This window comes from Marinimicrobium hydrolyticum (genome assembly GCF_030848505.1).
In the GTDB taxonomy this organism is placed as follows: Bacteria; Pseudomonadota; Gammaproteobacteria; order Pseudomonadales; family Cellvibrionaceae; genus JAVDDU01.
The window spans coordinates 460681-517469 of sequence record NZ_JAVDDU010000001.1; the positions used below are offsets into that span (position 1 = coordinate 460681).

The window sequence follows — 56789 nt, forward strand, 5'->3', positions numbered from 1 at the left end:
TTGGTGCGCCGCGATGCCGAGCGAATTTATGTGGGTAAGCGGCGCAGTGATCACGCCATGCCCCAGGAAAATATTAATCAATTGCTATTGGATCTGGCCCTGGAAGGCAAACGGGTTTTGCGCTTGAAGGGGGGCGACCCGTTTATTTTTGGCCGCGGCGGTGAGGAAATTGAGTTGCTGGCCTCGCGCGGTGTTCCGTTCCAGGTGGTGCCAGGCATTACGGCGGCCTCCGGTTGCGCAGCTTATGCCGGTATTCCCCTCACGCATCGGGACTACGCCCAATCGGTGCGTTTCGTGACCGGTCATCTCAAAACCCAGCAAGCCAATCCCACCTGGCCGGAGCTGGCCCTGCCGGGTCAAACTCTGGTGATTTATATGGGGTTAGTGGGGTTGACCGAGATCTGTCAGAATCTGGTAGAACATGGACGCGCGCCCACCACGCCGGTGGCCCTGGTTGAAAAGGGCACCACACCGGAACAACGCGTGTTAGTGGGTGATCTGGCCACTATAGCGGACTTGGTGGCCGAGAATGACGTCCATGGGCCCACATTGCTGATTGTGGGCGAGGTTGTGAAGTTACAACGGCAACTGGAATGGTTTACGGCCAAGGCCGATAAAAATCGCGTTTAGCGACCAAAAGTGCGACCAAACGCACGTTTTGAGCGATTTTCGATCAAGTTTCCAGGGTTTTGGCCGTTAAGTGAATATAGGTCGAGCAAGACGCGTCGACGCCAACTTTGAGTTGAGGTGAGTATGGTATACATAGGCCCTACAACCACTTTGTCTCCGAGCGCTACCAATAAGCTGCGCTCCGGCTACTCGCCCGAGCATGATATGCCCGTGGGTAAACAGGTGTCTGACACCCAGCCGGTGCCGCCAGTACCCGAACGCCGCAAGGGCGACCGTCGCCGCCAACAACGTAAACCGGTGTTGGATCTACGCAGCGGGGATAGACGCCGAAGCCGCCGAAGAATCGATATTGAAGTCTGATCGAAGCCCGCTTCCCGATCAGAAATTCCGTCCTCCCAGCTTCAACAACTCCTCCCTGAATTCGTGGGTCGCGCCATTGCGGTGTGGCCCACGACCTTCGTACACTGTCTTTATAGGCCCGCTGTCCTGCGAGCCCCATTTTACTCGTCGGAGTTAAAGAATGAGTCAATACGACTACGATTTGCTGGTTATCGGGGCCGGATCTGGAGGGGTGCGCGCGAGTCGCACGGCGGCTCGTTTGGGTGCGCGGGTAGCGGTGGTTGAGGAGCGGTACCTGGGGGGTACCTGCGTTAACGTGGGCTGCGTGCCAAAAAAACTGCTGGTATATGCCTCTCATTACGCCGAGACGTTTCAGGTTGCGCCAGGCTTCGGCTGGCACCTCGGCGCGACACGCTTTGATTGGAGCGAACTTCTGGCTAACAAGGATCGGGAAATCGCGCGCTTGAACGAAGTGTACAGAGGGCTACTGCAAAATACTGGAGTGACCTTGTTCGAAGCGCGGGCCCGAGTGCTGGGGCCAAATCGAGTGGCCGTGGGGGACCGGGAAATCACCGCCGAGCGTATCTTGATTGCCGTAGGCGGGTGGCCCTGGAAGCCCGACATCCCCGGTATTGATCTGGCCATCACGTCCAATGAAGCGTTTTATCTGAACGAGCTGCCCGCCAGTATTGTTATCGTTGGGGGTGGTTACATCGCGGTTGAATTCGCCGGGATTTTTAATGGCCTGGGGGTGGATACCCACCTGTGTTACCGAGGCGACTTGTTCCTGCGTGGCTTCGATAAGGATGTGCGTGATCATGCCGCTTCTGAGCTGCGCAAGAAAGGCATAACACTGCACTTCAATACGGAGATCTGTTCCATTGCGGAAGAGCCGGGTGGTGGCTATAGGATTCAAACCGATGTCAACGAGGAGTGGTGTGCCGGCCTGGTCATGTACGCCACTGGCCGGCAACCCATGATTGACGATTTGGGCTTGGAGCATACGGCGGTGCAGATAACCGAGGCCGGCACCATTGCCGTTGATGAGTTTATGCAGACCCACGAGCCTTCCATTTACGCCTTGGGGGACGTCACCGGACCCGTTGCGCTGACGCCGGTAGCTCTCGCCCAGGGCCAGGCTTTGGCACAAAACCTTTACGGTGGGGACGACATTAAGCTGAGCTACAAAAACATTCCCGCCGCTGTATTCAGTCAACCGACCATTGCCACTGTGGGGCTGACCGAGGAAGAAGCCAGAGCCTCTTATGAGCGTATCGACATTTACAAATCCAGCTTTGGTCCCATGCAGTATTCCCTAAGCGCCATTGGTGAGCGAGCGCTGATCAAGTTGGTGGTGGATCGGGACACTGACCGGGTGCTGGGTTGCCATATGGTCGGGCCGGATGCCGGCGAGATTGTGCAGGGCTTAGCGGTCGCCCTGACCGCAGGTGCGACCAAAGCTGACTTTGACCGCACCATTGGTATCCACCCGACACTTGCCGAGGAGTTTGTGACGCTGCGTCAGGTGGCTGAATAACGAGTTTCACGGGAGCATCATCCTGACGCCCCGAGTGCATCGATCAAAATCAGTTAAACCGGCGTATCAATTCGAACTGCTGTTCGGACAACTCATACATTTCCCGATTAAGCTGCTCGGCGGAACTGATTTCGTCTTGAGAGCGGTCTGAAATGCGGCTGATTTGGGTGGTGTTCCGCTCGATTTCCGTCGCCGTGGCTGACTGCTCCTCGGCGGCGGCCGCGATCTGATGAGACATCTGATCAATAATGGTCACCGCCCCGGTGATGGCTTCTAACGCTGCTTGGACCTTTTCCATCTCGCTCACACTGCGATCGGCCAGGGATTGGCAGTTTTCCATGCTGGCACTGGCCTCCTTGGTGGCTTCGGTAAGCTTGCCGATGATTTGTTGGGTGTGCTGAGTGGACTCCTGGGTACGTTGTGCCAGAGTGCGTACTTCGTCGGCAACGACCGCAAAGCCCCGGCCTTGCTCCCCCGCGCGAGCTGCTTCAATGGCCGCATTCAGAGCCAGCAAATTGGTTTGCTCGGCGATACCCCGGATTACGTCAATCACTGTGGCGATTTGGCCACTGTCTTGAATCAGTCGAACCAATACCTCATTCAAATTACCCACCATAGTGGATAGATCCCCAATGGCTTGGTTGGCACCTTGTATGACCTGATTGCCCTGGGTAACTTCCCGAATGGCATCGCGGGTAGCCCCCGAGGTATCCGTCGCGCCACTGGCCACTTCCTGTACCGCCAGGGACATCTGCTGCATGGCGTCCGCCACGCCAGCCGTTTCCCGCTGCTGTTCCGTGGTGCCCTTCAAAGTTTGGCGGGTTTGGTCGCGCGCAGCGGCCGCCTTGCGGCGCAGCTCACTGGCGGAGGCGCCCACCCGGCCCAACGCGGTGCGCAGGCGGGCGGCGGAGGCCAGCTGAGCAAAAGCCAGCTCACCAGCGACGTCACAGCGCCCTGTATACACATAGGCTGCCAAGGGATCCCTTAGGTGGGCGTGGGACTGGGCCAGCAAATGGGTAAACACCCGCTGGGAGAAAAACTGACTCAACAGCGTTACCACCACACTGATTGTAACGGCCAGGGCGCCATAAAGAGCGTCAAAGCGACCGAACAGGACTCCGGCCAGCAAGAGAATTGCGAAAATGCATAGACCGGTATACGCCGCGTTCTGCCACTGATGGCGCAGCCGGGTTATCAAGGGGCAAAAAGCCTGGCCCTGTGCCACACGTTGGTAAACTTGCTTGGCGCGCTGCACCCGTTGAGGGTCGGCGGGGACCCGCACAGATTCATAGCCCTTGATTTCTCCACGCTCGCGCACCGGCGTCACATAGGCATCCACCCAATAATGGTCACCGTTCTTACACCGGTTTTGCACTATGCCCATCCAGGGCCGTCCACTTTGAATGGTTTGCCACATGGCGGCGAATACGGCTTCCGGCATATGGGGGTGACGAACAACGTTGTGGGGAGCGCCTTGCAGCTCCTCATGTGAGAACCCCGACACGTCGTGAAAGAGCTCGTTGTAAAACAAAATGTTGCCGTTGGTATCGGTGGAAGAGACTAATTCGGACCCCGGGGGAATAGACACTTCTTTGCCGGTAACTGAACCGTTGTGACGCATGATGATTCCCGTAAAAGCGCGGCGCCCAATGGGCGCACGTGAATGATTTCAGATACTTATCGGCATCTGCATTAAAATTTTAGCACTTTATGCGCCAAACGCATGATCGGATACACGCTGGCGGGGCAGGGGAGCTGGGCTGCTTAGGCAGCCCGATGGGTGTCTGTAAGCAAGCGGCTGAGTATGTAATGCTGAAGATTGTTGACCGTGGCGTCGTCCAAACCCACAAATGCCAAACTGATTTGAGTTTGGCGCCAGGGTCGGTTTTGAATCTGGAAAGCGCACACCCTCGCACGGCACCGACAGGATACGCCCGGTGCCACGGTAAACTCGCACAGCGGAATTTCCTCACCGTGGCGCAATTGGGTGCGCCAGTCGCCCGTTAGGGACACCCTAAGTCCACCAGCGGACATATTCAGGATTTGACCGTGCTGGGGCCCCACCCCGGGCAGCGACAAGGTGACTGGTACGCGCGGCTGGCCTGCCAGTGTCAGGCGAGGCCACTGCCTTCTGGGTCGATAATGGGCCGCTTTCGGCAGGACCACGGCCAGGCCGGCTACTCCGCAGTGCTGGCCCAGGGCCACCACCGTGGTACGGAAGGCCAGAATTTTACCCGCTCGGTGATGGCTGACTTCCAGCTCATCACCCGGTTTCAAGAGCGCCCGGTTGGGAAACAGGTCGTCCAACCACAGAAAGCCGCGCCGGGGATCCAATGCCAGAATTAGGCTTTGGTAGGTTCCTGGGGCATTCGCCACCGTCACCTTAAGCAACTGCCGCCTTTCAAACAGTTCCCGTAACGGGGCAGGCACCTCCACTGGAGGCTCGCCCACAGGGGCAGGCGGCTGTGGCTCCGCAGGCGTTAGCTTTTGTAGGACGGTACGCAAGATAGCCATGGATGGCTCCGGTTAGCCAAAAATTGGAAGTCAGAGCATTGACTAGAGCAAAGCGTGTGCCAGGGCATCGTGTCTGCGGTATCAGTGGCTTTGGGATATGTGCGGACTCTTTAGCAGGCGCCGGGTGGCAAGAGTCTGCCTCTGCAGCGGCAAGGCGCCGCCGTGGTAATGCCGTCTTGTCGTCGGTTGGTACTCGGGTGCAGTTTCCCGGCGCTGGACAAGTCCGTACAATAGTGGCAACCGTCGTGCTACCGAACTGAGATCCCATGAGCCAAACCCCTGCCCACCAATCAACTGCTGTTCAAAGTGCTGGTCATCCAGGCCCAGGGCGCCAAAATCGCTTGGAATTTAACAAACTGCAAAAACGCCTGCGCCGACAGGTAGGTACCGCCATTGCTGATTACAATATGATCGAATCCGGCGACACCGTGATGGTGTGCCTTTCCGGCGGCAAGGATTCCTACGGTATGTTGGATATTCTGCTGAGCCTGCAAAAAACCGCGCCGATTCCGTTCCGCCTGGTGGCGGTAAACATGGACCAAAAGCAACCCGGCTTCCCAGAGCACGTCCTGCCTGAGTACCTGAAAGGCCTGGGTATCGAATACCATATTGTTGAGCGTGATACCTACAGCATTGTGAAAGACGTGATTCCCGAGGGAAAGACGACCTGTGGTTTGTGTTCCCGTTTGCGGAGGGGTACTTTGTACAGCTTTGCCCAGGAGATCGGCGCCAACAAGATCGCTCTGGGTCATCATCGGGATGACATCATTGAAACCTTGTTTCTGAATATGTTTTACGGCGGCAAACTCAAGGCCATGCCGCCCAAGTTGTTGTCCGACGATAAGCGCAACGTCATTATCCGCCCGCTCTCCTATTGTAAGGAGGATGATCTTGCCGCCTACGCCGAGCAAAAAGCCTTCCCAATCATTCCCTGCAACCTCTGTGGTTCCCAGGAAAACCTGCAGCGCCAGGTAATCAAACAGATGCTTACGGACTGGGAGCGGCAACATCCCGGTCGTACGGAAACCATCTTTTCCGCTATCAAAAACGTCGCACCCTCTCAGCTGGCGGACCCCAAGCTTTTTGATTTTGTAAGCTTGACCACCAGCGAGAGTGAGCCCGAAGAGGGGGAAGAGGGCAATGCCGTAGGGCAGTTCATTCCCGCCGTTCAGGTGTGATCAGCCTTGCTATACTCACAACAGTAGCGGGTAGCTAATCCAAGCCTGCTTACCCAGAGGTGACTATGCGGGTAGGGGTTCCCAAAGAAATAAAAGCCGATGAGCACCGGGTCGGGCTAACCCCAGCGGGGGTTCGTGAGCTCTGCCAGAGAGGGCACACTGTGCTTGTGCAGCGCGGGTGCGGCTCTGCCATTGAGTTTACGGATCAGGATTATGTGGCCGCCGGCGCCTCGGTGGTGGATACCGCCGAGGAGCTCTATCAACAGACACAGCTCATCGTAAAAGTGAAGGAGCCTCTGCCGGAAGAGTGCTCATTGCTGCGCCCTGATCATCTGCTGTTCGCCTACCTGCACCTGGCGGCCGATAAAACACTGACCGAAGCACTGCTCCGCTGTGGCGCCACGTGCATCGCGTACGAAACCGTCACCGGCCCAGGCGGCGGCTTGCCGCTTCTGGCCCCCATGTCAGAGGTCGCTGGGCGCCTTGCGGCTCAAGCGGGAGCCCATCACCTGGAGCTCGCACAAGGTGGGCGTGGTGTACTGCTTGGCGGAGTCCCTGGGGTGGCGCCCGCTCGCGTACTGGTCATCGGAGGCGGGGTTGTAGGTACTCAGGCCGCCAGAGTCGCCCTGGGTATGGGGGCGGACGTCACTGTTCTGGACCGATCATTGCCGCGTTTAAGAGAGTTGGACGAGCAATTTCAAGGACGAGTTAAGTGCGAGTACGCCAGCGTCGAGCGTTTGGAGGCTCTAATCGTACAAGCAGAGTTGGTGATCGGGGCGGTACTCATTGCGGGGGCGGCGGCACCGCGCTTGCTCTCTGAGGAGCAGGTCAAAAAAATGCAAAACGGCGCTGTGCTGGTGGATGTGGCCATTGACCAAGGCGGCTGCTTTGCTACTTCCCGGCCTACCACACATCAGAAGCCTACCTACAAGTTGCATGGGGTGGTGCATTACTGTGTGGCCAACATTCCCAGCGCGGCCGCCCGCACAGCCACGTCAGCCTTGACCCACGCTACCTTGCCGCACACCCTGGCCCTCGCGGACCTGGGGCTCGATGCCTTGCGCAAGGACCAGCATCTACTGGCTGGCCTAAACATTCATGACGGTGCCGTGACTCAGGAGGCAGTGGCGCATTCGCTGGACTATCCTTATAAAAACGGACACGCTGCCATCGGGGCTGTATAGGCAGAAGAAGCATAGACAGGGCCAGACAGAAGTAGGCCTGGGGTGTCGTTTATATCGACCGATGCTTTATACTGGCATTTGAGCCGGTTCTGAGCGCCTAGGAAGGTTGCGGAACAGGTCGTGGTTAGCGCTCATGAAAAACAATAACGGATAACTACATGCATAAGGCCCCCTCTTTTTTTCAGGGAATCTCGTTCCAGCTCGCCAAAATTGGCATCTTGCTGGCATTTGCCTTGGGGTTTTTGGTCAGCAGCGCACAAATTTATCTGGATTTCCGCAGCCACCAAAGTGAACTCGACCAACTGGCCGATCGGGTCATTGAGGTCACTATGCCCCCCGCCGCACGGGCAGTACACACACTGGATGATGACCTGTCTGCAGAGGTGGTCAACGGCTTGTTGGCCTACGGGTTCATTTATCAGGTGTCCATTACTGACGAGTTGGGGAATATTCTGGCTGAAGGCTCTGCGCCGGTACCGGAATCCGCAACTCGGTGGCTGACCCGTCGTATCGCGGAGGAATCGCGTCACTTCAACGCGGCCTTAAATATTCCAGGTTACGGCGGCTCGGCCTACGGTACGCTGAGTTTTTCTCTGGATATGGATCAGGCTCTCAGCAGTTTTTATCAGCGGGCTCAGCGCAGTCTCACCACGGGTCTTTTACGGGACATGCTGCTGGTGCTGCTGCTGTTTATCGCGTTCTACCTGACCCTCACCAAACCACTGGTGCGCCTGGCGCGGGAAATTCGCGATATCAGCCCTGACCAGCCTGGCGTTCAACGCCTGACGCCGTTACCGGGTCGACGTGATGAATTGGCCGAGCTGGTCACGGGCGGTAATCAACTACTCGATGCGGTTGAGCTGTCCTTGGCGCGCCGGCGCGCCGTGGAATTGGCGCTGCGCAAAAGCGAAGAACATTTACGGCAAATCATCGACAGCTTGCCGGTGATGATTGGTGCTCGCAATGCGACGGGCCACTACTTGTTTGCCAACCGAGCCCTCTCCGAGGCGCTGGGGTTCACCCCCGATCAAATGCGCGATATGCACGCCCGCGATCTGTTGCAGGGCTCTGTGCAGGATTTGGAGTTGTTGCTGCACAATGACCACAGGGTCATCAAGCAGGGTGCCGATATCGAAATTTCCGAGGAGTCGTTCATTACCGCCACGGGAAAACAACTGTTTTTACAAACGCACATTGTGCCGCTTCAGTTTTACGATGAAATAGTCGCACTAGTGGTGTCCGTGGACGTGACCGAGCGAAAGAATGCCCAAGCGAAAATGGAGCACATGGCTCATCACGACGCCCTAACCAATCTACCCAATCGGGTGCAATTGGTGGAGCGGCTGGAGCTGGAAATTCGCCGCGCGGAGCGTCACGGTTATTGCGGCGCGGTGTTATTCATCGATCTGGATCAGTTTAAAAATATTAATGACTCCCTGGGGCACCCGGTCGGTGATTTAGTGTTGAAGGAAGTGGCTCAACGCTTGGTGGAAACCGTACGGGAAGAGGACCTGGTAGCGCGTCTTAGCGGCGATGAATTCGTGTTGGTACTGACGGTCCTGGACGAAGATATGAGTGTGGCCGCGTTGCGTGCCGGGGAAATCAGTGAAAAGTTACGCGGTGTAATTTCCCGCCCCTATCGAATAGAAGATCTGGAGCTGCGCATCACCTGTAGCGTGGGGGTGGTGATGTATCCGGAGAAGAACAGCACCGTGCACGAACTGCTGCGTTTTGCGGATACCGCCATGTACCAGGTGAAAGAGAAGGGCCGCGATTCCATCGAGTTTTTTAACGAGGAAATGGCCGCTAAAGTCAGCCGGCAACTGGTCATGGAGGGCGACCTGCATCGCGCGCTGGAGGAGGGTCAGTTTGAGCTTCAGTACCAGCCCAAAATAGATATGATCAGCGGCAATATCGTGGGCGCGGAAGCCTTGCTACGCTGGCATCATCCGGTCAAAGGCACCATTTCCCCGGTTGAATTTATTCCAGTGCTGGAAACGTCGGGTTTGATTTTGGATGTTGGCCAGTGGGTGCTGGAGCAAGCGTGTGAAACTCTGGTGCACTGGGAGTCCATAGGCCTTTGGAAAAAAGGTATGCGCTTGAGTATTAACATCAGCCCGCGCCAGTTCCGGCGCACGGCGTTCGCGGACGATGTTTTGGCAACTTTGGCCCACTATGAAATCCCCGAAAATTCCCTGGAAATCGAAGTTACAGAAGGCATAGTGATTCAGCAGGTGGATGAGGCCATCATCACCATGACCCGTTTGGCGGAACATGGCATCAGCTTTTCTTTGGACGACTTTGGTACCGGCTATTCCTCGATTAGCTACCTGAAACAGCTGCCGGTGAGTGTGCTAAAAATCGATAAAAGTTTTGTGCGCGATATTATCGACGATCGCAACGACCGTGTGTTGGTGGAAACGATTATTACCATGGGTCGTCTGCTGGATTTGGAAGTTATTGCCGAAGGTGTGGAAGATCAGGCGCAGTTCAATTTACTGCAAAAATACGGTTGCCATTACTTTCAGGGTTTCTACTGCAGCCCGGCTGTCTCTCTGGATCGCTTTGACGAAATGTTAAAAGACCAGGAAGCCATGACGTTTAGAGCGGATGGAAACGCTTAAAACAATCGGCCCAGCAGGAAGGGGATGACGGTCTCTACTCGTAAAATACGTTCGCCCAAATGAATGGGTTGAAACCCGCTGGCGAGCAGTTTTTCCACTTCATATTGAATAAAACCACCCTCTGGTCCCACCGCCAACACCACGTCGCCGGTTGTTTGTTTCGGGCAAGGATGCGGTGTGTACGGGTGGGCGATTAAAGCTTCTCGCCCCTGAATCATCGTGCCTAGCTCGTCTTCCACAAACGGTTTAAAGCGTTTGCGCAGTATCACATTGGGCAGTTGTGTGGCCCCGCCCTGTTCCAAACCCAGAATTAACTGCCGGTGTATTTCATCATCGGCAAGCCAGGGCGACTGCCAGTAGCTTTTTTCCACTCGGTAGCTGTTAATCAGAACCAGCTCGCGCACCCCACAGGTGGCCACGGTTTGCAGAATGCGGCGGAGCATTTTGGGGCGCGGCAGTGCCAGGATTAATGTCAGTGGAAGTAGGGGAGGAGGGGGAGACTCCAGAGTGACATCCAAGTGGATGACGTCAGGCGCTAGATGGGTCACGATCCCGTAACCTATGGCCTGGTTAAGCCGACCCACTTTTAACCGATCGCCAACTTGGGCTCGATGCACTTGGGTGATGTGCGTGAGTCGCCGGCTATCTTTGATCACCGCCTGGCTGGCGTTAACTAAATCTTCGTCGTAGAGCAGTACAAGATTCATGCGCGGCCGTAGGGCCTCATAGAGTGGCGGTCAAAAGTGGCAATTATATGGCGCCCCGGAGACGATTTGAACGTCCGACCTGCCGCTTAGGAGGCGGCTGCTCTATCCAACTGAGCTACCGGGGCGGGATTGTGAAGGCCGCTATTGTATGCACTTTGCCGTCACAATCCAACCGCACTCCGGTCACGCCTTAACGATGGTGTGTGATCCGCTCTCCGGTGCTGTGCCGCCTTCAGAGTTGTACAGCTGAGGGCCGCTGACTTGACCGCGTAGGAGGTTGAGCAACTGCCCCAGCGTTTGGCGTGAACGACCGATGATCTTGCCGTTCACTTCATTGAGCTCTTGGCATTGAGCGAAACGCTCGATCAACGCTTGCCAGGGCTCGATCAGCGCTCGGGTATCGGCCCGGCCATGCAAAAACTCAATCCAACCATGTTGGTCTCGGCTTAAATTGGCTTGCTCCAGCCACTGTTGCCGAACCTGGGAATGCTGGCCCAGGTGTGCCAAAAGTTGCTCTTTGGCTTCAATCAGTGCGGGTAGGTGCTCGTGCTCGCGCGCTTCAAGGTGCTCGCGCTCAGCGGTCAGAAGTTGGGAGAGTTGTTCGACGTTGGCAGTATCCTGCGCCAGCATCGCGCGCAGAATCTCGGTGGAGGGTTGCATAGAAACCTCAGCTCGTTGTTGGTTGATCATCAATTGCTAAAGTGTCGCCCAGCGTTGGGGGGCTGAGCGACACTCGAAATGGGCTTAGCCCAGCAAATCGTCCTGATTCAGCATGTTCTCGGCTATACGCTGAGCGTTAACCTCGAACCGACCTTCAGCAATCGCTTGGCGAATTTCCGCCACCCGCTCACTGTTCACTTCCGGCAAATTGTTAATTTTCTCTTCCAGGCGCCCCAAGCTTTGGGCCTCTTGACTCAGAACTACGTCATCCCGGGAAGAGGTCGGCTCCGGGCTGGTTTTGGTGTCCGCGCCTGGGCGCGGCGCCGCCGAATTGGCGCGGCCGGTGGTATTGTTTGTGGTGTGTCCGGTCTTGATGCTGTTGTTTGTATCAATAGCCATGATGTTTCCCCAACTTCATTTGATGATGCCAGCAACGCTGACGAGCCGTACTTAAGGCTCTACAGGGTGGCTTTCGGCGGGCATCTTTATAACTTTAATGCTAATTTGTTATAAATGTGACCTAATCGACGTTATAACCGAAGGTCTTGGCCCCGCCCGTAGCTAGAGTATCGTTTTTACATGCCCTGGGGCCACTATTTCTCCGGCGACTATGCGTTCTGAGCTGTTATTCATCACCCGTATCTGTTGACCGACCCGACCACCGCTCATGGCGGTGCCGCGCGTGCTGACGCTGATGCCGCCCACTTCCGCTTCCAGGCGAACCTCGTCGCCCCGGTTGACCGCCAGGGGTTCCACCAAAAGCCCGGCCCGGAAGGGCTCTCCGCGTTCCAGAGGGCGCCGCAATTCCATACCCACAACGGCAGCCTCAGTATCGACAAAACCTTGACGCAGGCGGCTGGTGTTTCTCAGCTCCAGGGTGACGTCGGTGTCGCTCAGTCTCGTGCTTCGGCCAAGATTGCGCGCTGCTACTGCTACAGGGCGGTATAGATCCACCTGGGCGGGCACATAGATGGACCAGGGTTGGTCACCCCGGCAGCGGCTGTGCACGCTCACGTTGCCGCCGTTGTTGCTGGCATCGTTAAGACGCATCTCCAGATCGCCGCATTCAGCCAAATGCAGACGGGGATCCAACCGGCCAACTTCCACCGCTACCCGTTGAGCGCCCGACTGTGCATAGTGGTCGCTCAGAAATTGTGCTACCTGTTCCCGCAATTGCTCCAGGTCATGGCGCTCCGCCAGCGCCGGAGTAGCCCCCAGGGTTAGCGACACGAAAGCCAGGCCCGCTTTAGCCCAAAGCCGGGGAGCGCAAAAGAATGTCCGCCAAATGGCACCAAAATGCATAACTTGTTCTACTCTTGATAGAGAGAGGCTAAGGCTCGCAGGACGCTGCGCGCCTAAAGAATGACGGTTTTTGGCCGCAATAGCCTTTGAGGAATAATAAAGCAAAGACTGTGCCGCTTAACCTCAGTGTAAAAAATGCACTATAGGCATAAAACGGCGCATTAAGTTAAACTGCTAACAACAGCACAATAATGAGGAAGAGGTATGGCGGGCGTCCTGGACAATGTCAATCAGCGCACCCAGTTGGTGGGGCAGAACCGCCTGGAGCTGCTGCTTTTTCGCCTGTCAGGGCAGCAGCTGTACGGCATCAACGTCTTTAAAGTGAAAGAAGTGCTTCAGTGCCCACCGCTCAATGCCATCCCCGGACGCAACCGGGTGGTGCGCGGTGTCGCCCATATACGTGGCGGCACTTTATCCATTATGGATATGAATCTGGCCATAGGTCGGCGTCCGCTAGAGAACATCGAGGACTGCTTTGTCATCATCACCGAATACAATCGGACCGCCCAGGGCTTCCTGGTGCGTGGCGTGGATCGCATCGTCAATATGAACTGGAGCGATATTCATCCGCCACCGAAGGGCGCGGGTAAAGATCACTACCTGACGGCGGTCACAGAGGTTGATGGTAAGTTGGTGGAGATTGTCGACGTAGAGAAAATCCTGGCTGAGGCCGCTCCGGTCAGTGAAGAAATCAGCGCGGGCACAATGCAAGAAGGTTTGTCGGAGCGCGTGGTGGAAAAACACGTATTGGTTGTGGACGACTCAAGCATTGCCCGCAAACAAGTGCAACGCGTTATGGAATCTATGGGTATTCGTACGACCGTCAAAAAAGATGGCCGCGAAGCCCTGGACTATTTACTCGGATTGGTGAAGGACGGGAAAGAGCCGTGCCAGGAATTGGTTATGGTGATTTCGGATATTGAAATGCCCGAGATGGATGGTTACACCTTTACCGCAGAGATTCGTAATCACCCTGCCTTGAAAGACCTTTACGTGTTGTTGCACAGTTCCCTCAGTGGTGTGTTCAACGAAGCGATGGTAAGCAAAGTCGGGGCGGACAAATTTTTGGCCAAGTTTAATCCTGACGAGCTGGTCCGTCGCGTTAGCGACCGGGTGCTTGAAATGACCGGTGAAGACTTGTTGGAAACCGAGCAAGACTAACGCCCTGAAGTAGCGTACTCTTTTTAAAGTCGGTAGATTTAAAATAGCAGGGCGTTTGAGCGAAAACTATGACGACAAAAGCGGCAGGGCAGCGCGACAGTTTTGATCAGGCGGAGTTTGACCATTTTCGCCAATTTTTACAGGATGCTTGTGGCATCGCTCTAGGCGATAACAAGCAGTACCTGGTTTCCAGTCGTATCCGTCGTTTATTGGAAGAGCACAATCTTGAGTCCTTTAGCGATCTGGTGAAAGCGCTCAAAGCGAGTAACAGCCGTCGCCTTAAGGATCAGGTCATCGATGTCATGACCACTAACGAAACTTTCTGGTTTCGAGACATTTACCCCTACGAACATTTGAAAGACCACCTCTTACCGGCGTTGATGACCCGTGAGCACAAAGGTGCCGGACCGGTAAGGATTTGGTCCGCTGCGTGTTCCTCGGGTCAGGAGCCATACTCCATCAGCATTATGGTGGAGGAGTTTCGCCGCCAAAGCATGGGCGCGTTGTTTCGGCCAGTGCAGATTCTCGCCACCGATTTGTCGTCCATAGTTTTGGAACAAGCCCGCGCCGCTGAGTACGATCGATCCTCGGTATTGCGGGGTCTATCCGACGAGCGCTTGACCCGCTATTTCGATGTAGCCAAAGAAAACATTTGGCGTGTGAAGCCCGTCGTGCGCGAACGGGTTCAATTCAAGGCTTGGAACCTACTGGACCCCTACGCGTCTCTGGGTAAGTTTGATATGGTTTTCTGCCGAAATGTGTTGATTTACTTCAACCCGGAACTCAAACGCAGAATTCTGCAAAAATTGCACACCGCACTTAAACCCGGTGGCATCCTTTTCCTTGGCTCTTCAGAAGGATTGGCAGGTGCCAGTGATCTGTTTGAAATGGTCCGGTGCGATCCTGGAATCATGTACCGAGCCGTTTAACAAGCTGCTACAAGGTTGTAACGCTATGTTCAAACTGGTTTTTTATGTTCCCGAAACCCACGTGGAAGCGGTAAAAAGCGCCGTGTTTGCCACCGGCGCCGGCCGTATTGGAGACTACAATTCCTGTGCCTGGCAAGTATTGGGTCAAGGCCAGTTTCGACCGCTTGAAGGAAGTCAGCCTTTTTTAGGCCAGCAGGGGCAGGTGGAGCAGGTGCCCGAGTACCGCGTAGAGCTGGTGTGCGCCGATGAACTCATCGAAAAAGCACTGGCAGCATTGCGCAGAGCGCACCCTTACGAGGAGCCAGCCTACGATGTTTGGCGTTTGGCGGATATGTGATGGCGTCGGTTTGCATCGGCCGCGTCGGTTTTAGCCCTGTTTTCCAGCAAATTATGACCAATCCTTTCGGTTCACATTCGGACATCGCAGCACCATGAGTCCCTTCGTCGAGCGCTTGCTGCCTATTCTGTATCCCACCCATGCACTGACGGATTCCCCCGGCCTGTTTCCAGAGCAAGCGGCGGTGATGGTATTGATCACCGATCACCCGACACGGCCTGAATTGATTTACACGCTGCGCGCGCAACACATGCGCCAACATGCTGGTGAAGTGGCCTTCCCAGGAGGTAAATGGGAGCCTCAGGATCCAGATCTGCTCACCACAGCCTTGCGGGAAACCCACGAGGAAGTGGACTTGCCCCCCGCCCAAATTCGTTTGCTGGGCGCATTCAAGCCCAGCGCTACGCGTGCGGGCACCAAAGTTACACCGTTTGTCGGCCTGGTAGCGCATTCCGTTGCCCTGACTCCCAACCCCAATGAGTTGGAAAGCGTGTTTCGGGTGCCGCTGGGTTGGTTCACTCCCGAGAACTGTCTTCGGGTTGACGAATTCCGCCGTGCTGGCAAAGTCTACCGCGTGCCCGCCTATGGCTACGGCGAATACGAGATCTGGGGGTTTACCGCTGCCTTGACCCAAGAGATACTAGCGGCCACAAAATAGTGACCAAGCTGGTGACCTGCCAGCAGCCCCCCTAATTTCATATTTATCTCTAAAGGAGCGGAGTTCATGAATAAGATACGTTGTTTCCTCGTGTTGGCACTGCTGTTCAGTAGTTGGGCCAGGGCGGAACTGGTTACCGAAGAAATCGAATACGAAGTGGACGGTGAACGCTTTACCGGCTACCTCGCGTACAACAACCGCGTCGAAGGTGAGCGACCGGGAATCCTATTGGTTCATGAATGGTGGGGCCACAACGACTATGTGCGCCGACGCGCCGAGTTATTGGCCGAGTTGGGCTACACCGCCTTCGCCCTGGATATGTACGGCAGTGGCAAAGAGGCGGACCACCCGGAGCAAGCCAACGAATTCATGGAAGCGGTCATGTCCAACATCGATGCGGCGGAGCGGCGCTTCCATACGGCGCACGAGCTTCTGCGCGATCATGAAACCGTATCTCCCACACAAACCGCGGCACTGGGCTACTGCTTTGGCGGCGCGGTGGTATTGCACATGGCGCGGCAAGGGGCCGATCTGGATGCCGTGATCAGCTACCACGGCATGCTGAGCACCGATCAGCCAGCTTCTGAAGGCGACATCAATGCCAAGGTGCGGGTTTTCACGGGGGGTGCGGACCCCATGGTGCCCGAGGAGCAGGTCGAGGACTTCAAGGAGGAGATGCGCAATGCCGGTGTCGACTATGAAGTCTACGTCTATGAAGATGCGGTACACAGCTTCACCAACCCCGATGCTGACGAAAAAGGCGAGCGTTTTGGCATGCCGCTGGCCTACGATGCGCAAGCTGATGCAGATTCCTGGCGCAAGACCTTTCGTTTCCTGTATAAGGTGTTTAACTAATCGGGCCTCTTAGACTTCATGCCCAGCATGGTTGAAACTCAATCATACTGGGTTGATAATCAAAACAAGCAATGCACTAAATCGTGCGATTCGCGCAGATAACAATCCATCCCAGAGACTCGGGCCGGTTTATCCCGGGCTGTAAAGGAGCACAGTGTCATGGCACTAAACTACAATCGTACCGTTGCCGAGGTATTCGAAGAAGCCTGTCAGACGTACGGCGATAAAGCCGCGTTCACTTGCCTGGATAAGACGCTCAGCTTCAATGAGGTAGAGCAGTTATCAGCGCGCTTCGCCGCCTACTTGCAGGAGCATACAAAGCTGGAGCCGGGCGATCGAATTGCCATCCAATTGCCCAACGTGCTCCAGTATCCGATCGCCGTGTTTGGCGCTCTGCGGGCCGGCTTGGTCGTCGTTAACACCAACCCGCTCTATACCCCTCATGAAATTAAACATCAGTTGCAAGACTCCGGCGCCAAGGCGCTGGTGGTGTTGGCCAACATCGCCCATAACGCCGCCAAGGTAGTGGATGAAACAGAGGTTGAGCAGGTGATTGTCACCGAGTTGGCGGACTTCCACCCGCCACTGAAGCGCACGCTGCTCAACTTCGCTGTTAAATACGTGAAAAAAATGGTGCCGCCTTTCGAGTTCAGAAATCAGGTGAGTTTGCGTGACGCCATGGCGAAAGTCAGCCAGCCCTTTAAACCCGTGCAGCGCACACCTGAAGACATCGCGGTATTGCAATACACCGGCGGCACCACGGGTGTTGCCAAAGGAGCCATGCTCACCAACCAAAACCTCGTGGCGAATATGACTCAACTTAACGGCCATATGTGTGACTTGTTAGGTGAAGGTAATGAGTTATTTGTAGCACCCTTGCCCCTGTACCATATCTATGCATTCACTTTGCATTGCATGTCCGCTGTAGCTTTGGGCAATCACAACTTACTGATCCCCAATCCCCGGGACATTGGTGGCTTTGTCAAAATGCTGAAGGGAAAGCCCTTTACCGTCTTTGTTGGCCTTAACACATTGTTTAATGCCCTGTGCAGAAACGCCGACTTCGCCAACTTGGATTTCAGTCATTTGCATCTCACCTCGTCCGGCGGCATGGCGTTGACGGCCTCCACCGCCAAACGCTGGAAAGAAGTGACTGGTTGCGATATTTACGAGGGTTATGGGTTAACGGAAACCTCGCCGGTGGTTTCCAGCAATCCGGCGGGAAAAATACAACAGGGTACCGTCGGTATTCCGCTACCCGAAACCGAGTGCAAAGTGATTGATGAAGAGGGTAAGGACGTGCGCGGCGAAGAGCCGGGCGAGTTGTGTGTGCGCGGTCCTCAAGTCATGAAAGGCTACTGGAATCGGCCGGAAGAAACTGAGCGCTCTATCGATGCCGAGGGCTGGTTTAAAACCGGCGACATGGCAATCATTCAGAAAGACGGTTATATAAAAATCGTCGACCGCAAAAAAGACATGATCAACGTCTCCGGCTTCAAAGTATTCCCCAATGAAGTGGAGGACGTGCTGAGTGGTCACCCGGACATACTTGAAGCGGCCGTGGTCGGCATCTCCGATGGCGATGGTAGCGAAAGCGTAAAAGCCTACGTGGTGACCAGTCGCGACATGACGGTTGAGGAAGTGCGCGAGCACGCCAAAACCAAACTGACCGCCTATAAAGTTCCGCATGAAGTTGAGTTTCGCGATGAACTGCCCAAAACCAACGTGGGTAAAGTGCTGCGCCGAGCATTAAAAGAAGAGCAGGGCAAATAATAACGAGTGTTTAGTTTACGGGTGGCCGCGGATACAACCGCGCGTATGTTATGAAAAGAGCGCTGATTCTATCCGGCGGCGGCGCTCGTGCCGCCTACCAAGTTGGCGTGCTCCAGGCTCTCGCGAAACTGCTGCCGCCCGAAACTGAAAACCCTTTTCCCATTATCTGCGGTACTTCCGCCGGGGCTATCAACGCCATCGCTCTGGCCAGCCACCCAGGTAATTTTCGCGAGGCCGTTACATCCCTGGCCAAAATCTGGCAAAACCTCACCATTGATCAGGTTTACAAGCACGGCTGGGGGGACTTACTCAAAGGCCTCGGCCTTCTCGGCTTCTCCCTGTTCAACGAAGGGGTGGGGCGCCAGCGGCCGCTGTCCATGCTCGACAATGCACCGCTGTGGAATTTACTGGGCAGCAGCGTCCGCTTTGAAAACATCGACCGCGCCATCGCCTCCGGCAAACTTTCCGCCATATCCGTAACCGCTATGGGCTATACGTCAGGCGAGTCGGTAAGTTTTTTTCAGGGCGAACCCGAACTCAAAGGTTGGAATCGCCATCGCCGTATCGGTTTACCTACGCGCTTAAAGCTCGAACATTTGCTGGCCTCTTCGGCCATTCCGACTATTTTTCCCGCTGTGCGTATCAACCGAGAATACTTTGGCGATGGTGCGCTGCGCCAACTCGCCCCCATAAGCCCAGCCTTGCACCTGGGTGCCGAATCGGTGTTTGTCATCGGTGTAAGCCAGAACCGGGACAAACGATACAAAAGCAAACGCAGCTTTATTCGCCACTCCCCCTCCATGGCACAGATTGTCGGCCAGCTGTTCAACAGCGCCTTCATTGACGCCCTGGAAGGCGATCTCGAACATCTTGAGCGCATCAACGAACTGATCGAACTGGTGCCCGAAGATTTGCGCAAACCCAACCAATTGCCCCTGCGGCCCGTCGACAACCGAGTGATTTCGCCCTCCCGCCCCGTCGACAACATCGCCGGCCGCAAAGTGCGCTACCTGCCCAAGAGCCTACGCTTCTTCCTCAAAGCTATCGGTGCCACCGCCAAAGGCGGCGGCGCGACAGCTGCCAGCTACCTGCTGTTTCACCAATCCTTCATTCACGAACTCATGGAGTTGGGCTATCAGGACACCATGTGGGAGGCGGACAGCCTGAAGGTGTTTTTTGGGGTGGATGGGAAGCCTTAGTGTGGGCGCATGAGTAGTGCTTTTGACAGAGTGAACACAATAAAAATAGAGAACAAGCTATGTCTGGGGAATATTTAGGGCACCCACGAACGAATATCCCAGCGTGACCCGGAAGGCATGGGTGGCTACTTGTCGCTGGTGACCTACATCTGGGCAGGCACAGACGAGCGACATCCAGATGAGATCCCCTTGGTCGAAAATGACCAGCCGGTATTGGATGACGGCGAGCCGGTGATGGTTGAGAATCCCGAGGCGGGACAGCCCTTGTGGTGTTTTGCTTATGGGGAGAGGGAATGGATGAGTGGCCAAGAGTATGATGAACTGGCGGCAGCCGCATCTAGCGAAGATGAGTTTGGTGATCCGCAAGAGCCAGTAGGGCAAATTAATTGTGAAACAGGTGAGGCATTACAATGAGTATCAAACGTAGTCTATTATTGATAACTGTATTTTTGTCATCGCCCTACCTTTTTTCTTTTGAGCTGGAGAAAGCAGTAACAGCAGATGGCGGTCAATCTGTCCGTAGCGACGAGGAGCGTGCTGCGTCCCCTATTATTACGAAGACTATTCAAAAGGTTTACTCCCGAAAGGATACAGGTTTAGGGTTGGCCCACACCAACTTGGGCGGCGGAGATGTTTGGTTTCGGTTGTACAGGAACATGACTATTTACGCTGTAGATGTCAACGATGAGAAGATAGTGGGTGCTTGGCCCCTCACCCGCTGGAGGCACGATCAATATTTCCCCGAAGAAGTATTAAAGCGGTACAGAGATTACGGAAATCATGCCGACCCCGATGAGCTAAGACAGCTTGGTGTCGGGTCCAAAACATTGGGTTGCCTGCCACAAACCCCTTTGCGTTATGGTGACTTTAACGGTGACGGCAACTCGGAGCTGGTTATCTTTTTCGCCAATGACATTGTAGTGTTTTCTCCCAGCCAGGGTCGGGTTATTTTTTCACAAAACCTGAGGGTCGATGAGTGGCTGGATAAGGAAGAAACACAGTACTACATAGACAATGTCTTTTTTGGTGAAGTCCCTGGCGATACCGGGCAATATATGTCCAAAATTTCAGCGGAGGCCGTTCGACCAAGGGGCGGTATTTTAAACTACATCCTTCCGGCTTACCGAGGCTACGGTAAACTCTTTCTGGGAGATTTCAATGAAAACGGTCAGTCCGATATCCTGGTCTGGCACAAATTCTATCAATCCTTTACCGTTGCCGATGCGACCGAAGGCTTCGAGCACCTGTATGACACTTGGCTGCATTACGCCTGGGTTGACGGTGAATACCAACCCCAGGAAACCAACGAGACCACCATTAGAGGCTGGCTGGCCGCCAACGAACTCACTTGGCAAAAAGGCTACCCCAGCAAAAGCGAATGCGAAGGAGAGGAGGGCGAGCTGATTCCGGAAATGCATGACCCTCTGCTAAATGATCCGGATGTACTGCAGTAGCTACCATTCTTTAACAATTCGAAGTCAGTAGCGCGGCCAGTAAAAACTCTGGCCGTGTTACTTTTTATGCGACTTCGTACAGTGCCGTCGCCGCCAGAGCTGGAGCCACTGCACCGGCATGCCCCTCATGGAACCGCTCAACGCCATGGCTTACGTCAACGCCTTGGCCACGCCGGCCGAGGCGATATTGGCGCCGGGGAAGGGGAGTACCTTTTCTACGATCTGATTGCCCGGACGACAGTTTTCGCAACATAGGTGGCGCCACCAACCGCCGAGGCGACTGGAGCGACTGGGCCAGCCGCAACCAAATGACCCCGGACTTCCAGCGCCGTGAAGCCAACCACCTCACCTCCGGTGAATGGGTACAAATCATCGCCATCAACCGGGCCACCGGCTACATCGCCAGCGAACGCGTGCAACTCACCGACGCCAGCCAAACCGGTGGCATGCTCAGCGTGAGCCTGACCAGCGACCAACTGATCCAGCTTTATACAGAGTGGTACGACCACGACGGACGCCCACTGCCCGAAGGCCTCGGCGTCAACCAAGGCGCCGACTACGGCCTCACCGGCCGACTGGCTCGCGTTGTGGACACCAATTTACTCGAACCTGTCGCCCGGGGCGGCCTGGCCAACTTTCCCATCGCCCCTGAGGGCGAGTTGATCCCGGAAATGCACGATCCACTGCTGAATGATCCAGATGTGTTGCAATAGTTAATCGGCTCTTGCTTAACAGTCAGAACACAAACCACCGCTGACAAGGACACGAATAACGGGACACCCACATTTTGGAAGGCAAGCGTAAGGCAGATTATCAGGAATATCAGGGACACCCAATGTTAGGAAAAACAAACCAAAAACGGTGCGCTCCGCGCCTGCTTTAATAGAGTTTGGGTGCCCTGGATAATGAAGGCTATAGAGAGGGGTGCCCTTGATGACGACTAGTAAAACGTATTTGATAAATCTATTGACACTTTTTACAAAGCTTATTGCCATAGCTTTTCTTTTTATATCGCTACCGTCAGTAGGCTTTAACCTTGATAAAGGTATTGCTCGAAGCCACGCACAATGGAATTCAAATGCCGGAACAGTAAGAAAGCTACATAACTTTTATCCTGATGCAATTTATATTGATGAGAATTATCAGGTAATGTATGGATTAAGCGGTACGTCAATTGCTATGTTTGATGTTAGTGATAATTTTCGATTAATGGGGGGGCGGGGCCTTACCCGCTGGTCCCATGAATATTTGGAACAAAAAGTTGAGATAACCTATGAAGCCGGAAACTTCTATCGGGCCGGAGACTCCGATACCTACTTGGCAGATGATGCCAAACTGATTCATTTGATGGGGTGTATGCAGCAAACTCCCTTGAGGTACGGCGATTTCACCGGCGATGGCAAGTCGGAATTGGTAGTGTTCTTATCTGATGAAGTGTCAACCGACATTCGTGTCTTTTCTCTTGACAAACAAAAGGTCATTTTTTCCAGTAAGCTGAATTTCTCGGATTCCGAGCATCGGGATGATATCCCTGAATACTACCTGCATGACGCTCCATTCCAATACTTATCATGGCGGCATATTAATAGTGACATCGCCGCTTTTCCTGCTACCAAAGCCTACGCCAAACTGTATGTGGATGATTTTTCAAACAACAATCAGCAAGATTTGTTGGTCTGGCGGAAAGTTTACCAGTCACGGCGCCTCGATGACGATATAGCAGGGTTCGAATTGCTGGAAGAAACATTGTTGCACTACAGCTTAGTTGATGGCGAATACCAACCCCAGGAAGCCGACGCAGCCACAATCAAAGGCTGGCTGGCCGCCAACGAACTCACTTGGCAAAAAGGCTACCCCAGCAAAAGCGAATGCGAAGGAGAGGAGGGCGAGCTGATTCCGGAAATGCATGACCCTCTGCTAAATGATCCGGACGTGCTTCAGTAGCAGAACCATTCTTTAACAATTCGAAGCCAGTAGCACGGCCAGTAAAAACTCTGGCCGTGCTGCTTTTCACTCGACCCTTCGCGGCTACGACGACCTAGTCAGTATTTTTTATTCCCTGATCGCCCCCCAAGTAGAACGCCTCAGCCCCATCGACGGCCCACAGGACCTGGTGCTGTCCCTGGGCGGCGAAGAGCTCCAAATCACTCTGGGTGAAAACCAACAAATCAGCTTCAGCAACCTGGCCCACATCGACCGCCTGGACCCGGCTGATCTGCTGACCATCCGCCTGTACAGCAACCAGGATGCCGGTAACACCTTGTGGGAGTACGCCTTTACCCGTAATGGGCTGCACGTGTATTACAAGATTCCTGGCAACGAAGAAGAGAACAACGAGGAAAGGAAAGATATTGAAATCCTCAGCCTACTGACCGAACCCCCGGCGCCGGTCCTCGGGGGCGACGCCAGCCATCCCATACCCGTAGTGCGTACCCTGGGCGGATTGCGCTTGCGCTATCGCTACCTGCCACCGTCGACCAACGGCGTTCACATTCAGCGCGTTACCTGGACCATTAACCACCGAGGTCGCTACTGCTCCGATTACGGCGTGGATGACCCAACGGGCCAATGCCATATCCGCGAAGCGGGTGTTCCCTTCGTACAGATCGGCTTTGCGCCGGAAGAGAGCGCCAACGTTTACTGGGAACCATTGGCCGATGCATCACAGCCCCCGTTACTGCCCGGCACTCCTCAAGTTCGCTGGGACCTCTGGGCCGGTCAAAACACCGACGACGAAGGCGTTCAAGCGCACCTGCGAGCCGAATACACCATACCCTCACAAGCCAATCCGAATGTGGCTCTGCCTCGGTATTACAATCAGGACTTCGTGATCAAAACCCGGGAGCTTGCCCCGGTCACAGAAGAAGGGGCCGAACCCATGGAAGGCTCCGATGTGGCCATGCTGGAGGCGATGTTGTGGCAGTTCGGCATCAGCCCGGAGCGAGACAATCGCGGGTACAGTGGCAGCCGAAAAGGTAGTGCTGATCGCTTCCGCTACAGTTCTGGCACTGCGGCAACCAATTCTTCCCTGGAGTTGATGCTTAGACGCTTTCAGGCCAGAAATTTCTCGGCTAACGAAAACCCCGATGATGGTCCAACAGGCTCGCTGGGCAGAAGCTTCCCGCGGGTGATGGCCTTGTCCGATGGAGTGGTCGGTGATGACACTCTGCGCCATTTGCAGCGAGCCTGGATTCCATACTACAAAGCCTCAACCGCACACAGTACGCGCCCGCGTATAGGCAACCAACCTGACCTGGACGCGGGTCTGGATACTTGGTTGTCTGAGGCGGTCACGATTTGGCGTGATGGCCTGAATCCTAATTATCTCCCGGCCACTTATACTGAAAACAGGCACAACGCGGTAATTGCTGCCGCTGGCCACGCGGCCGATGAAGACTATAGTCAAGAGGCGCTCCTGAAAACCTGGTTGATGGCTGAATCCTCTTTCCACTGGGGCCTGCGGCTTAACGCTCCGTTTAGAATGAATGAAGGTGGGGCTGATGAAGAGGGCAGTTTAAGCTTCAACCAGGTGCTGTATCGCTATCGCTATAGTGACCGACCCTGTAATGTTCACAAACAGGTGGGTTTGAATTACTTTGAGCCTGCGGACAACTTGAAAGGCTTTGCGGTGCACACAGGTGGTAGCGCCTTACGGTACCCGCAGTGTGGCAGCTCCTTCTGGTTCGCCTTTCACAGCGACGGCCGAGGTACGGTACGGGTTTACGGCGATCCGGATTTGCGAGGCTATCGCCACGGTAATGGTCCTGTGACTCCGATAGAGACAACAAATAACCGGAATCAGCAATGCAACGGCGCCAGTCCTCCCGCCAGTTGCGAGGGCGATTATGAGCGTTTGGCCAAGGCGATTGGTGAATACAACGGCGCGGCGGATATACTGCGCAGCTGGGTAGTAGCGGGTGATGCGCGCACGGTCATCCGAGGACTCAGCTGGCCCGAGATCCTGCGTCATGCTCACTACGCGGGTTTGAATGGCGGTAACGACGGGGATGTTGGCGGTACAGGCGCCTGCTATTCGTGTGGATACAGCATCAATATCCGCACCGCAGCCAATCGGTTTAATATGACGCCGAGAACCTATATTTGGCGCGGTGGTACAAACCCAGAAGATATGCCCCAGCGGGATGCGGATGGAATTATCCTGCTAGACCCTGTAAGCAACGAGCCGTTGATTCATCCCGAAGCGGGACAGGATTTGTGTTTTGCTTATGGGGAGAGGGAATGGATTGAGCCGGCGTTTGAGGTATTGGTTTTTGATGCACAAGGAAATCCTCAACAGCAGCCAGCAAGATTTGATAATTACCGAGAAAGAGCTGATGGTGATGAAATCTATAGAGTGGGGTGCCCGTGATGACGAATAGTCCAATGTGTTTAATAAGTATATCAAGGCTTATTGCCATAATTCTGTTTTTTATACCATTGCCATCATTGGGCCTTAGTCTCGACAAAGGTATTGTTCGAGACGATCCACAGTGGAGTTCATATGCTGGAATAGTAAGAAAGCAACATAACTTCTACCCCGACTCGGTTTTTATTGATACGGACGCTGAATTGATGTACGGATTAAGCCGTTCATCAATTGCTGTGTTTGATTTGAGTAGTAACTTTCGATTAATGGGAGGAAGAGGTCTCACCCGCTGGCCAGGAGAGTACATCGAAGAAGAAATCGTCACTCGCTACGCCAATTTCGATATCGCCTACGGAGAGCGCCCCTTGGGCTTATCGAGGACCTCGGTTGGATGCCTTGTGAACTCGCCCTTGCGCTACGGCGATATTAATGCGTCCGGTGACGCCGAACTGGTTTTGTTTATGGGCAACGACCTTGTTGTTTTCTCACCAAACCGTCAGCGTGTGATCTTCATGGCCAACTTGGCGATATACGATTGGTTACCCGCCGCCGCTGTTGAGGATTTTTATACCGACGAGGCGGGCACGTTCAGGGCTGGAGAAGCGAGCCCTCAGCATCCGTCTACTATTGCAATCAGTAATGCGCGCCATGGTGCACCGCCACAGCAACTTCCGGGTTATCGAGGTTACGCAAAGCTCTACTTTGGCGATTTTGATGAAAATGACCAGCACGACATTCTGGTGTGGCGAAAGCTGTATGTCTCCCGTTTACGCAACGATGAGACCCCGGGCTTTCAGGTTCTCAAAGACACCTATCTGCACTACCAATTAAACGACAGTGAGTACGAGTTACAGGATACCGACGAAACCACCATTCAAGGTTGGTTATCCGCCGACGAACTCACGTGGCAAAAAGGCTACCCCAGCAAAAGCGAATGCGAAGGAGAAGTGGGTGAGCTGATTCCGGAAATGCACGATCCTCTGCTCACCGACCCGGCAGTCTTGCAGTAGTTGTGTAAGACAGTTTATCCCTGTTTGCTTTTAAACAATTTGATTCCTTACACCAAGCCACTCCTTTCGGAGCAGTGGCTTGGTTTTTCGTGTGGTATGTAAGCGCGAAGCCAACACCTCACCTCCGGTGAATGGGTTCAAATCATCTCCATCAACCGGGCCACCGGCTACATCGCCAGCGAACGAATGCAACTCACCGACGCCAGCCAAACCGGTGGCATGCTCAACATCCCCGTGGGCGATCTCGTACGCTAACGCATTGAACGCTCCCTGGAGTCATTCACGAGAGCTCGGTCACCGAGCACGGAATTCGTGCTACCTTTACTTTAATATCCAGAAGACGAGATTTTTGTTGAGCTCCTATGCCTAATAACCCTCGGTACGTCCAAATTGAACCCACGACCCGTTGCAATTTTACTTGCGGTTTTTGTGCGGGTAGGCATTTGGAACAGCAGGATATGGAGTTGTCCACCTTTAAAAAATTGATCGATAGCCTCGAAGGTATTGAGCATGTGGAGTTACAGGGTGAAGGTGAGCCTCTTCTGCATCCAGACTTCTTTTCGATGGTTCGTTACCTAAGAACGAAATTTCCTCAAGTTCGAATATCGTTAATAACCAACGGCAGTTTGTTTACTGCAGACATCATCGAAGAGTTACTGGAGGCCTCTCTGGAGAGCGTGATGGTCTCATTGGAGTCTGTGAATGAAGAGGAGTTTCAGGTAATCCGTGGTGGCAAGCTGAGCCGAGTGAGGCGCGGTCTAGCGCAATTTCTCGAAAGAAAGGCTGCTTGGGAAGGGCCGGTTCCCCGGGTAGGGTTTGCGGTGACTTTGCTGCGAGATACCTATGCGGGCCTAAGTGCTGTCGCTGAATTGTATGATGTTCTGGGAATGGATGGAGGCATTTTGCTTCAGCCACTACAGACTATGTCAGCTTACCGGCAGTTTTATGATGAAAACATAGTACGTAACCTGCTCCGAACTTCGGATCGGCGAAACATAAGAGAGATTATTGCCAGTGACAAGCCACTGTCTAATTTATTGCAGCAGTATGCAGCGTCGTCCAGCTTCTATTCCGAGCTCCGCAACAGCATACCCAATCCTGAGGCCAGTTGCCCGTGGCTGGAGCAAGGTCTCTATGTGAGTGCGAGCGGCATTACGGCTAGCTGCTGTTTTGTAAAGGATGCTGAGAAGGATGGCTTTGGTGCACTCGATGGCAATACACAGTCGGTACTCGAACAACGTCAGACGATGCTCAACCGGCTGAAAGCAGGCGATACGCCGAGCCAGTGTCACGACTGTGGTATTGCTGTGAATCTCCGTGCTAAGTACCCTTTAGACAGCGTCGACGTCCCGGTTCCAGAGCAGGTGGCGCGGATGCAAGAGCTGGTGACAGAAGCTCTGGATGGTGGTGAGAGCTTGAAGACTATGACTGAGTTAAAGGCTGAGGGTCACAAAGCGGCGAAGTAACAAGTGCTAGCACCCGAAGGTGTGAAGCTGGGATTGAACAAGGAGTAAGTTATGCGGAGAGTGATACTGCTATTGGCTTTAATGGCTCCGATACTGACGAGCTGCCAGTTATTTCAAGATAACCGAACAGTGGTTCACCTTCATCCTGATGGGACGGAGCCTTCTACAGTCGATTACGTACGGAATCTGCTGGAGGAAGGGGGTTATCGGGTAGTAATGCGATCCAACACCTCGCCGTATCGCGGTCACGGGAGTGCGCTGGTTTACGGAGGCGGTGTTCTGGGGCGGTTTGAGGCCTATGGAATTATTTCCCATTTGGAAGCCAGCGGATTTGTGGTTCCCAACGTGTTTGAGCGTGAAGCGCAGAATCATCGCTATACCGCAAAAAATATGGGGTTGTATCTTGATCCCGGCCATGTGGGCGAAAAAGGTCAGGCTGAGGAGATACCGACGGAGCCTTTGTCTGTAGATGATGTTGAGTTTGCGGCGATTGATTGCGAGCAAAACTTTACAGCGCACTTTGAGCGGGACGGTTCGGTGGTGTTCTTTTCCGGTGAGGGTGATCTTTTGGAAACCACCTTATGGAAGCTTGTAGATGACCAGACGTTAAGTGTTATGGGTGGTCAGGGAAATCAGTACGAGGTTCTTGCGAGTGCTCGGCAACAAGAAGATGGAGTACGGCATATCATTAGCCTGCTTCCCCAGGGCTTTTATCGACTTCCCTATGGGTGCAGCTATTCCGGTACTTTGTTCGAGATAAGATGAGGAAGGCGCTAACTCAGCGGTTTAGGGCAAGTCCTCCGCTTTAAAATCTCGCCGTTTATGGATTACGGCTAGGACATAAATATGCTGATCTGTGACTTCATAAATGATCCGGTAAGAGTAAATAGGCAACTCCCGGATGTAGGGCTTACCGATCTCAGCAACCGCCTTGCCAATGCTAGGTAGCTCGCTGAGCGAATCGGCTTTCTCCCGAATCTCCTGGGCCACCTTCTTGGCATAGTGCCTTGAATCCTCAGCAATAAAATCATGAATATGTTTGAGGTCAGCCTTGGCAGGGTGTGACCAAATCACCATGAATCAATGTCGCGTTGCAGTTGCTCGCTGGTTAGGGTTTTACCTTGCTCCACGGCTTCTTGCCCCTTGCGGACTTTGTCGAGCACATAGAGACGGTACATAATTTCTTCCATGTCAGCGTTATCAGGCAGCTGATTAATGGTGTTGAGGGCATCTTGTTTGGCGGCTTGCATGGTGGGGTCTCCATAGCCGTTTGCGGCGTCATCAATAGGTTGCAGGGCTGGCTGCATCGGCTGTCTGGCAATCATCGCATTGTCCTGAAAGGCTGTAAACAACGCTGCCAGCGAAAAACGTAGCGGGACCCCGACCAGTTTAAGCGTCAGGCGGGCCCCACCTCCAGAGCTATCTCAACCCGTTAAAAAACTCCTGGGCGTTTTCCGCCAGGGTTTGCACGTGGTAACCGCCTTCCTGAACCACCAGAGTGGGTAAATCCAGGCTGTTGATGACTTGCCCCATGCGGCGAAAGCCGGTGCTGGTTACGGCGACTTTGGCTTGTGGGTCCAGGTGGTAGGTATCGAAGCCCAGCGCCACGATCAGGGCTTGAGGTTGAAACAGCCGAATCGCTTGGGTGGCTTCGTCCAAGCGGTCGAAAAACGTAGACTCCGGTGAGCCGTGGGGCATGGGTAGGTTGATGTTGTAGCCCTCGCCAGGGCCGGAGCCGCGTTCGTCTTCGTGGCCGCTCACTACCGGGTAGAAGTTGGTGGGGTCACCGTGAATGGACACGTAGAGTACGTCATTGCGCTCGTAGAAAATTTCCTGCACGCCCTGGCCGTGGTGCATGTCCGGGTCCAGGATGGCCAGGCGGGGAAACTGCGGCAGTAGGGCTTCAGCGGCGATGGCGGCGTTGTTTAGGTAGCAAAAACCGCCGGCGGCGTCGCGCCGAGCGTGGTGGCCCGGTGGGCGGCACAGGGCATAGGCCCGTTGCTCGCCGTTGATCAGTTCGTTGGCTCCGGAAAGCGCGCTTTGGGCGGACCAATAGGCCGCTTCCCAAGTGTTCTCGCCGATGGGGCAGCTACCGTCCGCTTGGTAACGGGCGGATTCCGCCAGGATTCCGCGCAGCGCGTTGGGTTCGCGCACAAAGATGTTGGACATGACTTCATCACCCCAGTCTTCGGGGCTTTCTTTCCAGCGCCGGTGGGCGGATTCTAAAAAGCGCAGGTAATCCAGGCTGTGCACTTTGCCAATGGTTTCCATTCCGTAGTCGCTGGGCTCGGACACTTCCACGCCCAGCGCTTTGAGGCCTTCAAGCAACTCGGCTGTGCGTTCCGGCAACTCCTGGGGTTCGCGCATTTGCCCGCGGGAAAGGTAGGTTTTCGGGCTGTGCTTGTTCTGATGGGGGCTGAAAAATGCTTTCACAAACGGCTCCTATGGCAGACGCTGGGTGTCGGTGACCTTGGTGCTCATTGCCTGTATCCGCAGATACGGTTCCTACTAGCAGGCTATGTCAGAATTGAAAGCTGGTCAAACCGGTGCTGCGAAGCGCCGCTTCAATGTGAAGTCGTTATGGGAAGTTTGAAGGGGTGGGGGGGTTGGAAAGTGCGCCCCCGGGCGGTTGAGCCGCCCGGAGAACACAAGTGCCGGATTAAGATGCCCGGCGGCGGAATAGGGGCAGACGTTCGTCGCTGGCGGCCTGATAGTACTCGGTAAAATCGTTTAAGGATTTCAGAGCCTGTTCCAGGTCAATCTCTTGAGCGCCAAAATCAAACGCGTTCACTCCACACCGGCGCAGGTAGCACAGTTGGTCGCGAATAAAGTGCCCTATGGCGCGTACTTCGCCGGTATAACCGTAGCGCTCGCGCAGGAGGCGGGCGCTGGAAAACGCGCGTCCATCTTTGAAGACGGGGAAGTTGACCGCGATCAGCGGCAGCGCTTGAAGGGCATCGCCCAGTCGGTCAGGTGTTTCGTCACTGTCCAGCCAAACGCCCACATCGTTGCGCTGGCTCAGGGTGTCTTGCTGCGCCTGCCAAACCGACAGGGGCACAATGACTTGACCAGCAGGCACATTCACCGCACTCGGCTCGCCCTCGGGCTTTTCCAGCAGGGTCCATTGATTGTCGACAATGGCGCCGTCTTTAACTAGCTTTGGCATAGACGCGCTCCTTAAAAGGTTTGGTGCCCAGGCGGCGATAGGTGTCAATAAACTGTTCTTCCTCGGTACGGTTTTCCACGTACACGTCGATGATCTTCTGAATCACCTCGGGCATTTCTTCGGCACCGAAGGAGGGGCCGAGCACGTTGCCCAGGGAAGCATCATTCGCGGCGTTACCGCCCAGCTGCACTTGGTAGAATTCCGCGCCTTTTTTGTCCACACCCAAAATACCGATGTGGCCCACGTGGTGATGGCCACAGGCGTTCATGCAACCGGAAATGTTCAGATCCAGGTTGCCCAGGTCATACACATAATCCAAATCGTCGAACTGGCGCTGTATGGCCTCGGCGATGGGGATGGACTTGGCGTTGGCCAGGGAGCAGAAGTCCCCACCGGGGCAGCAGATAATGTCGGTCAGGGTGCCGATGTTGGGTGTGGCAAAGCCCGCTTGTTTGGCTTTCTGCCACAGCTCGAACAAATCGGCTTTTTTCACATCCGCCAGAACGATATTTTGCTCATGGGTGGTGCGCACCTCGCCAAAGCTGTAGCTATCGGCCAGGTCGGCAATGATTTCCAACTGGCGGTCGGTAATGTCCCCCGGCGCCACGCCGGTGGGCTTGAGAGACAGAGTGACGGAGGCGTATCCAGCTACGCGGTGGGCACGCACGTTGCGCTGCAGCCACTTGCTGAAAGCCAATGTTTCGCTCGCGTGTTGCTCTACCTCGGCCTGGATTTTGGCATCGTCCAGCGTCTCGTAGGCGGGCTCGGTAAAGAAGCTCTTGGCGCGGGCGATTTCTTCCTGGGTCAGGGTGTTGTTGTCGTTCTTCAGGTGCTCAAACTCTTGCTCGACTTTTTGAGCAAAAGCCTCCGGCCCCAAGGCGCGCACCAAAATCTTGATGCGGGCTTTGAACTTGTTGTCCCGACGGCCGAGCTGGTTGTAAATACGCAGTATGGCTTCCAGGTAAGAGAGAATCTGCTCCTGGGGCACGAAGTCTCGAATCAGGCTGCCGATCACTGGTGTGCGGCCCAGGCCGCCGCCCACATAGACTTTAAAGCCCACGTCGCCAGCGTCATTGCGCACCACTTGCAGGCCGATGTCGTGCACCTGGATGGCGGCCCGGTCCTGCTCGGAGCCGGTGATGGCGATCTTGAACTTGCGCGGGAGGAAGGCAAACTCCGGGTGGAAGCTGGACCACTGCCGAATAATCTCGCAGTAGGGGCGAGGGTCGACGATTTCGTCCTGGGTAACGCCCGCAAATTGGTCGGAGGTAATGTTGCGAATGCAGTCGCCGCTGGACTGGGTGCAGTGCATTTCCACTTCCGCCAGTTCGGCCAAGATGTCCGGCACCTCGGTGAGGTCCGGCCAGTTGATCTGGATGTTCTGACGGGTGCTGACGTGGCAATAACCCTTGTCGTAGTGCCGGGTTATGTGGGCCAAGCGGCGCAGCTGGCGGCTGTTAAGCATGCCGTAGGGCACGTTGATGCGCAGCATGGGCGCCAGACGCTGGATGTAGAGGCCGTTTTGCAGGCGCAGGGGCCGGAATTCTTCCGGGTCAATCTCCCCCGCCAGAAAACGCTGCATCTGGTCGCGGAATTGGGCCACCCGCTGCTTAAGAATCTCGTGGTCGTACTGATCGTATATGTACATAACGGCTAGAACACCTGCACTGCCAAACGGTTAACACCTGGGTAGAGCGCCGCCGAGCTAACCCACTCTGGGGGCGGGCGGCGAAAACAGGCGCGCAGAATACACCAAAACACCGCCCCGCGCGAGCTGTGGCGGCACGGCGGGGCAGGCGGTTTCGGACTACTGTAGGGCGACCTTAACAAGATTCGTGATACGACTGAACGAACGTTTTCCGCTAAGCTCATAGGGATTGGTTATATATTGACCCGGCGCTTGTTTTTTCCTAAGCGCTTGTGTATAAAACCCCGCGACATCCGGGTGCCTGCGGGCCTCGGAGCTCATTTTTGCAGAGAGAAACTAGCCTTATGGGAACTGAACACACGCACGACCAAACCGAAACTAAAGAGCGGGACGACAGCCTGACTGACGCTTTTGCCGCCGTAGGACTGATCACTGTTTTTGTAGTGGCCTGCATTTGGTGGATTGCCGGCCAATAAGCGCCGCTGCCTCCTGCGCGGGCCATTATGGCCCGCTCCTACTCCCTGGCCTGTTTCACCAGGCAAGAAATCCCCGTTCTGTGTATGCCAGCCCGTCATTAAGTTGCTCAGGCAACTAAATTCTGTCACCATTCTCCACTTACGTACCAGCCTCTGGAGAATGAGATGTCTGCACCCAAGAATACCCAGCGAGACTTTCATCTGCACAACAGCTTTACCTTCTGGATCAGTCGCCTGGCCAGTGCCATGAAAGACACCTTTAATCAGAAGCTGGCAGACTGGGAAGTGACGTACCCTCAGTGGATGATCCTCAATGTGCTGCACCATGAGCTGGCCAACACGCCCGCGCAGATTGCGGATAACATTGGGGTGGATCGGTCGGCCGTAACGCGCCTGCTGGATCGGCTGGAGGCCAAAAAACTGGTGGAGCGGATGCACGACGGGTTGGATCGTCGCTCAGTGAAAATTCTGATTACCCGTCAGGGCGTAACCCTGATGAACGAGCTGAACACGGCGGCGCGGGATCACCAGCAGCTGTTTCTGGATCAGATGCATCCCACGGAATTGCGCGCGTTCAAAACCAATGTACAGAAGCTACTGCGTGCGGGAGATATCGAAACCGTTAACTTGTGGCGGCATATGTAAAATGAGCGCCGGGCCGCTACAGCCCGGCATTGGCTAGAACGGTGCGCACCACCAGTATGACCGCCAGCACGAACAGAGTGGTGAAAATCACTCCGGCAGCGATGTAGGTGTAAATACTCCCACCCTTAAAATCCCGCTCCCGATTTTTGTTGCTTTGAACCCCAAAAGCGGCGGCCACAGTGCTCAGTACAATGTGCAGGAAGTTGGGTTTCTGGTGCTGATCGTCTTGCTGCTTTGCCATGGGTAATCTCTGTTGATGAGGTGAGCATCATGCCTAAAAAAACTCGGCCCGGAAAGAGGGCATGTGTCGTTGGAGCTCGGGCTGTTTTATGACTGATGAATTGGACAAGTTGTTTGTCCTTCCCCCCTGTGAAGAACCCCTGCAGCTATTGCACGCGGCGTCGGAGTACCTGGTGGTGGACAAGCCTACGCGCCTGTTAAGCGTACCGGGGCGCAGCCCGAAAAACCGGGATTGTGTGATCAGCCGGCTGCAGGCGGAGTACCCCGGCGCCACCGCCGTACACCGGCTGGATTTCGACACCTCGGGGCTGATGGTAGTGCCCTTGAGCAAAAGTGCTTTGTCCCACTTGAGTCGGCAGTTCCAGCAACGCTCGGTGCAAAAGTGCTATACAGCGCTGGTGTACGGGTTGGTGGAGCAGGATTCCGGTCGCATCGATTTGCCCATTGCGCCCGATCCAGAGCAGCGGCCGAAATACCGTATCACGGAAGAGGGGAAGGCGTCGGTGACGGACTATCGGGTTCTGGGGCGGGATCCGGAAGCCAATACCAGCCGTGTGGCTCTCTATCCGGTGACTGGCCGTTCCCACCAATTGCGCCTCCACATGCAGGCGCTCGGCTATCCCATTCTCGGGTGTGGCTTCTACGCTCATCCGGAGGCCCTGAGCATGGCGGATCGGTTGCTTCTGCATGCCACGGAGCTGACGTTTACCGATCCGGCGACGGGGAAAACCGTACGGTTTGAAAGTGCGCCGCCGTTTTGAGGGGCTAACGGTCGTCCAGTCCGGGCCGCCGATTCAACTCTGCGCGCAGCGCTTCGATTTCCTCCATCAGTTCCAGCGCTAGCGCCACTCCGGCCAGATTGATGTCCAGATCCCGCTGCAAATTAACCGCTGTGCGCAGGCGCGGCAGGCTTTCGCCGCCGAAGGTCCACTTTGAGCTGGTGGGGTTGCGCGGCTGGATTATGCCTTCATCCACCAGTTCCACTATGAAATCGGCGCGCACGCTGCAGGCGCGGGTTAATTCGCCCAGCGTCAGCTCCAGTTCGTCTTCCACAATACAGCCGCTGAGGGTGGTGATGTTCGTCGGTTGCATGTCAGGACTCCAGGTGTGACCGGGGGTTGAAGTGGCTGACCTCCGCCATTCGCTGATACAGCGCTCGGGCCTCCTCGGTATTGGCCGGAGGTAAAGCAATACCGACCTGAGCGTAGAGGTCGCCGGGTGGATCACTGGGAAGACCGCGGCCTTTCAGACGCAGTTTTCGTCCGTTGCGGGTACCCGCGGGAATCTTCAGCTCCACTTTGCCCTTCGGAGTGGGCACTTGTACCGTGGCGCCCAAGGCGGCTTCCCAGGGGGCGAGCGGCAGGTCCAGGTACAAGTCCCGACCGTCTACCCGATACAGACGGTGTGGCCGCAGTTCTATTTTCAGATACAAGTCGCCGGGGCGACCGCGCCCCATGGCGGGGCCGCCTTGGCCAGTTAGGCGGATGCTTTGCCCGAGTTTGACCCCCTTGGGTATTTTGACATTGAGGGTTCGGGGCTTGTTGCGGACCCGCCCGTCGTCATCCACCACCGCTTGTTGCAAGGTCATTTGCCGGGTGGCGCCTGCAAAAGCGTCCTCCAAGTCAATCAACACTTTGGCGTGGTGGTCCTCGCCGTCACTGCTGAATCCATGGGCGCCTCCTGGCCGGCGGTGAGTGCCAGCCGTGTGGAAACCGCCACCGAATAGATTCTCGAAAAAGTCGCTGAAGCCACCGCCGCTGGCGTCGGTAAAACCGCCGCCGCTGAACTCGAAGCCGGCGTCCCAACCCGGTGGCGGGCGGAACTCCTCGCCAGGGCGAGGGCCCTTGCCCAATTGGTCGTAGGCGGCGCGTTTTTCCGGGTCTTTTAGAACTTCGTAGGCTTCGCCCAGTTCTTTAAATTTGTCTTCGGCGTCGGCGTCTTTGTTGACGTCCGGGTGATACTTACGCGCTAATTTTCGGTAAGCGCGCTTAACGTCGTCCTGGGTGGCGTCACGCTCCAGGCCCAGCGTTTTGTAGTAATCCTTGTACTCCATAAGTGTTTCGCTCGCTCAGAAAATTACATGACGAAGATATGCCGGCTTTTCGTCGATTTTCAACGCTCTTTTTTAAGCTTCACCATTTAACGTCGCCACCAGGTGGCGCGCTCCGCCGTGGTTGCGGTGTTCGCACAAATAAATGCCCTGCCAGGTGCCCAGGTTTAGTTGCCCGTCCGTGATGGGAACTGTGACGCTTGAGCCGAGGATGCAGCTTTTGATGTGCGCGGGCATATCATCATCGCCCTCATAATCGTGACGGTAGTAGGGAGCCCGCTCCGGCACAAATTCATTGAAATGACTTTCCAGATCCTGGCGCACGGTGGGGTCGGCATTTTCGTTGATGGTCAGCGACGCCGAGGTGTGCTGGATAAACAGATGCAATAGTCCGCAGCGCATCTTCTCAAAATCAGGCAACCCTTTGACGACCTCCGAGGTGATCAGGTGAAAACCCCGGCTTTTCGGCGCCAAACGGATGTCGGTTTGTAGCCACATGGAATGCTCCTTCTGAATGAATAACTCAAATTAGCCTACCCCATAGGGGGACCGCTGTCACACGGGAAATGGGCGGTTTAAACGATCACGGCGGGGCCATAGGGGCGTGGTGCATGCAGCTAATTAAAGCCCGGCGCCCTTGAATTGTCAGTAGCCAGCCCCCACCTTTGCGCTAGCCGACTTTTTCGCCTTTCTTAGCGCTTTCACGGTAGAGGAGCGGGGGAAGGGCGGCTTATTCACGGGGGCCAGTAGGCCGCCGGTAGTTTTTTTCGACAGGAGCGACCGCATGACCGTCCAAGCCAACAAAGAAACGCTGGGTTTCCAGACCGAAGCCAAGCAGTTACTGCACTTGATGATTCACTCCCTGTATTCCAATAGGGAAATCTTTTTACGGGAACTGATTTCCAACGCCTCGGACGCCGCTGACAAGCTGCGCTTTCGCGCTGTGAGCGACGACTCTTTGTACGAGGGCGATAGCGAGCTGAAGATTCGCGTCAGTTTCGATAAAGAGGCCAAAACCATCACCGTGTCTGACAACGGCATTGGCATGAACCGCGAAGAGGTGATTGACCACCTGGGTACCATCGCCAAGTCCGGCACCGCCCAGTTTATGGAGAAACTGACCGGCGACCAGAAGAAAGACTCACATCTGATAGGGCAGTTCGGGGTCGGTTTTTACTCGGCTTTTATCGTCGCCGATAAAGTGGTGGTCACCAGCCGTAAAGCCGGAGACCCGGCCAATGAAGGTGTGCGCTGGGAAAGCCAGGGCGAGTCCGAATTCAGCGTTGAACAAATGGAAAAGCCCCAGCGTGGCACAACCATTGAATTGCACCTTAAAGAAGATGCAGTCGAGTTTGCCGATAACTGGCGTCTGCGCAGCATCGTCAAAAAGTATTCTGACCACATTGAAATTCCCGTGGTCATGGAAAAGCCGGTAGCGGCTGATGAAGAGGAAAAACAAGAGCCCGAAGACGAAGTGATCAACACCGCTACGGCCTTGTGGACTCGCTCACGCTCGGACATCAGCGAAGAGGAATACAAAGAGTTTTACAAACACGTCAGCCACGATTTTGCCGATCCGCTTACCTGGAGTCACAACCGGGTTGAGGGCAAGTTGGATTACACCAGCCTCCTGTACGTACCTTCTCGCGCGCCGTTTGACCTGTACAACCGAGATGCCTCCCGCGGTGTGAAGCTCTATGTGCGGCGCACCTTTATCATGGACGATGCCGAGCAGTTTTTGCCCTTGTACCTGCGCTTTATCAAGGGTGTAGTGGACTCCAATGATCTGTCCCTGAACGTGTCCCGGGAGATTCTGCAAAAGGACCCGCAAATCGACACCATGCGTTCAGCACTCACCAAGCGGGTTCTGGACATGCTGTCCAAGCTGGCCAAGAAAGAGCCAGAGCAGTACGCCGCCTTCTGGAAAGAGTTTGGTCAGGTGCTGAAAGAAGGGCCTGCCGAGGACTACGCCAACCGGGAAAAAATTGCTCAACTGCTGCGGTTTTCATCCACTCACACGGATAAGCCAGAGCAAGATCAATCGTTGGATGACTATATTGCGCGTATGCCAGAAGGGCAGGACAAGATTTACTACATCGCCGCCGAGAACTTCAACACCGCCAAGAGCAGCCCACACTTGGAAGTGTTTCGTAAGAAAGGCATCGAAGTACTGCTGCTGTCAGACCGCGTAGACGAATGGCTGATGAGTCACCTGGCCGAGTACGACGGCAAATCCCTACAGGACGTGGGTAAAGGTGAATTGGATCTGGGCAAGCTGGACAGCGAAGAAGAAAAGCAGGCCCAGGAGAAGGTGGCCGAGGATCTGAAGCCTTTGCTGGAGCGCGTTAAGAAAGCCCTGGAAAATGACGTGGATGAGGTTCGCATCACTCACCGGCTGACCGAATCACCGGCCTGTGTGGTGGTGGCGGAGCACGAGATGGGTGCCCAGATGCGCCGTATTCTGGAACAGGCCGGCCAGGCACTGCCGGACAGCAAACCGAGCTTTGAGCTCAACCCGGACCACCCCCTGGTGCAAAAACTGGATCGGGAAAGCAATGAGGAACGTTTTTCCGACCTGGCGAAGGTGTTGTTTGAGCAAGCGAATCTGGCCGAAGGTGCCCAATTGGAGGACCCCGCCGCCTACGTGCAGCGGCTCAATAAGCTCCTGTTGGAACTGAGTAACTAGCGCTCCGAACGGCGCGCGGGCCTGGCTGCCACAACGGCGGTCAGGCCCGTTTTGTATGGCGCTCAAGAGTCCTCTTGCTTGTCTCATGGTTAAGTTATAAGCTACGCGTAAGTCTTTGAAATTGGACAAAATTCCTGGGGATTTATGCACGGGTTGGCCTGATACTCTTAACAACTGGGCACAGTCATGACCAAATCGGAACTGATCGAATACATTGCGGAGCAGCAGGATCACCTGCCAGTAAAGGATATTGAATTGGCGGTGAAGCTACTGCTGGACCACATGTCCGATGTTCTGGCTACGGGTGAGCGTATTGAAATCCGCGGTTTTGGCAGCTTCTCGCTGCACTACCGGGCACCCCGTATGGGGCGCAACCCTAAAACCGGCGAAACGGTTCAACTCGACGGCAAGTACGTCCCCCACTTTAAGCCGGGCAAGGAGATGCGCGACCGTGTTAATGAAAGCCTGCACAATTAACATGCTGAGTTTTTTCGGAGCCCGGTTTCTTATCTCCCGTGTTCCTGCTCACTTTGTGCTCACTTCAAAAAGCGGGCTCCGGAGGTTTTTGAAATGAAAGCGTTTTTCCGGTGGTTGCAAATTGCTCTTGTCGTTCTGGCGTTTATTCTCGGTATCTGGTTCGCCCTGGAGAACAGCGTTGTGGTACCGGTCACCTTAGTGGGGCTGGCCCTTCCCAGCTTGCCATTGGGCGTGTGGTTGCTGATTTTTGCAGCCATCGGCGTGCTGGTGGGTTTTATTCTTAGTTCGCTCTCCATGTTTAGACTACGGCGGCAACTCAAATCCCGCGACCGGCACTTGGCGCTGTGTGAAAAAGAGCTGACCAAGTTACGGACGCAACCCCTGCGAGATTGAGCACCATGATGGACTTCGGGCTTTTTGCCCTGCTGTTGCTTGCGATCGCCATCGGTTTTTTTCTGGGCTGGCGCTATCGGAGCAAGCGGGCGGACAATGAGGGCCGGCACTCCACCCAGAGCTATTTTCGGGGCCTGAATTATCTGCTCAACGAGCAGGCCGACGGGGCCATGGACGCTTTTATCGATTCCCTTGAGGTCAATTCCGATACCCTGGATACCCACCTTGCCTTGGGAAACCTGCTGCGCCGCAGAGGTGAAATTGCCAAGGCGACCAAAATTCACCAAAACCTTCTGGCTCGTCCCAGCCTAACGACGCCTCAGTTGCATGAAGCGCAGCTGGAGCTTGCTCGGGATTTTATTAAGGCCGGCCTGCTGGATCGCGCTGAAGGCTTATTGCAGGAACTGGTGGACGCAGGCAGTCAGTACAAGTCCGAAGCGCTCGAACACCTGGTGGAAATCTATCAAAACGAGCGCGAATGGGAAAAGGCCATCCAGGCGGCCAACCAATTAAGCAATCGTCGTTTTGGTAAAACCGCAGTCGGACGGGGCAGGGCGCGTGCGCATTTTTGCTGCGAATTGGCCGAGCAGGCGCTGGACAAAAATGACGTAGTGACCGCTAGGCGCTACCTGCAACAGGCCCTCAGTTACGACAAACACTCGGTGCGTGCCAGTTTGCTCTGGGGCAGCATGGAGTATCAGTTGGGGAATTACCGGGAAGCGCTCAAGCTTTTGCAAAAAGTGCCCGCGCAAGACCCGGATATGATTATCGAGTCCCTGGATTTGGTGTGTGATTGCTACACCAAGCTGGGAGACAAGCGGGGCATGCAGCGCTACCTGGAGGAGCTGCTGGCGCAGTACCCCAGCAGTACTCTGGTCATTAGAATGGCAGAGCAAATTCGCTGGTCCAAGGACGACTTTGCCGCCGCTGATTTCCTGGCGCAACAGCTGCGCGAGCGGCCCACCATTAAGGCATTAAGTCGCTTGGTTGAGTTGCATTTGATGCACTCTGAAGGCCGCGCGCGGGAAAACCTTCAGTTGCTGAAACAATTGCTGGATCAAGTATTGGAACAGAAGCCCGGCTACTTTTGCGAACAGTGTGGCTTTACCGGTAATCAGTTGCATTGGCTGTGCCCCGGGTGCAAATCGTGGGGCACGGTCAAGGTGATCACCGGGGTGGAAGGCGAGTAGCGCGCCGAAGGGGCGAGTTGGGCTATCGACTCGTTTCTGGATCCCCGCCTTCGCGGGGATGACGCGGTTGAGCTCTGCTAAGCCCTCCTGTCATTCCCGCGAAAGCGTAGTGCTGTTCGGAGTAATTCTTGTCTTTGTGGTTTGAGAAAAGAATGCCATAGCCTCAGGTTAACAGGGGACGTGCAGGGTGAGTGTTCAGCAAGCCTCAAAAGAGGGACCTTTTGAGGCAGTCCCCACGGATGGGTTCACGACGTTTGCTGAACACTCACCCTGCGCGGCCCGAGGGCTTGCTTACGAAGCAGTAAAGTCGATTATCTATACCTGAAAGTGGTGCGCGAAATCGGGAATCCAAGTCTGCACTGGCCCCATACCCATCCTATATAGGTGAAATTTTCTCCCACTTCCCTATAATAGAGCGCCGTTGAGCCGCACCCCACGGCTGGAAGCACCTCTTTCTCGCCGCCAGGGTGGCGGTGATCCACGTCAACAGTCCTTTTCTCAACACGGAGACCTATTGTGAAAGCACCTGTTCGAGTTACCGTCACCGGCGCCGCTGGTCAAATCAGCTACTCCCTTTTGTTTCGAATCGCCGCTGGCGAAATGCTGGGCCCGGATCAGCCCGTGATCCTGCAAATGCTGGAAATCACTCCGGCACTGAAGGCCTTGGAAGGCGTGGCTATGGAGCTGGATGACTGTGCCTTCCCGCTGTTGGCCGGAATGGTGTGCACCGACGACGCCAACGTAGCCTTTAAAGACAGCGACTACGCTCTGCTGGTAGGCGCCCGTCCTCGTGGACCGGGCATGGAGCGTAAGGACCTGCTTGAGGCCAATGCGAAAATTTTCTCCGTGCAAGGTAAAGCCATTAACGATCACGCCTCCCGTGACATTAAAGTGTTGGTAGTGGGCAACCCCGCGAACACTAATGCCTTGATTGCCCAGCGTAACGCGCCGGACATTGATCCGCGTCAGTTCACCGCCATGACGCGTCTGGATCACAACCGTGCATTGACGCAACTGGCTCAGAAAACCGGCAGCAGCATTAATGACATCACCAAACTCACCATTTGGGGCAATCACTCCTCGACCCAGTACCCGGATATTCACCAGACCGAAGTGAGCGGTAAAAACGCCATGGGCCTGATTGATCAGAAGTGGTACGAAGCTGATTTTATTCCCACCGTGCAAAAGCGTGGTGCAGCAATTATTGACGCGCGTGGAGCATCTTCGGCCGCGTCAGCCGCTAACGCTGCTATTTTCCATGTGCGCGATTGGGCCTTGGGCTCTGCCGAGGGCGATTGGGTGAGCATGGGTGTCTACAGTGATGGTAGCTACGGCATTGAGAAAGGGCTGATTTACTCTTTCCCGTGCGTGTGCAAAAACGGTGATTGGCAGATCGTCACCGGTGTTGAAATTAATGATTTCTCTCGCGAAAAAATGCAAGCTACTGAAAAGGAATTGCAGGAAGAGCGGGACGCCGTTAAGGACCTACTCCCCAGCTAAGGCTGTTGTCGATCATCACCCCACCTCGTAGAGGTGGGGTGATGACGATTTAAGCTTCGATAATTTTCATTCCGGCTATGCGTGTCTCGCCAGCCTCCAAATGCCAAGCTTCGCCCAGCACCGCTCCTCGCTCGACGCAAATAAACCCTTGTTCGTTACCGGCACCCACGTCCGCCATCTTCGCGGCATGCTCCGGCCCTGGGTTCCAGGTGATTACGCTAGGGCATTGATCGTGCTCGATGCGGATGGTTGGCTCACCATCGATTTCCAGCGCCTGCTCGACGCCGGGAAACATCCGATCCACTTCACCGATAAAGCCCAGGTCTTGCTCTTGAGTTTTGGGGGCGAGTTGCTCGAGGTTGTCCAAGTAGGTTTTACCCGCAAGGCCTTTTACTCGAACTTCCTCCAAGTTACGCACCGGGAAGTAACTGTGCAGCGCCCAGGTGCAGTCAAAGGCGCGCTGATCACGGTTGGTTACGCTCAGCTGCGGGTCAATGCCTTTGCCCAACTTCATGCACAGTTCGGCGCTGAAGGCATGATCGAACAATGGGTTGGCATCGCAGATCAGTTCAAACACCAGCTCGCACCGACCGTCGTCGCTTTCGGCCACTTGCACCAGTTCCCAGTCGCGCGTGCGCGCGAAACCGTGTTTGGGTTTGTCGGAATCCTGCGGGTGGGGGCCGAACCAAGGTAGACATAAGGGAATGCCACCGCGCAACGCCGTGCCGGGCTCAAACTGACATTGGGGGCTCAGCCAGAGTAGGGGAGTACCCTGGGCGTTCTTAAATTCCAGGAGCTGGGCGCCCTGCAGGGAAATGACTGCCTGGCACAGGCTGGTATCAACTTTGAGCAGGGGTAGTCCTGTTCCACCGGCATCGGGATAGAGTTCTCGGCTGGAGGTCAGAGAAACACTGCGGTACTGATCCAGTAGTGTCGCTAAAGCGGGCATACGCAACTCCAAAGCAATTTCTCAAAGAGCCCGCAATTTTACGTTAACCTGGGCTCAAAACACTAGTACGAAGCTTTTTGCTGTGAGATGTAAAGGATCTCCTGGATTTTGAGGCAGGCCTCTGTACCCTTCACGTCGGCTCCCTTTCCTCAAAATGCCGGGCATTTTCCATCTGTTAGCTAATAAGCGATAAAAATTGCGCCCAGCCTTTGGCATAGGTGCGCTCAGCCAGTATCATGCCGTCTTGATGAGCAAAACATGCAGAGGCGAGATGAAGCAACAACAGTTTGTAACCGGACAGCGCTGGGTCAGTGACACGGAAGCCGAGTTGGGGCTGGGTATTGTGTTGGAAGTTGAAAACCGCCGTTTGACGCTGGGCTTTCCGGCGTCCGGTGAGCGGCGCACTTACGCGCTAGACAACGCGCCCGTCAGTCGGGTCCGCTATCAGCCGGACGAACACATACGCCATCAGAACGGCACGCGTATTACCGTGACGGAAGTTCTGGAGCAGGGCCAGTTGCTGGCCTACCGGGGTGTGACCAAAGAGGGTACTGAAGAGCTGATTCCCGAGTTTGAACTGGACAGCTTTGTTCAATTCAGCACGCCCCGCGAGCGCCTTTTTTCCGGGCAAATCGACAAGTACACTCACTTTGCTCTGCGTCACCAGACCCAGGAAGCGATTCACCGCCATCAACACAGCGTCGCTTATGGTTTGGCCGGTCCTCGAGTGCAGTTGTTGCCGCATCAGCTGTATATCGCCAAAGAGGTGGCCAATCGCCACTCGCCGCGTGTACTGCTGGCCGATGAAGTCGGCCTGGGTAAGACCATCGAAGCGGGTTTGATTTTGCATCAGCGCCTGATCAGCGGCCAGGCCCATCGTGTTCTGGTGGTCGTTCCTGACAGCCTGCAGCATCAGTGGCTGGTGGAAATGCTGCGCCGTTTTAACCTGAATTTTACGCTTCTGGATGAAGAGCGCTGCCAGGCCATGAATGACCTGGATGACATTGATCCGTCATTGCTGCCGGAAGACGAAGAAATCATCATCGACGAGTCCGATGACAATCCGTTTGAAACCGCACAGCTGATCATTTGCGCTCTGGATTTTCTCACCGACAATCCAAAACGCTATCAGCAGGCGCTGGAAGCGGAATGGGATATGTTATTGGTGGACGAGGCACACCACTTGGAGTGGAGCGAAGAGGCGCCGAGCCCGGGCTATTCCTGTATCGAAGGGCTTGCCGGGGTAGCCAAGAGCTTGTTGTTGCTCACCGCCACGCCAGAGCAATTGGGCGTTGAAAGTCATTTCGCCCGGCTGCGCTTGTTGGACCCGCATCGCTATCGGGACTTGGCGCAGTTCATCGCCGAAGAGGAAAACTATCAATCGCTCAATGATGTCGTGCAGGACTTGCTCAAAGTCCGCGACGCGAGTGAATCTCCCTCGAAAAGTCATTGGCAAGCGCTCGGTGATTATTTGCCGCAGGATACGCTCTCGCAATTGCAAAAGCAGGCGGAACAATCGCCCGCCGCGGCGATAGATCAAATCATTGAACTGCTACTGGATCGCCACGGCACCGGCCGTGTGCTGTTCCGCAACACCCGCTCCTCGGTGAGTGGTTTCCCAGAGCGAAAACTGCACACCTACCCGCTCAATCTGGACGATGAAGACTTGCTGGCGCTGGTATCCGAACCGCTCGAGCAGCAGTTGCGTCCGGAAGATTTTTGGCAACAGCAAACCGACGCCGACTGGTGGATGCAGGACGCCAGAGTCGAATGGCTCAGTGAATGGCTGCGCTCGCGCCGCGCTCAAAAAATTCTGGTGATTTGTGCCAGTGCCGACACCGCCCAGTCCCTGGAATTGTATCTGCGCTTGCGCAAAGGTTTGCCCGTGACGGCGTTCCATGAAGGCATGAACTTAATCGCCCGTGACCGTGCCGCCGCCTATTTCGCCGACCATGAGGACGGTGCTCAGGTACTGATTTGTTCGGAAATCGGCAGCGAAGGGCGCAACTTTCAATTTGCGCAGGACCTGGTGCTGTTTGACTTGCCGCTGAACCCAGATTTACTGGAGCAACGCATTGGTCGTTTGGATCGTATTGGCCAAACCGGTGAGGTCAACCTACACGTACCGTTTTATGCTCTAACTGCCCAGGAGCGCTTGTTGGATTGGTACCACGAGGGCCTGAACGCCTTTGAGCAGACCTGCGCTATCGGCTACTCGGTGTTTAACCGGTACGCTGACCGACTTCAAACAGCGTTGGTGGATGCCGAGGAAGAAACCTTTGCACAACTTTTGGACGAAACTCGCGTGTGTGCAAAGGAGCTGACCGCTCAATTGCAGGCCGGGCGGGATCGCTTATTGGAGTTGAACTCCTGCAAGCCGGAACGCGCCGCGCAATTGGTGGACGCTCTGGAGGCGCTGGATAACGATCCTAAGTTAAATGATTACCTGGATCAGGTGGCGGATAGTTTTAACATAGAGCAGGAGCAGCACGGCGAATTCAGTTCGGTGCTACACCCAGGCGAGCATATGCGTGTTCCACATTTCCCCGGCCTAGCGCCGGAGGGAATGACGGTCACCACCAGTCGTAGCGAGGCGCTGGGGCGGGAAGACATTCAGTTTTTGACCTGGGAGCACCCCCTGATACGCGGAGCTCAGGAATTGGTCGCCCACAGCGAATTCGGCAACACGGGTGTCTGCACCCTGAAATTGCCACCACTGAATCCCGGCACCTTGCTTCTGGAAGTATTGTTTGTGCTGCATTGCCCCGCACCCGCGGCGCTGCAAGTGCCTCGCTTTTTGCCGGAATCGGTTCTGCATTTATTGCTCGATCCCAACGGCAAAGATCTGAGCCCGGTGTTGTCGGCGGGTAAACTCAATGCATTGTTGCAGAAAGTTCCGCGGCCCAGCGCCCAGGAGCTGGTGCGTCACGCCCGGCCGCAGTTAAGTGCCATGCTGGATCAGGCTGAATCCTTAGTGCAGCCGCGACGTGAAGAGCTGGTTGAAGCGGCTCGGGAACGCATGCGGCAGGAATTGAACGCGGAGTTAGATCGTCTGCGCGCCTTGGCTAAGGTGAATCCTAATGTGCGCCAAAGTGAGATCGACAGTTTGCAAAACCGGCTTGAAACTACGGAAACGGTGTTAGACAAGGCGCAACTGCGGCTCGATGCGGTGCGCGTGATTATGACGGTCTAAGATCGCGGTCCAGTTAAGGGAACTTACCATGTACATTTTTTCCGCCAACGCCACCGCCCGGGTGGCGCGTGATGATATTGAAGAAGGGCAGCAGATGCCTTTCATTGTTTACGTCAATTTTGTGGACTTGTTCGGTGCCGAGCAGTTGTGCAAAGTCTATTTGATGCGCGCCGGTTTTACGGATATCGAGATTGAAAAGCGCAAGTTCGTGCCGGGTAAGCTGCTCAATGATGAACGGGTGATCAACGCCGATAAAGCCATGCGCGAGGCTATTGAGCACGGCTATATGATTCAGATGTTTGACGAGTGATTTCTGCTTCAGTTCTTGATGTTGTTTTAACTGTGCTTGTGTGGTGCGGCCTCCTGTTTCGCATACTGTACTCGTGTATGCGTGATCCTGACCATCAGGCCCGGTGATTTGGTAGAGTGCTACGAGCGGGGTAGGTACTCCCGGATACGCCGTAAAGCCTACCCCAACCGCCTATAGATGCCATTGCTATAGTCGAGGCGTTGATAAGTACCGCCTTGGGTTTGGCTTTAGTTTCGCGCCTTGGTCGAGTGCTGCGAGTGGGGTAGGTACACCCGGACACGCCGTAAATACTTCCCTGTAGGCTTGGCGTCGGAACGCCGCACCGCGACCTCCATGTCGGCGACAGTCCGGGAGCACCTACCCCACTCTCCGCTGTGCCACTCTTAGAGATCCGGGAAATAAGGAGTTGTGGCTACGGTGCTGGCCCCAAAAAAACCCAACGTCGGACACAATCAAGAGCTTTTCTTGGCACCAGGGGTGGTTGGGTAAGCTTTTCCGGAACCCTCGCGTCATGGATGACGCGCGGGAGCCACACGGATGTGTTCACCGCGTTTCCGGAAAAGCTTACCCAATCGCCCCATCTCTCAGTAAATGAAATACGAGCTGGTGAACCGTATTTTATCCCGGATTAACCAACGTATTTCTTCCACACTATAAGCCGATTATTCGCAGGCATAGCATTATCTTGTTCAAGTCGCAGATGTGCTTCTTCAGCTACTTCATTGACCGCTTCAAAATCGCGAATGCCTTGTTCGGAATTTCGGCTGCACAGGAACGCATCAAAGGCTTCATTGCTGGGGCTGGTATATCGGCCTTGATAATTGAAGGGACCGTAAAGCAAAAACAAACCCCCGTCCGGCAAATGCCGACCCGCTTCCCGAACCAATCGCTGCACCAAAGGCCACGCCATAATGTGTGCGGTATTCGCAGAAAAGACGGCGTCGTAATCGCCTGGCCAATCACTGTAGCGGAGATCGAAGTGGAGTGGGGCACGTAAGTTGGCGCTGGGCTCGGCTTGTAGCCAGGCTTCAATGCCGGGGTGGTGTTCAGGTAGGTCGCTAGTTTGCCACTCCAACCAAGGAAGGTTTGGAGCAAAATGCACGGCGTGTTGACCCGTGCCGGAACCGACTTCTAGCACCCGCCGACTGTTAACCAGGAGCGGGTGCAGAATGTCCAATATCGGTTGCTTATTGTTTTCGCACGCTTGGGAAAAGGGTAAGGTCATGGCGTATTGGTCTCCCTGTTGAGCACTTACCATACGCCATAACCAAATTCCGCAAAAGCTTAGTGCTTAGCCCTTATCTTTCGGGGCGCGCTTTGGGGCCTTGGACTTTCGCTCGAATTTCTTTGGCGGTTTGCTGCCAAAATCTTTCGCGCCACCGGGGCCTTCATCAATGCGAATCTCCAGTGCCTTATTGCGCACACGGACTTTTTGCAGTTGCCTCAACGTTTCTTTGGCCAGGGTTTTAGGTAAATCCACCGTAGAGAAGTCATCAAACAACTTGATGTGCCCAATTTGGCGGCTGGAGATGCCTCCTTCGTTGGCGAGTGCGCCTACAATGTCACCCGGTTTGGCTTGGTGATTGCGGCCTACTTCAATGCGGTAGCGCTGCATATCTTCATCACTGTGCTGCTTTTTCCCTTTACTGGGCCGCTCGTTGCGGTCACCACGTTCTCCACGCTCGCCGCGCTCTGATCTTTTGTGATCGCGTTCAGGCTTAATGGGCGCAAACGTCACCTGCAACGGGCGTTCTTTTTGCAGAAGATGGGCCAGTGCGGCGGCGATATCTTCCGGGTAACGATCGTTGTCATGGCTGTAGGCAGCCAGCAACTCGTGGTAGAAGCTCAAGTCGACCTGCTCGGCGAAGACTTTGTCAATTTCCCCTTTAAAGCTATCAATACGATGCGCGGTCACGGTTTCGCCGCTGGGCAACTCCATGGGCTTGATGGGCTGGCGGGTGGCTTTTTCGATCACGTACAACAAACGTTTTTCCCGCGGGGCCACGAACAAAATGGCTTTACCCGTGCGCCCCGCGCGACCGGTACGGCCGATGCGATGCACATAGGCTTCGCTGTCATAGGGAATGTCGTAGTTGACCACGTGGCTGACGCGCTCAACGTCCAAACCGCGGGCGGCAACGTCGGTAGCAATGACGATGTCCAGCTTGCCGGACTTCAGCCGCTCCACGGTGCGCTCGCGCAGCGCTTGATTCATGTCTCCGTTAAGCGCTGAAGAAGAGTAGCCACGCGCTTCGAGTTTCTCTGCCAGTTCGACAGTAGCGGTCTTGGTGCGCACAAAAATAATCATGCCGTCAAACGGCTCAACTTCCAGGATACGAGTGAGCGCATCCATTTTATTGGTGCCGCTTACCATCCAGTACACCTGTTCGATGTTGTCACCGGTGGATGTGCTGCTGGCAATCTTGATTTCTTTAGGGTTGCGCATGTAGCGGTTGGCTACTTTGCGAATTTGCGGCGGCATGGTGGCTGAAAACAGCGCGGTTTGACGCTCTTTGGGGATGTGTTCAAGAATCCACTCTACGTCATCGATAAAGCCCATGCGCAGCATTTCATCCGCTTCGTCCAGGACCAGGCTTTTTAGCTGAGACAGATCCAAGCTGCCGCGACTGATGTGGTCCATAACCCGGCCCGGTGTGCCGACGACAACCTGTACGCCGCGCTTGAGCTGACGCAGTTGGCCGCTCATCTCCTGGCCGCCGTAGATAGGCAGAACATGGAATCCGGGCAAATCTTTGGCATAGCGTTGAAACGCTTCGGCGACTTGGATGGCCAGCTCGCGCGTGGGAGCCAGTACCAGAATTTGCGGGGCTCTCTGACTGGCGTCAAGCCGCGAGAGCAGGGGCAGGGCGAAAGCGGCGGTTTTACCGGTACCGGTTTGCGCAGTGCCGAGAATGTCTTCTCCGGCTAGCAGTGCGGGAATCGCTGCCGCCTGAATCGGTGACGGCTGTTCGTAGCCCACGGATTGAATGGCTTGCAGTACCTGGGGAGACAGGCCCAGATCAGAGAAGTTTGTGATATCAGATGTCATGTATTAAAACCTTGCAATATGTCGCGGAGCCCGGGCAGGAGCATCCTGTCTGTCGGCTCAGATTGGTGACACGGCAGAAAAGTCCCCTGCGTGAGGAACGGCTGGCGCCATGTCGGCTTAAGGTGGGAAGAACTGATGTAAATGGGGACGCAATAACGCCCAAGGGTCAAAAAACCCCTAGCGATACGTCCATCAGAATATCCCCTGTGCTGTTTGCGAACGCCTGTTCGCAAGCACGATACGGCGTTAGGCTTGGCGGGTATCAATCCCGGCCAGGCTTTTGCCATGTCACTTTTTTAGGCAGGCTAGCCGGCGGCGCCGACATTGGTGTTCGCCCCTCTTTGGGGGTTAGGTAGCCCTCAGACGTCCTGTCTGTTCAGCATTACCTCGACACACCAGGGTCGCGACTCAACCGGTCGCGGGAGAGGTTTACTGAAAAGTGCGCGGATTATAGGGGCAATCCATGGCTATTGCCAGCCATTTTTCAGCTCGGCGCGACTGGGGTAGACTAGAGCGACTTACCCAACCGGCGTCTCCTCATGACCAAGACCACCTCCAAACACCTGTCCACCACCGCCTTGGCACGCCACATCGGTAAGGAGAGTAAAGAGTTGTTTGTGCTCTTGGCCAACAGCGGTTGGATTGTGAAAGTGGATGGTCGTTGGCAGCTAACTGAAAAAGGTAAATTTGAAGGTGGTATTTACGTCAATCACCCGAAATTTGGCGATTACATTGCCTGGCCTGAAACGGTTCAAACTCACCCATTGTTATCCCTTTTGCCCGAGGCGCCTCTCACCGCCAGCAATTTAGGGAGCAAGTTCAAACTGCCCGCGCGTCAGGTGAACCTACTGTTGGCAGAGCGCGGCTGGTTGCGTAAAGCACCACGGGGCTGGTTCCTCACACCGGCCGGGCGGGCTATGGGCGGGCAGCAACAGGAGAGTGAGCAGTCGGGCATTCCCTTCGTCACCTGGCCGGAAACCTTGCTTAATGAGTCCGCGCTTTTGACGGCGGTGGCGCAAGTGCGAGGTGAAACCGAAAATGGCCCTGCGTTGGATGGCCACGAAGTTTCGACACGGGGCGAGCGCTTGATCGACAACTGGCTCTATCTAGCCGGGGTAGTGCATGCGCGAAAACATGCGCTCGCATTGCCCGACGGTTGCCCACCCGCCGATTTTTATTTGCCGGCTCTGGGCTTGTGCATCGAGTATTGGAGCGACGATGCCCCTCCAGGAACCTTGGCAGAAAACCTGCAAAAGCAAGAGGTTTACAAGAAGGTTGGGCAAGAGTATGTGGAAATCCACGAGGGCGATCTTGAGCAACTGGACGAGATTTTAGCTCGGGCGCTGTTGCGCCACGGGCTAGCGATTTACTAAAGTAGGGGCCACCGATCCCAAGGAGAGCGACCATGGCAAGTGTATTCAGCAAGATTATCGCCGGCGACATACCAGGGCACTTTGTCTGGAAAGACGACAAAGCCGTGGCCTTTATGACCATTCAGCCTATCCGCGAGGGCCATGTGTTGGTGATTCCGCGCGAGGAGGTGGATCAGTGGGATGATCTGGCACCGGAGCTGGTAAGCCACCTGTTTTTGGTCAGCCAAAAGATCAGTCGCGCTCTTAAGGAAGCTTATCCGGCGCGACGTGTCGGTTTGATGGTGGCGGGGCTGGAAGTGCCCCACACCCATATTCATTTGGTGCCCATGGACTCCATGGCGGATTTGAGCTTCGAGCACGCCCGGCAGGCGGAAGGCGAAGCGTTGGCTGAAGCGGCCCGGCGGATCCGAGCCGTCCTGACGGCACAAGGCCATCAGGAAGCCTCTTAACGGTAGCTAGTGCCGGTGTAGGGCATTTTGGGTAGGAAGGGTTCCATCAACTTCATGGCGTCGTTGTAGACCTTCTGAACATCGGGTTTCAGGCCCACTTCTATACGCCGGGACAGCATGGTCACCGGGAACAGGCATTCTTTGGTGCCCTCCACACACAGAGCCCGGCTGCGGCCTTTGTCATCTTCGTAAATTTTCCATTTCAACTGAGCCACTTCGGCCTCCATAACATTGCCCAGAACGGCTCCCAGAGCTTGCAGGCGCAGCTTGTCGTCCCGGGGAATCATGCCTCGGTCAACGATGGTTTGGAGGGTGGTTAGATCGGACGCGTCACCTCGCAGCCGAGTGCCCAAGCGCATTTGGACCAGCGTTTCGATGGATTCCACCTGCTGATGCATATGATTGCGGTCCATCCAGCTCAATTCCTCGATACGGGCATCCGCATGGGCGGAAATGCTCATCCCGATAGAGCCCAGGAGAAGGCATAAAGACAAAGACAAACGACGGATCATGGCTACCTCATGGCGTAAAAATCGTTGACGAAAGGCGCATGGGGGCGCTTTTCAGCCACTCAGAGTGCAAAAACACGCCCGGAGTTCATCCGTTAAGGCCCCCGGCGATAAACTGCTGTGTTTGGCCGGAGGCTATGATAGGCTTTTTACACACGGTTTCCTATTCTCGTGCCATACGCCTTAGCTGATGTAAGCCATCGGTAGGTCGGGGAGGTGTCAGCTCCCGAGGTTTACCGCCGATAAGGAAAGTGACCTATGAAAGCGATAAAAATTATTTTAAGTGTTTTGGTGGCTCTACTGATCGTAATTGCCATCGCGTTACTGGTTGGTTTGAGAAATCTCGATGCTCTGGTGGAGGTTGCCATTGAAAGCATCGGGACTCACGTAACCCAAACCGAAGTCACGGTCGAGCGCGTCAATATCGAACTGACCGAAGCCCGAGGCACTGTCTACGGTCTTACTGTGGCCAACCCCGAGGGTTTTACCGAGCCCTATATTTTCCAGGTGGGCGAAGTCAGTTTGCAAATCCTGCCCGCGTCCCTCACTGAAAAAGTACTGGTACTGCCAAGAATCGTCATAGATGGCGCCGAGTTGCATGCTGAACACGCGGGTGTGGCGGACATCAATATTCATCAGATGGTGCAGAATATCCAGCGCGACGTAGACGAGGAGGCCAAGGCCACAACCGCCAGCCCTGACGTGCGCTTTATGGTGGAAGAATTGCGCTTTACCAACGCCACATTGAATCTTTTGTCCGGCGAGCTGGGGGAGCGGCGTTACACCATGGACGACATTCATCTCACGGATCTGGGAGACCGTGAAGAGGGCTTGACGCCCGCCCAGTTAACCCGTGCGATCCTGGCGCCACTCTTGGAACAAGCTCGACAACGGGTTGAAGGGGAGCTGCGTGATGAAGCCACGGGCGCTGTGCGGGAGCGGTTAGAGGAAGAGTTGTCTGACGACGATCGGGATAGGCTGCGCTCGATTCTAGATCGCTGAACGGGGGCCGTGGTTTGCTTTTCTCGAGAAGTTGCATTACATTATGTAACCGGTTACAGGCGGCTAGGCCGCCTTTTCTTTTGGCTAATCTCCAGGGTTGGTCCGGATCATAAACACTACTAATAAAGGCCTAAACGGTATGAACGAATTCTTACCTGGCGCTACGGGGCGCTTGCGACTTTCCTATGGCTATCTGGCGGTAGCTTTTGCTTTGCTTGTTTCCGCTTGTGGGCCGGCGTCCACCCAAAAACCGGAAGCAACGCAGCCGGTAGCTGATGCCGTGCAGCCTATCGACGCTAACGCCACTGAGCCGACCCGAGCCCTGCTGCACAATTTGCATCGACTCAAAGAGGGCGGTGTCATGTTTGGGCATCAAGATAGCTTGGCTTATGGCGTCGAGTGGTGGAGCGAAGATGGGCGCTCAGACGTTAAAGGCGTGACCGGCGACTACCCCGCCGTCTATGGTTGGGAGATCGGTGATCTTGAGCTAGGTGCAGAGGAAAACCTGGACGGCGTCAACTTTGCCGACATGCAGGGCTGGATGAAATCCGGTTACCAGCGCGGTGGTGTGATTACCATTTCCTGGCACATGAATCACCCGCAAACGGAGCAGGGTAGTTGGATCACCGAGCCGGGAGCGGGAGAACTTCTTCCGGGTGGCGCGGCTCATCACAAGCTAAAGGCCTATCTGGATACCTTTGCCGAGTTTGTTTCCGCCTTGGAAGTGGAAACCGAGGCGGGGGAGCGGGAGCTCGTTCCGGTGATTTTCCGTCCCTGGCATGAGCACAACGGCGATTGGTTCTGGTGGGGCACCCGGGAAACCAGCGAACAAGAGTATATCCAGCTTTGGCGCTTCACCGTCGAGTACCTTCGCGATGAAAAGGGCGTGCATAATCTGCTTTATGCGTTTTCTCCAGACCGTAGCCGCATGAATATGGAAGACTTCGAACAAAGCTACTTTTACGCTTATCCGGGTGACGATTATGTAGACATCCTGGGGTTCGACAACTACTGGGATCTTGGTCATGGTTCCAATGATGCCCCCAAGGCCGTAAACCAAGTGCACTTGGTGGAGAGCCTTGAAGGAGTCGCGCGGCTTGCCGCTGAGCGCAACAAAGTGGCCGCGCTCACCGAGGCCGGGCAGGATACCCTTCATGAGGAGGACTTCTGGACCCAACGCCTGCTGCCAGCGTTGATGGCTAACGAGTGGACTCGTCAGCTGGCCTATGCCCAAGTGTGGCGCAACGCCAATCGCGCCCGGGAGCAGCGGGACCACTTTTACGTGCCATACCCCGGCCACCCCGGAATCGAAGACTTTATCGAGTTCTACGAGCACCCGGCCACACTGTTTGAGGCTGATTTGCCGGATATGTATCGCATTAACCCCTAAAGTCAGAAACGCATCCGCACCGTCGAGTCCTGTGGGCTCGGCGGTTTTTCCTGTTCAGGGGTGGACTTTTCGGCGCTCTGCCGCCATCCTCTCACTGCCATTGCCCTCAGCCGCTGGTTTGTGAGTTACCGCTCCGAACGCCAGCATCGCGCCGAGGTGCTGTTATTGTGACTTAAACCATTCCGACAGTGACTGACTCCGTGGATTACACCCCGCCGACACCCGCCCCCCTGGGCCGTTTCAGGGCTATGGTCGCCCAACCGTATCAGCAACCCGAATTTCTTCAGCAGTTGGAGCAAGTGGAAGCACTGCTTGCCGGACCCGAGGTGGAGAAAATTTCTGAAGGTGCTGACGCCGTTTATCGTGTGCGTCTGAATTACCAGGGCCAGACGCTGGATGTAGCGGTCAAACGGTTTGCGCGGCAGTCACTGCTCAAGGACTGGTATGACCACGCCATAACCAGCAAGGCGGAGCGCTCCTTTGTGGCTGCTGATTACCTCTTGGCCCACGGCGTAGCCACACCCCAACCGGTGGCTTTCTTGGATTGCTGGCAGGGCAAACGCTTGGTGGAGAGTTATTACCTGAGTGTGTTTCAGCCCGCGGATAGTTTCCGGGAGCATTTAAGTGATGTGTTATGGAATGTGCGGGACAACGACGCCATTATGCCGCTGCTGGAAACCCTGGCGCCGGCCGTGCGTGCCATGCACGACGCCGGTTTCGCGCACCAGGATATGGGCAACCAAAATATTTTAATGCCCAAAAACGCCGATGGGACTTTGGCCCAACCGCAGTTTATTGATTTGAATCGTGGCCGGGTTTATCCGTCGGTGACGAATCGTCAACGGGCTTTTGATATTTCCCGCTTAATGTTGCCCGGCGAATACCTGAAATTTTTTCTGTTTATCTATTGCCATCACCAAGACGTGCCGCCGGAATTGGCCCGCTGGGAACGCCGCTATCGCCGCCGCTTCGCGCGCCATCAACGCACCCGCCGCTGGCGCCATCCGTTGCGCAGCCTTAAGCAATGGCTCACGGGGCAGGTGCCAAAGCATCAACGCTTTTACCCGCCGCTACGGGATTTGTGGGTCTGGGATGAGAAGTCCGCGCAGGCCATGATTGTGCTTTCCAAAGCGGAAAAAAATCGCGTTCGCTCCAAAACCCATACGCTGTCGATGTTTTGGCGCACCTTGTGTGCGGCACCGGCCGTGTACCGTCGTTATACCCAACTGATGCGGCAAAGTTTTTCGCAGCCGGTGGAGTTGGACGGACGAATCGGCGTAGCGTTACATCCGCATCTAGACTACATTCCGGCCGAGCTGGAGTTGTTGGACGAGTTAGGCAATCCACCGGTGTTGTTGCGTTTTTGCCATCATGAAAGTGAACAACTATGGGATGGCACCATCGATTTAATCAACCAACTGCACAGCCGCGGCGTGTCGATCATGGTGGCATTCGTACAGGACCGGCAAGCACTGTTGGAGCCGGACAGTTGGCGAGCGCTGCTGGAAAAAGTGATTCCGCAAATCGCCGATAAAGTGGATGACATAGAAATAGGCCACGCTATTAACCGCGTGAAATGGGGGCTGTGGCGCGCGCGCGACTATGTGGCTTTGTTGGAGCCCGCCTTGGCGTTGCAGGCGCGCTTCCCTGGAATTCGTTTAACCGGCCCAGCGTGTATCGATTTTGAATATGCCTATGTTGTATCCGCACTGCAGGTGCTGCCCGCGCAAGCGCAACTCGCGGCGCTCTCGCATCATTTGTACGTGGACCGGCGCGGACACCCGGAAAACCCTCAGGGGCGCTTTTCTACCCTGGAAAAATGCGCTTTGCTCAGAGCCATTGCCCAGTGGTCGCCGCGGACTGAAGATCGTGTGATTGTGTCCGAAGTGAATTGGCCGGTGAAGGGCACCAGTGTTTGGTCCCCGGTAGGGGCTGGCTACGAATCCCCCGAAGGCCGACGCAACCCACCCGGTGTGGACGAGGACGAGTACGCGGATTATATGCTGCGTTACTACACCCTCGCCCTGTGCTCAGGGCATGTGGATCGTGTCTACTGGTGGCGTTTGTCCGCCCACGGCTATGGTTTGGTGGATGACCGGGATAACTGGCGTCGTCGTCCCGCGTTCACGGCTTTGGGCTTCTTGTTGCGCACTTTAGAGGGCGCCACGTTTATCGCCCGTCATGAAGCAAACGATTCTGTGTATCTGATGG

At 55.2% G+C, this 56789-nt stretch carries 55 protein-coding genes and 1 tRNA gene (2 of these 56 only partly in view); 36 read left to right on the top strand and 20 right to left on the bottom strand.

Annotated features, from left to right (window positions below):
* The 3 genes from cysG to gorA all read left to right on the top strand — a co-directional run.
* A protein-coding gene (gene cysG / locus RBH33_RS01995; RefSeq protein WP_306730445.1) for a siroheme synthase CysG crosses the window boundary here: on the top strand, positions 1-630 show its 3' end. Its footprint begins 771 nt before the window's first position; only the last 630 of its 1401 coding nucleotides appear in the window; the start codon falls outside the window, past its left edge; its stop codon occupies positions 628-630.
* Positions 631-753: 123 nt separating this feature from the next.
* Positions 754-990 (top strand): hypothetical protein, encoded by a 237-nt coding sequence (locus RBH33_RS02000; RefSeq protein WP_306730446.1) that lies wholly within the window; start codon positions 754-756, stop codon positions 988-990.
* A gap of 160 nt (positions 991-1150) precedes the next feature.
* The gene (gene gorA / locus RBH33_RS02005) at positions 1151-2506 is read left to right on the top strand and encodes a glutathione-disulfide reductase (protein WP_306730447.1); all 1356 of its coding nucleotides are present in this window, start codon (positions 1151-1153) and stop codon (positions 2504-2506) included.
* A 49-nt stretch (positions 2507-2555) separates the two neighbouring features.
* Here the strand turns inward: gorA and RBH33_RS02010 are convergent, their stop codons facing one another.
* The gene (locus tag RBH33_RS02010; RefSeq protein WP_306730448.1) at positions 2556-4127 is read right to left on the bottom strand and encodes a methyl-accepting chemotaxis protein; all 1572 of its coding nucleotides are present in this window, start codon (positions 4125-4127) and stop codon (positions 2556-2558) included.
* A gap of 143 nt (positions 4128-4270) precedes the next feature.
* Positions 4271-5020 (bottom strand): flagellar brake protein, encoded by a 750-nt coding sequence (locus RBH33_RS02015; protein WP_306730449.1) that lies wholly within the window; start codon positions 5018-5020, stop codon positions 4271-4273.
* Between the two features lie 266 nt (positions 5021-5286).
* On the opposite strand from RBH33_RS02015, the gene ttcA reads away from it, so the two are divergent.
* From ttcA to RBH33_RS02030, 3 genes are all read left to right on the top strand, one after another.
* Positions 5287-6198 carry a tRNA 2-thiocytidine(32) synthetase TtcA gene (ttcA, locus tag RBH33_RS02020; protein WP_306730450.1) on the top strand — a complete coding sequence of 304 codons (912 nt, stop codon included), beginning with the start codon at positions 5287-5289 and terminating at the stop codon, positions 6196-6198.
* Between the two features lie 65 nt (positions 6199-6263).
* Positions 6264-7382: an alanine dehydrogenase gene (gene ald / locus RBH33_RS02025; protein WP_306730451.1), complete on the top strand. Its 1119-nt coding sequence runs from the start codon at positions 6264-6266 to the stop codon at positions 7380-7382.
* Positions 7383-7540: 158 nt separating this feature from the next.
* On the top strand, positions 7541-10006 hold the full coding sequence (locus RBH33_RS02030) for a putative bifunctional diguanylate cyclase/phosphodiesterase (protein WP_306730452.1): 2466 nt from the start codon (positions 7541-7543) through the stop codon (positions 10004-10006).
* On the opposite strand, the gene RBH33_RS02035 is transcribed toward RBH33_RS02030, so the two are convergent.
* From RBH33_RS02035 to flgA, 5 genes are all read right to left on the bottom strand, one after another.
* Positions 10003-10713: a 16S rRNA (uracil(1498)-N(3))-methyltransferase gene (locus RBH33_RS02035; protein ID WP_306730453.1), complete on the bottom strand. Its 711-nt coding sequence runs from the start codon at positions 10711-10713 to the stop codon at positions 10003-10005. The genes RBH33_RS02030 and RBH33_RS02035 overlap by 4 nt on opposite strands.
* A 48-nt stretch (positions 10714-10761) precedes the next feature.
* Positions 10762-10838 (bottom strand) — tRNA-Arg (locus tag RBH33_RS02040).
* 58 nt (positions 10839-10896) lie between these two features.
* Complete coding sequence (locus RBH33_RS02045; protein ID WP_306730454.1) at positions 10897-11373, bottom strand: flagella synthesis protein FlgN; 477 nt, start codon at positions 11371-11373, stop codon at positions 10897-10899.
* Positions 11374-11457: 84 nt separating this feature from the next.
* Positions 11458-11772 carry a flagellar biosynthesis anti-sigma factor FlgM gene (gene flgM, locus RBH33_RS02050; protein ID WP_306730455.1) on the bottom strand — a complete coding sequence of 105 codons (315 nt, stop codon included), beginning with the start codon at positions 11770-11772 and terminating at the stop codon, positions 11458-11460.
* 162 nt (positions 11773-11934) lie between these two features.
* Entirely contained in the window at positions 11935-12675 is a 741-nt protein-coding gene (gene flgA, locus RBH33_RS02055; RefSeq protein WP_306730456.1) for a flagellar basal body P-ring formation chaperone FlgA, read from the bottom strand.
* 204 nt (positions 12676-12879) lie between these two features.
* Between flgA and RBH33_RS02060 the strand changes: the two genes are divergently transcribed.
* The 15 genes from RBH33_RS02060 (at position 12880) to RBH33_RS02130 (ending at position 28648) form a co-directional block, all read left to right on the top strand.
* A complete protein-coding gene (locus RBH33_RS02060) occupies positions 12880-13836 on the top strand; it encodes a chemotaxis protein CheV (RefSeq protein ID WP_306730457.1) in 957 nt (318 codons plus the stop codon).
* Positions 13837-13904: 68 nt separating this feature from the next.
* A complete protein-coding gene (locus tag RBH33_RS02065) occupies positions 13905-14765 on the top strand; it encodes a CheR family methyltransferase (RefSeq protein ID WP_306730458.1) in 861 nt (286 codons plus the stop codon).
* A gap of 25 nt (positions 14766-14790) precedes the next feature.
* Complete coding sequence (locus tag RBH33_RS02070; RefSeq protein WP_306730459.1) at positions 14791-15102, top strand: YqfO family protein; 312 nt, start codon at positions 14791-14793, stop codon at positions 15100-15102.
* Positions 15103-15196: 94 nt separating this feature from the next.
* Positions 15197-15760 carry an NUDIX hydrolase gene (locus RBH33_RS02075; RefSeq protein ID WP_306730460.1) on the top strand — a complete coding sequence of 188 codons (564 nt, stop codon included), beginning with the start codon at positions 15197-15199 and terminating at the stop codon, positions 15758-15760.
* A gap of 66 nt (positions 15761-15826) precedes the next feature.
* A complete protein-coding gene (locus tag RBH33_RS02080; RefSeq protein WP_306730461.1) occupies positions 15827-16615 on the top strand; it encodes a dienelactone hydrolase family protein in 789 nt (262 codons plus the stop codon).
* Positions 16616-16774: 159 nt separating this feature from the next.
* Positions 16775-18388, top strand: coding sequence for an AMP-binding protein (locus RBH33_RS02085; protein ID WP_306730462.1), 1614 nt, complete (start codon positions 16775-16777; stop codon positions 18386-18388).
* Between the two features lie 50 nt (positions 18389-18438).
* On the top strand, positions 18439-19587 hold the full coding sequence (locus RBH33_RS02090; protein WP_306730463.1) for a patatin-like phospholipase family protein: 1149 nt from the start codon (positions 18439-18441) through the stop codon (positions 19585-19587).
* A 129-nt stretch (positions 19588-19716) separates the two neighbouring features.
* On the top strand, positions 19717-20001 hold the full coding sequence (locus RBH33_RS02095) for a hypothetical protein (RefSeq protein ID WP_306730464.1): 285 nt from the start codon (positions 19717-19719) through the stop codon (positions 19999-20001).
* Positions 19998-21041: a hypothetical protein gene (locus RBH33_RS02100; protein ID WP_306730465.1), complete on the top strand. Its 1044-nt coding sequence runs from the start codon at positions 19998-20000 to the stop codon at positions 21039-21041. The genes RBH33_RS02095 and RBH33_RS02100 overlap by 4 nt, the downstream gene beginning before the upstream one ends.
* 308 nt (positions 21042-21349) lie before the next feature.
* Positions 21350-21754, top strand: coding sequence for a hypothetical protein (locus tag RBH33_RS02105; protein ID WP_306730466.1), 405 nt, complete (start codon positions 21350-21352; stop codon positions 21752-21754).
* A 220-nt stretch (positions 21755-21974) separates the two neighbouring features.
* Positions 21975-22985: a hypothetical protein gene (locus RBH33_RS02110; RefSeq protein WP_306730467.1), complete on the top strand. Its 1011-nt coding sequence runs from the start codon at positions 21975-21977 to the stop codon at positions 22983-22985.
* Between the two features lie 169 nt (positions 22986-23154).
* Positions 23155-25410: a hypothetical protein gene (locus RBH33_RS02115; RefSeq protein ID WP_306730468.1), complete on the top strand. Its 2256-nt coding sequence runs from the start codon at positions 23155-23157 to the stop codon at positions 25408-25410.
* A 203-nt stretch (positions 25411-25613) separates the two neighbouring features.
* A complete protein-coding gene (locus tag RBH33_RS02120; protein WP_306730469.1) occupies positions 25614-26417 on the top strand; it encodes a hypothetical protein in 804 nt (267 codons plus the stop codon).
* 362 nt (positions 26418-26779) lie between these two features.
* Complete coding sequence (locus tag RBH33_RS02125; protein ID WP_306730470.1) at positions 26780-27883, top strand: radical SAM protein; 1104 nt, start codon at positions 26780-26782, stop codon at positions 27881-27883.
* A 51-nt stretch (positions 27884-27934) separates the two neighbouring features.
* A complete protein-coding gene (locus tag RBH33_RS02130; RefSeq protein ID WP_306730471.1) occupies positions 27935-28648 on the top strand; it encodes a hypothetical protein in 714 nt (237 codons plus the stop codon).
* Positions 28649-28669: 21 nt separating this feature from the next.
* Here the strand turns inward: RBH33_RS02130 and RBH33_RS02135 are convergent, their stop codons facing one another.
* From RBH33_RS02135 to RBH33_RS02155, 5 genes are all read right to left on the bottom strand, one after another.
* A complete protein-coding gene (locus RBH33_RS02135) occupies positions 28670-28960 on the bottom strand; it encodes a type II toxin-antitoxin system RelE/ParE family toxin (RefSeq protein WP_306730472.1) in 291 nt (96 codons plus the stop codon).
* The gene (locus tag RBH33_RS02140) at positions 28954-29208 is read right to left on the bottom strand and encodes a hypothetical protein (protein WP_306730473.1); all 255 of its coding nucleotides are present in this window, start codon (positions 29206-29208) and stop codon (positions 28954-28956) included. The genes RBH33_RS02135 and RBH33_RS02140 overlap by 7 nt, the downstream gene beginning before the upstream one ends.
* 94 nt (positions 29209-29302) lie before the next feature.
* Positions 29303-30316 (bottom strand): histone deacetylase family protein, encoded by a 1014-nt coding sequence (locus RBH33_RS02145; protein ID WP_306730474.1) that lies wholly within the window; start codon positions 30314-30316, stop codon positions 29303-29305.
* A gap of 226 nt (positions 30317-30542) precedes the next feature.
* Entirely contained in the window at positions 30543-31049 is a 507-nt protein-coding gene (locus tag RBH33_RS02150) for a DUF934 domain-containing protein (protein ID WP_306730475.1), read from the bottom strand.
* A complete protein-coding gene (locus RBH33_RS02155; RefSeq protein WP_306730476.1) occupies positions 31033-32697 on the bottom strand; it encodes a nitrite/sulfite reductase in 1665 nt (554 codons plus the stop codon). The genes RBH33_RS02150 and RBH33_RS02155 overlap by 17 nt, the downstream gene beginning before the upstream one ends.
* Positions 32698-33041: 344 nt before the next feature.
* Between RBH33_RS02155 and RBH33_RS02160 the strand changes: the two genes are divergently transcribed.
* Positions 33042-33173 (top strand): hypothetical protein, encoded by a 132-nt coding sequence (locus RBH33_RS02160; protein WP_306730477.1) that lies wholly within the window; start codon positions 33042-33044, stop codon positions 33171-33173.
* Positions 33174-33338: 165 nt separating this feature from the next.
* Positions 33339-33818 carry a MarR family winged helix-turn-helix transcriptional regulator gene (locus RBH33_RS02165; protein WP_306730478.1) on the top strand — a complete coding sequence of 160 codons (480 nt, stop codon included), beginning with the start codon at positions 33339-33341 and terminating at the stop codon, positions 33816-33818.
* A 16-nt stretch (positions 33819-33834) separates the two neighbouring features.
* Here the strand turns inward: RBH33_RS02165 and RBH33_RS02170 are convergent, their stop codons facing one another.
* A complete protein-coding gene (locus RBH33_RS02170) occupies positions 33835-34059 on the bottom strand; it encodes a DUF2970 domain-containing protein (RefSeq protein ID WP_306730479.1) in 225 nt (74 codons plus the stop codon).
* An 88-nt stretch (positions 34060-34147) separates the two neighbouring features.
* On the opposite strand from RBH33_RS02170, the gene RBH33_RS02175 reads away from it, so the two are divergent.
* Entirely contained in the window at positions 34148-34819 is a 672-nt protein-coding gene (locus RBH33_RS02175; protein ID WP_306730480.1) for a pseudouridine synthase, read from the top strand.
* A gap of 4 nt (positions 34820-34823) precedes the next feature.
* Here RBH33_RS02175 and RBH33_RS02180 read toward each other — a convergent pair whose 3' ends face one another.
* The 3 genes from RBH33_RS02180 to RBH33_RS02190 form a co-directional block, all read right to left on the bottom strand.
* Positions 34824-35150, bottom strand: a complete 327-nt coding sequence (locus RBH33_RS02180) for a chaperone modulator CbpM (protein ID WP_306730481.1) — start codon at positions 35148-35150, stop codon at positions 34824-34826.
* 1 nt (position 35151) lies between these two features.
* Entirely contained in the window at positions 35152-36111 is a 960-nt protein-coding gene (locus RBH33_RS02185) for a DnaJ C-terminal domain-containing protein (protein WP_306730482.1), read from the bottom strand.
* 72 nt (positions 36112-36183) lie between these two features.
* A complete protein-coding gene (locus RBH33_RS02190) occupies positions 36184-36606 on the bottom strand; it encodes a secondary thiamine-phosphate synthase enzyme YjbQ (protein ID WP_306730483.1) in 423 nt (140 codons plus the stop codon).
* A gap of 286 nt (positions 36607-36892) precedes the next feature.
* Here RBH33_RS02190 and htpG point away from each other — a divergent pair, with 286 nt between their 5' ends.
* From htpG to RBH33_RS02215, 5 genes are all read left to right on the top strand, one after another.
* Positions 36893-38794: a molecular chaperone HtpG gene (gene htpG, locus RBH33_RS02195; RefSeq protein ID WP_306730484.1), complete on the top strand. Its 1902-nt coding sequence runs from the start codon at positions 36893-36895 to the stop codon at positions 38792-38794.
* 186 nt (positions 38795-38980) lie between these two features.
* The gene (gene ihfB, locus RBH33_RS02200; RefSeq protein ID WP_306730485.1) at positions 38981-39271 is read left to right on the top strand and encodes an integration host factor subunit beta; all 291 of its coding nucleotides are present in this window, start codon (positions 38981-38983) and stop codon (positions 39269-39271) included.
* A 93-nt stretch (positions 39272-39364) separates the two neighbouring features.
* On the top strand, positions 39365-39664 hold the full coding sequence (locus RBH33_RS02205) for a LapA family protein (RefSeq protein ID WP_306730486.1): 300 nt from the start codon (positions 39365-39367) through the stop codon (positions 39662-39664).
* A gap of 5 nt (positions 39665-39669) precedes the next feature.
* Positions 39670-40854 carry a lipopolysaccharide assembly protein LapB gene (gene lapB, locus RBH33_RS02210; RefSeq protein WP_306730487.1) on the top strand — a complete coding sequence of 395 codons (1185 nt, stop codon included), beginning with the start codon at positions 39670-39672 and terminating at the stop codon, positions 40852-40854.
* 516 nt (positions 40855-41370) lie between these two features.
* On the top strand, positions 41371-42354 hold the full coding sequence (locus tag RBH33_RS02215; RefSeq protein WP_306730488.1) for a malate dehydrogenase: 984 nt from the start codon (positions 41371-41373) through the stop codon (positions 42352-42354).
* Between the two features lie 49 nt (positions 42355-42403).
* On the opposite strand, the gene RBH33_RS02220 is transcribed toward RBH33_RS02215, so the two are convergent.
* Positions 42404-43303, bottom strand: coding sequence for a D-hexose-6-phosphate mutarotase (locus RBH33_RS02220; protein ID WP_306730489.1), 900 nt, complete (start codon positions 43301-43303; stop codon positions 42404-42406).
* 271 nt (positions 43304-43574) lie between these two features.
* Between RBH33_RS02220 and rapA the strand changes: the two genes are divergently transcribed.
* Together rapA and RBH33_RS02230 are read left to right on the top strand one after the other, a co-directional pair.
* On the top strand, positions 43575-46496 hold the full coding sequence (gene rapA / locus RBH33_RS02225; protein ID WP_306730490.1) for an RNA polymerase-associated protein RapA: 2922 nt from the start codon (positions 43575-43577) through the stop codon (positions 46494-46496).
* A 28-nt stretch (positions 46497-46524) separates the two neighbouring features.
* Positions 46525-46806 carry a hypothetical protein gene (locus tag RBH33_RS02230; protein WP_306730491.1) on the top strand — a complete coding sequence of 94 codons (282 nt, stop codon included), beginning with the start codon at positions 46525-46527 and terminating at the stop codon, positions 46804-46806.
* Positions 46807-47434: 628 nt separating this feature from the next.
* On the opposite strand, the gene RBH33_RS02235 is transcribed toward RBH33_RS02230, so the two are convergent.
* Positions 47435-48031, bottom strand: a complete 597-nt coding sequence (locus tag RBH33_RS02235; RefSeq protein WP_306730492.1) for a DUF938 domain-containing protein — start codon at positions 48029-48031, stop codon at positions 47435-47437.
* Positions 48032-48097: 66 nt separating this feature from the next.
* Positions 48098-49855, bottom strand: a complete 1758-nt coding sequence (locus RBH33_RS02240; RefSeq protein ID WP_306730493.1) for a DEAD/DEAH box helicase — start codon at positions 49853-49855, stop codon at positions 48098-48100.
* A 539-nt stretch (positions 49856-50394) separates the two neighbouring features.
* On the opposite strand from RBH33_RS02240, the gene RBH33_RS02245 reads away from it, so the two are divergent.
* Complete coding sequence (locus tag RBH33_RS02245; RefSeq protein ID WP_306730494.1) at positions 50395-51228, top strand: 4-alpha-glucanotransferase; 834 nt, start codon at positions 50395-50397, stop codon at positions 51226-51228.
* A gap of 32 nt (positions 51229-51260) precedes the next feature.
* Positions 51261-51677, top strand: coding sequence for an HIT family protein (locus RBH33_RS02250; RefSeq protein WP_306730495.1), 417 nt, complete (start codon positions 51261-51263; stop codon positions 51675-51677).
* Here the strand turns inward: RBH33_RS02250 and RBH33_RS02255 are convergent.
* On the bottom strand, positions 51674-52189 hold the full coding sequence (locus RBH33_RS02255) for a DUF3806 domain-containing protein (protein WP_306730496.1): 516 nt from the start codon (positions 52187-52189) through the stop codon (positions 51674-51676). The genes RBH33_RS02250 and RBH33_RS02255 overlap by 4 nt on opposite strands.
* 255 nt (positions 52190-52444) lie before the next feature.
* Between RBH33_RS02255 and RBH33_RS02260 the strand changes: the two genes are divergently transcribed.
* From RBH33_RS02260 to RBH33_RS02270, 3 genes are all read left to right on the top strand, one after another.
* The gene (locus RBH33_RS02260; RefSeq protein WP_306730497.1) at positions 52445-53188 is read left to right on the top strand and encodes a DUF748 domain-containing protein; all 744 of its coding nucleotides are present in this window, start codon (positions 52445-52447) and stop codon (positions 53186-53188) included.
* Positions 53189-53327: 139 nt separating this feature from the next.
* Positions 53328-54578, top strand: a complete 1251-nt coding sequence (locus RBH33_RS02265; protein WP_306730498.1) for a glycoside hydrolase family 26 protein — start codon at positions 53328-53330, stop codon at positions 54576-54578.
* Positions 54579-54778: 200 nt separating this feature from the next.
* Positions 54779-56789, top strand: partial view of a lipopolysaccharide kinase InaA family protein gene (locus tag RBH33_RS02270; RefSeq protein WP_306730499.1) — the 5' portion only. Its footprint extends 170 nt past the window's final position; 2011 of the gene's 2181 nt are visible here — the first part of the coding sequence; its start codon is at positions 54779-54781; the stop codon falls past the right edge of the window.

Bases quoted from the DNA above. Each gene is read 5' to 3' on its own strand.
- RBH33_RS02000 (WP_306730446.1), top strand. From the start codon at position 754: ATGGTATACATAGGCCCTACAACCACTTTGTCTCCGAGCGCTACCAAT.
- gorA (WP_306730447.1), top strand. From the start codon at position 1,151: ATGAGTCAATACGACTACGATTTGCTGGTTATCGGGGCCGGATCTGGA.
- RBH33_RS02010 (WP_306730448.1), bottom strand. From the start codon at position 4,127: ATGCGTCACAACGGTTCAGTTACCGGCAAAGAAGTGTCTATTCCCCCG.
- RBH33_RS02015 (WP_306730449.1), bottom strand. From the start codon at position 5,020: ATGGCTATCTTGCGTACCGTCCTACAAAAGCTAACGCCTGCGGAGCCA.
- ttcA (WP_306730450.1), top strand. From the start codon at position 5,287: ATGAGCCAAACCCCTGCCCACCAATCAACTGCTGTTCAAAGTGCTGGT.
- ald (WP_306730451.1), top strand. From the start codon at position 6,264: ATGCGGGTAGGGGTTCCCAAAGAAATAAAAGCCGATGAGCACCGGGTC.
- RBH33_RS02030 (WP_306730452.1), top strand. From the start codon at position 7,541: ATGCATAAGGCCCCCTCTTTTTTTCAGGGAATCTCGTTCCAGCTCGCC.
- RBH33_RS02035 (WP_306730453.1), bottom strand. From the start codon at position 10,713: ATGAATCTTGTACTGCTCTACGACGAAGATTTAGTTAACGCCAGCCAG.
- RBH33_RS02045 (WP_306730454.1), bottom strand. From the start codon at position 11,373: ATGCAACCCTCCACCGAGATTCTGCGCGCGATGCTGGCGCAGGATACT.
- flgM (WP_306730455.1), bottom strand. From the start codon at position 11,772: ATGGCTATTGATACAAACAACAGCATCAAGACCGGACACACCACAAAC.
- flgA (WP_306730456.1), bottom strand. From the start codon at position 12,675: ATGCATTTTGGTGCCATTTGGCGGACATTCTTTTGCGCTCCCCGGCTT.
- RBH33_RS02060 (WP_306730457.1), top strand. From the start codon at position 12,880: ATGGCGGGCGTCCTGGACAATGTCAATCAGCGCACCCAGTTGGTGGGG.
- RBH33_RS02065 (WP_306730458.1), top strand. From the start codon at position 13,905: ATGACGACAAAAGCGGCAGGGCAGCGCGACAGTTTTGATCAGGCGGAG.
- RBH33_RS02070 (WP_306730459.1), top strand. From the start codon at position 14,791: ATGTTCAAACTGGTTTTTTATGTTCCCGAAACCCACGTGGAAGCGGTA.
- RBH33_RS02075 (WP_306730460.1), top strand. From the start codon at position 15,197: ATGAGTCCCTTCGTCGAGCGCTTGCTGCCTATTCTGTATCCCACCCAT.
- RBH33_RS02080 (WP_306730461.1), top strand. From the start codon at position 15,827: ATGAATAAGATACGTTGTTTCCTCGTGTTGGCACTGCTGTTCAGTAGT.
- RBH33_RS02085 (WP_306730462.1), top strand. From the start codon at position 16,775: ATGGCACTAAACTACAATCGTACCGTTGCCGAGGTATTCGAAGAAGCC.
- RBH33_RS02090 (WP_306730463.1), top strand. From the start codon at position 18,439: ATGAAAAGAGCGCTGATTCTATCCGGCGGCGGCGCTCGTGCCGCCTAC.
- RBH33_RS02100 (WP_306730465.1), top strand. From the start codon at position 19,998: ATGAGTATCAAACGTAGTCTATTATTGATAACTGTATTTTTGTCATCG.
- RBH33_RS02105 (WP_306730466.1), top strand. From the start codon at position 21,350: ATGACCCCGGACTTCCAGCGCCGTGAAGCCAACCACCTCACCTCCGGT.
- RBH33_RS02110 (WP_306730467.1), top strand. From the start codon at position 21,975: ATGACGACTAGTAAAACGTATTTGATAAATCTATTGACACTTTTTACA.
- RBH33_RS02120 (WP_306730469.1), top strand. From the start codon at position 25,614: ATGTACGGATTAAGCCGTTCATCAATTGCTGTGTTTGATTTGAGTAGT.
- RBH33_RS02125 (WP_306730470.1), top strand. From the start codon at position 26,780: ATGCCTAATAACCCTCGGTACGTCCAAATTGAACCCACGACCCGTTGC.
- RBH33_RS02130 (WP_306730471.1), top strand. From the start codon at position 27,935: ATGCGGAGAGTGATACTGCTATTGGCTTTAATGGCTCCGATACTGACG.
- RBH33_RS02135 (WP_306730472.1), bottom strand. From the start codon at position 28,960: ATGGTGATTTGGTCACACCCTGCCAAGGCTGACCTCAAACATATTCAT.
- RBH33_RS02140 (WP_306730473.1), bottom strand. From the start codon at position 29,208: ATGATTGCCAGACAGCCGATGCAGCCAGCCCTGCAACCTATTGATGAC.
- RBH33_RS02150 (WP_306730475.1), bottom strand. From the start codon at position 31,049: ATGCCAAAGCTAGTTAAAGACGGCGCCATTGTCGACAATCAATGGACC.
- RBH33_RS02155 (WP_306730476.1), bottom strand. From the start codon at position 32,697: ATGTACATATACGATCAGTACGACCACGAGATTCTTAAGCAGCGGGTG.
- RBH33_RS02160 (WP_306730477.1), top strand. From the start codon at position 33,042: ATGGGAACTGAACACACGCACGACCAAACCGAAACTAAAGAGCGGGAC.
- RBH33_RS02165 (WP_306730478.1), top strand. From the start codon at position 33,339: ATGTCTGCACCCAAGAATACCCAGCGAGACTTTCATCTGCACAACAGC.
- RBH33_RS02170 (WP_306730479.1), bottom strand. From the start codon at position 34,059: ATGGCAAAGCAGCAAGACGATCAGCACCAGAAACCCAACTTCCTGCAC.
- RBH33_RS02175 (WP_306730480.1), top strand. From the start codon at position 34,148: ATGACTGATGAATTGGACAAGTTGTTTGTCCTTCCCCCCTGTGAAGAA.
- RBH33_RS02180 (WP_306730481.1), bottom strand. From the start codon at position 35,150: ATGCAACCGACGAACATCACCACCCTCAGCGGCTGTATTGTGGAAGAC.
- RBH33_RS02185 (WP_306730482.1), bottom strand. From the start codon at position 36,111: ATGGAGTACAAGGATTACTACAAAACGCTGGGCCTGGAGCGTGACGCC.
- RBH33_RS02190 (WP_306730483.1), bottom strand. From the start codon at position 36,606: ATGTGGCTACAAACCGACATCCGTTTGGCGCCGAAAAGCCGGGGTTTT.
- htpG (WP_306730484.1), top strand. From the start codon at position 36,893: ATGACCGTCCAAGCCAACAAAGAAACGCTGGGTTTCCAGACCGAAGCC.
- ihfB (WP_306730485.1), top strand. From the start codon at position 38,981: ATGACCAAATCGGAACTGATCGAATACATTGCGGAGCAGCAGGATCAC.
- RBH33_RS02205 (WP_306730486.1), top strand. From the start codon at position 39,365: ATGAAAGCGTTTTTCCGGTGGTTGCAAATTGCTCTTGTCGTTCTGGCG.
- lapB (WP_306730487.1), top strand. From the start codon at position 39,670: ATGATGGACTTCGGGCTTTTTGCCCTGCTGTTGCTTGCGATCGCCATC.
- RBH33_RS02220 (WP_306730489.1), bottom strand. From the start codon at position 43,303: ATGCCCGCTTTAGCGACACTACTGGATCAGTACCGCAGTGTTTCTCTG.
- rapA (WP_306730490.1), top strand. From the start codon at position 43,575: ATGAAGCAACAACAGTTTGTAACCGGACAGCGCTGGGTCAGTGACACG.
- RBH33_RS02230 (WP_306730491.1), top strand. From the start codon at position 46,525: ATGTACATTTTTTCCGCCAACGCCACCGCCCGGGTGGCGCGTGATGAT.
- RBH33_RS02235 (WP_306730492.1), bottom strand. From the start codon at position 48,031: ATGACCTTACCCTTTTCCCAAGCGTGCGAAAACAATAAGCAACCGATA.
- RBH33_RS02240 (WP_306730493.1), bottom strand. From the start codon at position 49,855: ATGACATCTGATATCACAAACTTCTCTGATCTGGGCCTGTCTCCCCAG.
- RBH33_RS02245 (WP_306730494.1), top strand. From the start codon at position 50,395: ATGACCAAGACCACCTCCAAACACCTGTCCACCACCGCCTTGGCACGC.
- RBH33_RS02250 (WP_306730495.1), top strand. From the start codon at position 51,261: ATGGCAAGTGTATTCAGCAAGATTATCGCCGGCGACATACCAGGGCAC.
- RBH33_RS02255 (WP_306730496.1), bottom strand. From the start codon at position 52,189: ATGATCCGTCGTTTGTCTTTGTCTTTATGCCTTCTCCTGGGCTCTATC.
- RBH33_RS02260 (WP_306730497.1), top strand. From the start codon at position 52,445: ATGAAAGCGATAAAAATTATTTTAAGTGTTTTGGTGGCTCTACTGATC.
- RBH33_RS02265 (WP_306730498.1), top strand. From the start codon at position 53,328: ATGAACGAATTCTTACCTGGCGCTACGGGGCGCTTGCGACTTTCCTAT.